This window comes from Chromobacterium sp. S0633 (genome assembly GCF_024158805.1).
Taxonomy (GTDB): domain Bacteria; phylum Pseudomonadota; class Gammaproteobacteria; order Burkholderiales; family Chromobacteriaceae; genus Chromobacterium.
Genome location: NZ_JAMZGH010000048.1, coordinates 1 through 47,765, shown reverse-complemented (window position 1 = coordinate 47,765; position 47,765 = coordinate 1). Strand labels below are relative to the sequence as shown.

Genomic DNA, 47,765 nt, shown 5'->3' with positions numbered 1-47,765 from the left:
GTGGTGAAACATATCTCCGACCAGGTGATGGTGATGAACAAGGGCGAGGTGGTGGAGCAGGCGGACGCGGACCAGATTTACCGCGAGCCGCGGCAGAGCTATACCCGCAAGCTGTTGGAGTCCATTCCGCAGGGCTGGGTGGGCATGGCGCCGGCCTAAGCGCTGACGGCCATTCGCACAAAACCGCCGGGAAACCGGCGGTTTTTTATTGTCCGGCCAGCGCGCGGAAACCGTAATGCAGCAGCGCGTAAGCGCCAAACAGGATACAGGCCAGCGCGCAATAAGCCAGCGCGGAGCGGCCGGCGTGGCTCAAGTCCGTGCTGCTGGGCAGGCAGCCGTCCCAGCACTGCGCCGCCAGAAAGCCCAGTCCGGCCGTGGCCGGGCTCAGCCACGGCCAGCGCGCCGCCAGCGCCAGCAGGCTCCAACCCAGCGGCAGCAACAGCAAGGGCGCAATGCCGATGGGCAGCGCGTTCCACCACGTCAGCCGGTTGAAGCCCACCTGACCCAGCGTCAGCTGCCGGCCGTTGCGGCGCGGCCACACGCTGAAGCGGCTGGGCCGCGCCCGCAGCAGCCAGCCCACCAGGAAGTGGCAGAGCTCGTGCAGCACCGTGCCCGGCAGCGACAGCGCCACATAGGGCCAGAACCAGGCGCGGCGGCGCAACTGACGGCTGAGCAACAGGAACAGCGCTGGCCACAGCAGCACGGCGGGAGAGGGGGCGAACGGCGCGTACAGCGGCTCGAGGACGGACATGGGAGAAGAGGACGGGCGAAAACCCGGATTGTGGCATGAGAACCTGTTTACGATCTGCTGCGCTTCGGCGATACAGCGTTGAAAACGCCCTCAAAATGCTCATGTACCACTTGTACATTCCGCTTTTTCGCTCGTTTTCGCCTTGTCTCGCTCTTGCTCGCGAGATTGTAAACACGTTCTGCGGGCGCGCCCGGACCAAGCCGGACGCGCCCTCAAGCTTGAGAGGCTGGATGTTTAGAAGGCGTTCAAGGGCTGGAGCTTCTTGTTTTTAATCCGCGCGGAAGCGGTTAATCGCCGCATCCAGTCCATGCGCCAGGCCGGACAACTGCTGCGCCATGGCGGAGGATTCCTCCACCGACAAGCCGTTTTCCGTGCCCATATTGGCGATGCGCTCCACGTTCTTGGCGGCGTCGTTGCTGGCCGTGCTCTGCTCGCGCATCGCCTCGGCGATCTCGCTGGTTTTCTCCAGCAGACGGGTGGACAGCACGCGGATCTGCGCCAGGCGCTCGGACAGCGTGCCGCTCAGCGCCACGCCGGTTTCCACTCGCTCGGTGGCCTCGCGCATGCTGGCCACCGCCGTGGTGGTGTCGCCTTGCACCGCCTTGATTTTTTCGGAGATTTCGCCGGTGGCCTGCGCGGTGCGTTCCGCCAGCTTGCGCACCTCGTCCGCCACCACGGCGAAGCCGCGGCCGGTTTCGCCGGCGCGCGCCGCCTCGATGGCCGCGTTCAAGGCCAGCAGATTGGTCTGCTCGGCGATGTCGTGGATCACGTCCACGATGTTGCCGATCTCATCGGAACGCTGGTTCAGGCCGATGATGATGGTCTCGGAGCGGCTGATTACGCTGGCGATCTCGGACATCTGCTGCGCGGCCTGGCCGGCCACCTCGCTGCCGCTCACCGCCTCGTTCATGCTGCTCTTGGCCTCGCCGGCCATTTCCACCGCGTGCTCGGCCACCAGATTGATGCTGACCGTCATCTCCTCCACCGCGGCGGCGGTGGACGAGGAGGCGTCAGTCTGCACCTGGGATGCCTCGGCAATGCGCTTGGACACGCCGGACAGCGCGTGGGCAGTGTCGTTCACCTGCTTGGCGTCCTCGCGGGTCTGCTGCAGAAAGGCGCGCAGATTGCCCAGCAGCTGCGCCAGCGCGCGGCCGGTTTCGCTGACCTCGTCGCGGCCGGTTTGATCCACAGTCACCGTCAGGTCGTTCTTCTCCGCCGCGTGGCGCATGGTCTGCTGCATGGCCTGCAAGGGACGGGTGATGGAACGGACGATGGCGAAGGCCAGCGCGACGCCCACCACCAGGGCCAGGCCCAGAATGGTCAGCATCATATTGCGGGTGTTCTTCATGCTGACCGCCAGCGCGTCCTCCGCGGACTGCGCGGACTCGTCCGCCAGCTTGCTCAGACTGTTGAGCGCGTCGCGCGCCTCGTAGAGCTTGGGCTTGAACGGGGTGATGCCGGCGTCGCCGACATTGGCCCGGCTGATCTCGCCGCTGGCGATCTTCTGATACAGCCCGTTCATGCCCTGCTCGTAGCCGGAGATGCCGGTCAGCATGCTGTCGAAGGTTTTCTGGTGATCCGCGGCCATGGCCATGGACTTGGCGGTGGCCGCCTGGTTCTTGAATTCGGCGATGTGCTTGTCCAGCAACTGCTTATTGGTCTGGATGCTCTGATCCGAGTTGTCCGGATTGCCGATGCTGATGAAGATGTTCTTCTCATCCTGGCGGATGTGCAGCATATTGCTTTGCATGGCGTTCATCTGGTAGCGGAACGCGATTTTCTGGTCAAACAGCGAGGTCAGCTCGCCATCCATCTGGTTCAGCGACCACCAGCCGGAACCGCCCACCAGAGCCACTGCAAACAGCAGGCTGCCCGCCAGCGCGGCGATGCGCTGCCCGATCGTGAATTGACTTAACATAATGCCCCCCATAGGCGCTGATATTCATCTTTTTTCATAGCAAACGCCTATGAATTGGCGATTGCATCAATGTGTGAAGACGCAGCGCTTCGTGCCGGCACGGACTCCAGCTTGGGCCGGGACTCTGGAACATCGGGAACGGGCCCACAGGCCGGAATGATGGAGTGTTTCAATGCCAGCGCCCCTCCTCGTGCGGAGGCGGAAGCGGTGCGACGTTCATTGAATAGGCGCAATCATAATTCACGCCGCGCCGATAGTCCTAATGGTTATTTTTGCATCGCAAAGCGGGAACATAGGGTGTATGTCCGGGCAAGCGGGGCAAGGCGGGGTGCCAAGGCCGGGCATGGGGCCGATATGAGGTTTTTTCATGCCCCGCGCAATGTAAAAGACATAAAACCCGCATTGCCGCTTTCAAATGTCAAGATTGGGGCGGTCTAATCCAAGCGTCCGGCGTGCAGCTTCTGTTGCGTTTAGACCCGCTAACAAAACCCCTGATCCTGCGTTGCGCCTCCTTGCCGTACTACTTGTACTGCCTGCGTCGGCGCGCCTTGGCTCAGGTTCTCTGCGAGGTTTTGTTAGCGGCTCTTAGAGTCAGAAGAGGGAAGCCGGTCAAGCCGCGCCCTTGTTTTGTTTTGGCAAAATGCCGATAATAAATGAGCAAATTGCCAAATCAAGGAGGGGCCATGAAAGCGCTGCAAGTATTCGTGCCGGAGACGCCGGTCCCGCCCATGGTGGAACACAGCCTGTTGCAGGAACTGAGCGTGTTGGTGGGGCAGGAAATGCTCAACGATTTCGACGTGGCCAAAGTGGTGGAGCTGGGCGTGGACACCGGCATGCTGGAGCGCCTGGTGGACGCCGGCCTCAGCCGTGGCGAACTGGAGTTCGTCATCCCGCCGCGCACCCTGTCCCATCGCATCAAGAAGGGCCAGACGCTGAATACCGAGGAATCCGAACGCGGCGTGCGCGTGGCCAAGCTGCTGTTGTTGGCGGAAGACCTGTTCGGCGACAAGGACGCCGCCGCCCAATGGCTGCGCAAGCCGCTGCACCGCTTTGAGGGCAAATCGCCGCTGGACATGGCCCATACCGAGCCCGGCGCGCGGCTGGTGGAGCAACTGATCGCCCAAGCCAACGAAGGCTACGCGGCGTGATTGCCTGGCGCATCAGCCGCTACGCAGACCTCAAGGGCCTGGGCGGGCTGCGCTGGCCCGGCCGCTGGCATCCCGCCGGCCAGCCCATCGTTTACCTGGCGGACCACCCGGCCAGCGCCATGCTGGAAGCGCTGGTGCACCTGGAAGTGGCCGTCCTGCCCGCCACCTTCACCCTGCTGCAAGTGGAACTGCCGGACCGGCTGGTGCAGACGCTGGACCAGGCCAGCCTGCCGGCTGACTGGACCCTGCAACCCGCGCTCACCCAGGGCCTGGGCCACCACTGGTTGCAACGTCAGGCCTCCGCCGCGCTGCAAGTGCCCAGCGCGGTGGCCCCCAACGCCCACAACTACCTGCTCAATCCCCTCCATCCGGACGCCGGCGCCTGCCGGATACTCAGCGTGCGGGACGTGCCTTGGGATGCGCGCCTGAAGTCTTGATGAAGACTCCGCCGTGCCTACCTTCCGCTTGTCCAACGGTCTGTGCCTTGTCTTGCTTTTTTTAAACTTTTCGATGTAAACAATTGTAAACAAATTCTTGGCCTAAATCCGCCTTGCCGCGCTTTTACGCGCAGGACAGCGCGAGTAGAGTCGGAGAGCGTGTTTACGATCTCGCGAGCCAGAACGAGGCAAGGCGAAAGCGGCCGAGAAGACGGAATGTACAAGGGGTACATGAGCATTCTGAAGTTGTTTTCAACGCCGTATCGCCGACGCGCAGCAGATCGTAAACCGACTCTTAGAGCCTGTTCAAAGTCTCGCGAGCAAGGGCGAGACAAGGCGAAAACGAGCGAAAAAGCGGAATGTACAGGTGGTACATGAGCATTTTGAGCTTGTTTTTAACGTCGTATCGCTGAAGCGCAGCAGACTTTGAACAGGTTCTGAGAAAACTAGCCAAGGGCTCACGTAGGCCCAAGGCCGTCGGGGCAATTCAACCCACTTACAGAGCGGCTGACAAACCCCTGATGCCGCGTTGCGCCGACTTGCCGTACTCAAGTACTGCCTGCGCGGCGCGCCTGGCCTCAGACGTGAAACTGAGTTTGTTAGCCGCTCTTATTGAAGATGCGAGGAATGCAATGACAGTTTGGAAATGGGCCGGCAAGACGGCCGCGGCGGCGCTGCTGTTCAGTATCGCCACGGCCACATGGGCGGACGCTGTCCGCAAGGATATTCTTCCCGCGGATACCGATGGCGGGATTGTGGCGAACAGCGGGCCGCACATCGTTTTCTCAACGGAAAGGGGCGGACACGCGCCGCTGCTGGTCTTCCTGCCTGGAACCGGCGGCGAAACCACGCGCACCGTGGTGGGCGAACAGGCTTTCATCGACACCGCCCTGGCTCAGGGCTACCGCTTCATCATCCTGTCCTACATCGACACGCCGGCCGTTTCCCAGGTTTGCACCCGGCCGGTGCTGGCGACCAATCCGGACTGCGCGGCACAAATGCGCCAGAAGCGCGCCTTTGGGGAAAACGCCACCCCGCTGATCCAGGACAAACCCAAAGACGCCATTGTCCATAGACTGACCGCTCTGCTGCGCTACCTGGCCAAGACCGATCCCCAAGGCCGTTGGGAACAGTATCTGGACAAGCAAGCCGTAGACTGGAGCAAGATCGTGCTGTCCGGTCAATCCCAAGGCGGTGGCATGGCCGCCTATATCGCCAAGCGCGTGGCCGTCAGAGGCGTGATCGACTTTTCCGGCGGCTGGGACATGCGCGCCAACAATCGCATCGCCTCCTGGTACGCCTCTCCCGGCGCCACGCCGCCGGACAGATTGTTCGGCACCTATCACGTGCAAGAGCGCTTTGCCGATCTCATCCGCAATTCCTACAACACGATGCGCATCCCGGCCGACCACCAGTTTGCGCTGAATAAACCGATACGCCGCCCCAACGCCGACAACCCCGGACATGGCGAAGGCGCCAGCAATCCGGTGTACCGGGAACTGTGGCAGGAGATGTTGGAGCAGCTTAAGCGGGGGGAGTGAGGGGCAGGGGCTGCTTGGGTGGCCGCGTCTTGCCTTCATGCCTAAATTGCCTGTCTATCCTTCTTGACTGCGAACGCCAGCGTTAGAACCGGCCTGATCGACTCGCGTCCGGCTTGCCTTGCGCAATGTCAAACGCGTTCCTTCGCTTATCGGTGTTGCTTTCGGCATAATTGAGCACTCATCAAGGCGGCTATCCGTTTCTGCTTTGTCTTGAGCTCCAAGGCGGCCCTGAAGCGCTGCCGTTGTTTAGGTACGAGCGGCAGCAAGGGTTGAGTGCATGGAAACATCATTGAGTGTGGCGGTGCGCAGCTTATGGGCCAAAAGTGGTGAAGAGGGTGGACATGGCCTGCTGTGTCACATGTTGGATGTGGCTGCCGTGGCCTCCGTGCTGTTGGAGTGGTGTCTGGCTGCGCCAGAGACTGCTCCGGACTGGTTTGGCCTGCCGTCAGAGTCCCTGAATGGGTGGCTGGCCGCCTTGGTGGGTTTGCATGATCTCGGCAAAGCCACTCCGGGGTTTCAGGCCAAGTGGGAAGCCGGGCGCTTACAAGTTGAGCGCGCCGGCTTGCCATTCTCATCGGTGGTGGCGCTGGCGCAAGACCGGCATGACTTGGCCAGTGCGGCCTTGCTGCCAGGCTTGTTGCAGGCCGAGGGCGTGCCGCGATTATGGGCGCAGGATGCGGCACAGGCTGTCAGCGCCCACCACGGTTTCAACTTTACCTCCTTGGGCGCTGGTGCTCCGCTGCGCGAACCGGCCATTTGGAAGCAGACAAGGCAGAGTCTATTCCAGGCCTATTGGCACACCCTGGCGCCGTCTGATGTTCCGCCGGATCATCCATTGCCGCTGCTTGCTGTGGAGTGGCTGGCCGGTCTGACCAGCGTATGCGACTGGATCGGCTCTAATGCGGACTGGTTTCCGCCTGGAGAGCGGGGCGATACGCCATCCGCCCACTATCACGCCGCCAGACGTCTGGCGGAATCGGCGCTGTCTTCCCCTGACAAACTAGGCTGGCCATCCAGCCGGCCCTTATTGCATCAACAGGCCTGTTCTTGTGACGCGATATTGGCGCGGCTGCTGAGCGCGGAGGCCTCTGCACAAGCGAGGCCGCTGCAACTAACCGGCGACGCCTTGTTGATTCAGGGAAGCGGCCCGGCGCTAATGTTGGTGGAAGCGCCGATGGGAGAAGGCAAGACCGAACTGGCCTTTATCGCGGCTTTGCGTTTGCAGGCGCGCCAACATCACCGTGGCTTCTATCTGGCGCTGCCTACCCAAGCCACCGGCAATGCCATGTTCGAGCGGACCTTGGCCTTTCTGCGCGCATTCGCCTCTGGGGAGCGGCAGGATATCCAGCTATTGCATGGCGGGGCCGCCATGAATCAGACCGTTGCGCATTTGCGCGAGATCTGGGACCAGCATGGTAATGACGCGGTGGGCTCCTCCGGCTGGTTTGCCCAACGTCGGCGCGGCTTGTTGTCTCCCTATGGCGTGGGCACTGTGGACCAGGCCTTGTTTTCTGTATTGAACGTCAAACATCACTTTGTCCGGCTATGGGGGCTGGCCAATAAGGTGGTGGTTTTGGACGAGGTGCATGCCTACGATACCTATACCGGTCGCTTGATTGAAACCTTGCTGGCTTGGCTGAAAGCCTTGGGTTGCTCGGTCATCTTGATGAGCGCCACTTTGCCGGATACACGGCGCGCGCGTTTATTGCAGGCCTGGGGCGTGGATGAGCGCGAGCTGCCGTCGCCGGCCTATCCGCGGATACTGCTGGTGGATGACGCCGGAGCGCGTGGCGCCACCTTTATCGCGCGTGAACAGCAGCCTATCGCCGTGACCGGCCTCCCGGAGGGCTTGGACCACATCGCCGCCGCCGCGCGGCTTGCCTTGGAGCAGGGCGGGTGTGGCGTGGTCATCGTGAATACCGTGGACCGGGCGCAGCAGCTGTACCAGCTATTACGGCCATATTGTCCGTCAGATGGCATGTTGTTGCTGTTTCATGCCCGCTTCCCCGCCGAGCAGCGCCGGCAGCTGGAGCAGCAAGTGTTGTCCACTTTCGGCTCCTCTCCCGCCATGGGCTCGCGTCCCAAGCGTGCTTTGCTGATTGCGACGCAAGTGGCGGAGCAAAGCCTGGACATTGATTTCGATTTCATGATTTCCGATCTCTGTCCCGTCGACCTTCTATTGCAACGCGCCGGCCGCTTGCACCGGCATCAACGCAAACAACGCCCGGCGGCGCACGCGCAACCACGATTGCAAGTGGCCGGCTTGCTAGCCGATGTGGTGCCCGAACTGGAACAGACCGGCTGGGGACGGGTGTATGGCGATTACCTCTGCCTGGTGACCTGGGCCGTGCTGCAAAACGAGCCAGTCTGGCGGCTGCCGCAGGACATCGACCGCCTGGTGCAGGCGGTGTACGCGCCCTGGCCGGATTTGGGTCATTTGCCGGAGGCCTTGCGCGAACGGCTTGAAATGGTGGAACGCACCCGTCATGGCGCCAAGGCCAATTTTCAGGCGCAGTTGGCGCAGCAGATTGCGCTGGATCTACAGAGTGAGGCCGCCATCGCTTACATCGGCAAGCCGCATGGCGCTGATGAAGACGATACCTTGGCCTTGCGCAACCGCACCCGGCTGGGGGATGACAGCCTGACCGTGATTCCGGTCTGGGTCGATGCCGATGGGCGCTGGCGGCCTGAGCCGGATGGCGCATCGCTCGATCCGCAGCAAGCCGTGTCGGATGCGCTTGCCCAAAGACTGTTTGAACGGCACATCAAATTGTCGCGCCGACAGCTGGTCCTGCATTTACTGGAGCAACCTGGGTATCCGGCTTTGAGCGAACATCCCTTGCTCAGTCATTGCCATGTATTGCCGTTGACAAAGGACGGCGATTACCAGATGGGAGAGGTGCGCGTATCGCTGGACCCGCGCTTGGGGCTTGTTTATGGGAAACAGAAATAAGGGAGGAGGCATGGCTGCCGCACTTCCATGTCATGATTTTGCCATGAGCAGAGATTTGTCTAGCGTAGCGGCAAAATAAACGTCAACAGACCCTAAATAAATCTAATATTCATGGCCATTGTCGGGCTACATGCAAAATTCGGAGTACCCGAAGTTGATCTATTGTCACATCATAAACGCAGATATAGTGGCGATGAAGCACCCACTCCCGTGTGCCGGCAACACACCCTGCACGGCCCAACTCTGGGTGCTGAAGCAGCCGAAGAATTTGCTGCTCAAAATGCTTATCAAGATCAAGAGCGGCTACTGGATTGTCGGCTGCAATATAGTCAAAAATAGCCTCGCGATCTGACACCGCCTCAAGCGTCCACACCAATTTCATCGTTCAGCCATTCTTCGGCGCAACGCTGCTCTTTTAGCTGCAAAACGCGCGTCTACCTCATCACCTTCTACCAGCTCTCCGGAGTTTGCCTGGTCCAAACCCTGCTGGACCTGGTGACGGAACCACTGCTCATATTCAGCAACCTCCTTATTTTCCCGTACGACATCACGCATAAAGTCACGGAGCAACTGAGCCCCAGTGCGGTCTCGAAGCTTGGCTATTTTGGCAAATTCTTGTTTTAGTGACTCATCGACACGAAAAGTAAAAGTCGTTTCGCTCATGGCGTTCCTTATTTGTGTTACAAGGCACTTAAAAAGTAATGAAATCATACATATAGCTAGACTGCAAAACAAGTTGCCTTTAAGTGTTACTGGCATTGTCGTTCTCAATTGGTGAGAGAAACGAAGATGGCGTACAGCTCAGGCAGGGAAGCCATCTAGTGGCCGGTCCTTCCCGCCATCTGTTAGATTGATGTCCATGGCATTAGCGAAGGGGGGTGTTTATGAATAAAACCATCAATCTGCTGGACGCCGCTTGGCTCCCGGTCCGCTACCTGGATGGGCGCGTGGCCGAGATCGGCCTGGTGCAGCTATTCGCCGATGCCGACCGCATCGCCGCCCTGGCCGACACCGCGCCGCCCAGCCTGCTGGCCGAGTACCGTCTGCTGCTGGCCATCCTCAACCGTGCGCTGCGGCGTGGCTTTGGGCGCTGGGATAGTGCAGATCTGGCGCGCGGCTACCGCGAAGGCCTGCCGGTGGCCGCCATTCACGACTACCTGGAGCATTGGCGCGGCGTCTTCAATCTGTTTGATCCGCAACGCCCCTTCATGCAGGTGGCGGCCCTGGCCCAAGATGAAGCCACTCGCGACAAGGCCAAGCCCTGGTCGCAGATTTCCCTGGCCAGCAGCATCGGCAACAGCCCGGTGCTCTTTGATCATTCTATTGATAGTCAACCCTCCGCCATTCCCGCTGCCGAAGCGCTACGCCATTTGCTGGGCTTTTTGCAGTTCACCCCAGGTGGCTTGGTGAAAACCCTGCGCGACTCCGACAAGGCCGGGCCGCTGGCCAATACCGCCGCCAGTCTGCCCGTAGGGCAAACCCTGGCGCAAACCCTGTTGTTGGCCCTGCACCCGTCGGGGCCGGACGATGACCTGCCTGCCTGGGAAAAACTCCAGCCCACCATAGCCCAATTACGCGCCGAACCCACGCTGGCCAGCGGCCACAACGACCGCTACACCCGGCTGAGCCGTGCCGTGTTGCTGCTGCCCGAGCCCGATGGCGTCACTGTGCGGCAGCTGCGTTTTGCCGCTGGGTTGGCGCTGGCCGACAACGAACAAGCGCCGGACGCCATGGCCAGCTATCGCATGGGCGTCAACAATATGGTGCGGCTGAGCTTTGGCGAGGGCCGGGCGTTTTGGCGCGATTTGGGCGCCTTGCTGCCGCCGAACCCCGCCGACGACAAAGCGCATTCGCTGGCGGCGGCCACCCTGGGCTGGGCCCGGCATTTACAGCACAGGCTGGGGCAGACCGAGCCGCTGAGCGTGATGATCTTGGGTCTGTCCAGCAATCAGGCCAAGCTGGAGCGCTGGCGCGCCGAGCGTTTTGAACTGCCGCAACGCGTGCTGGAGCAAGCGGAGGGCGCGGAAGAAGTCCGCGGCAAGCTGCGCGAAGCCGAAGAACTGTACAGCAAGCTTCGCCTGGTCATGGCCGGCATGTTGGCCGCCGTCATGCCAGACCCGGGCCACAAGGACACGCGAGGCCGGGCGCGGGCGCAACTGGACGCCGGCCCGGCGCCGGCGGCCTACTTCAGCGCGCTGGAAAGCCGCTGGCCGCAGTTGTTGGAGCGGATAGGCGCGGAAGCGTTGGAACACGCCGACGCCTATTGGCGGGACGCGCTGCGCCGTGCGGCCAAGCTGGCCTGGGACGCCGCTTGCCGCCAATTGGGCGGCAACGCCGCCGCGCTGAAAGCGCTGGCGCTGGCCGAGCCCGGCTACCTGGCTTTGATCCGTCCCTTGACCCAAGCATCCACGCAAGAGGAGAACAATCATGTCTGAACTGGCGCAGGACTTCGTCAAACACCTGCAAACCCTGGCGGAGCGCAACCGCGGCGCACTGGCCGAGCTGCGCCGCAGCGCCGGTTTCGCGCCGGGCGCCTACCCGCCGGCCTACCCCCATGTCGAGCGCTTTGTGCCAACGGACAGCCATGCCGAGGATAGCTTCCGCCGCGCGCTCTACCTGACCGCCGCGCTGTTTGCCCAACTGCCCAAGCAACAAACCGGCTGCAGCTTTGCCCAGGCCTTTGGCGCGCTGTGGCGGCAGCGGGACAGCGCCAGCCTGGAGCAGCGCTTCGTCACGCTGCTGGATGCCGAACCGGAAACACTGCCCAACTATCTGAGGCAAGCCTTCTCGCTATTGGCGGCTGAGCAGCAAGGCTTGGACTACGCCGCGCTGCTGCAAGATCTGGCCCGCTGGCTATCGTCCTGGCAGCCGCAGCGCTACGACGGCGTCAGCGGCCGCGATCTGGTGCGCCGTAACTGGGCGCGAGACTTTTATCGCCAATCCGCCCCCCTGAACGACTGAACCCCAGCCCCGTATGGAGAGAGCCATGAGTCTGTTTATCGAATTTCATCTGATTCAGAACTTCGCGCCGTCCAATCTTAACCGCGACGATACCGGCGCGCCCAAGGACGCCGTTTTCGGCGGCTACCGCCGCGCGCGCGTCAGCAGCCAGTGCTTCAAACGCGCGGTACGTCTGCAAGCGGATTTTCCCGCCGCCAATCAAGGCGTGCGCACCAAAAAACTGCTGGAACTGCTGCGTGAGCAACTCCAGCAGCGTTTCGGCCTGGCCGGGGAAGAACTGGACGGCCGCATTGAAAGCGCATTGGCCGCCGCCGGGCTCAAACTCAAGGAAGACGGCAAGACCGAATACCTGCTCTTTTTGGGCCAGCAGGAGATAGACGGTTTCGCCAGCCTGATTCACGCCCACCGGGATGAGCTGGCCCCGTCGGCCAATGGCGAGAAAAAGAGCAAGAAAGACGTCAAGGCCAATGTGCCGCCGGAACTGGCCAAACAGGCCAAGGCCATCATGAACGGCGGCAAGGCGCTGGACGTGGCCTTGTTCGGCCGCATGCTGGCGGACCTGCCGGAAGTCAACCAGGATGCCGCCTGCCAGGTGGCGCACGCCATCAGCACCCATCAAGTGGTGCGTGACTTCGACTACTTCACCGCCGTGGACGACAAAGGCAGTGCCGATGAAACCGGCGCCGGCATGATAGGCCAGGTGGAATTCAACTCCGCCACCTTCTACCGCTACGCTGCGCTGGACCCGGCCAAGCTGGCGGGCAATCTGCAAGGCGACCGTGAGCTGGCGCTCGCCGGCGTGCGCGCGCTGGTGCAAGCCATGGCCCGCGCCATTCCCAGCGGCAAGCAAAACACCTTTGCCGCCCACAACCCGCCCAGCTTCATCGGCATCGCCGTCCGCCATGCCAGCCCGCTCAACCTGGCCAATGCTTTTGAAAAACCTGTTTACGCCCGCAACGGCGAAGCGCTCACCGGCCAATCCGTGGCGGCGCTCGCGGGTTACGATGACAAGCTGGCCGGTCTCTATGGCGACGCGCGCGACGCCTGGGCCTATATCGACCTGACCGACGCCTGGCCGCAGGCCAAAGGCGAGCGGCAAACCAGCCTGGCGGCGCTGGCGGATTGGGCCGCCCAACAGGCCGGCGCCGCATGGGAGCGGTGATATGGCCACCCTGCTGCTCAGGCTGGCCGGCCCCATGCAAGCCTGGGGCACCACCAGCCGCTTCGACGAACGCGACAGCGGTCTGGAACCCTCCAAGTCCGGCGTTATCGGCTTGATCTGCGCTGCGCTGGGGCGCGACCGCGCGCAAGCGGTGGACGATCTGGCCGCGCTGCGCATGGGGGTCCGGGTGGATAGAGAAGGCCTGCTGATGCGCGACTACCAAACCGCCACCGGCGTATTGCTCGCTTCAGGCAAGGCCGATCTCAAGCGCACCGTGATCAGCCCCCGCTACTACCTGGCCGACGCGATGTTTCTGGTGGGGCTGGAAGGCGACGCCGGCCTGCTGCGCCATATCCAGCAAGCCTTGCGTCAGCCGCATTGGCCGCTGGCCTTAGGCCGCAAATCCATGCCGCCGTCGCAGCCGGTTTGGCTGGAAGAGGGCGTGCAGGAGCATGAGCTGGAAGATTGCCTGCGCCATCGTTGGCCGCGCTTGGCTCCGCCCCAGCGCGAGCAAGCCGGTCAGCCGCTGCGCCTGATGTTGGAACATCCGTCGGAAGGCGCGGTGCGGCTGGACCAACCCGTGGCGCCGTTTGCCGAACGCCGCTTCGGCCCCCGCTTTGTCAAATCGGAGGTGGCGGATGTACCTGACACAACTGACGCTTGACCCCGGCCACCCCGCCGCGCGGCGGGATCTGGCCAATGCCTACGACATGCACCGCAGCCTATGCCGCGCCTTCGTCGCCGCGGCCGACGATATCCCGCCGCGCTTTCTGTGGCGGCTGGAACGCTGCGACGCAGAAGCCGGCGTAGCCGTATTGCTGCTGCAATCGCCGGAGCCTGGCCATTGGCAGGCACTGGCGCAAGTGCGAGCCGTACAATGCAAGCCGCTGCCGCTGGAGCAACTGATCGAGACGGATCGCCGCTATCGTTTCCGCCTGCTGGCCAATCCCACCGTCACCCGTGGCGGCAAACGCTATGGCCTGCTGAGGGAAGAAGAGCAACTGGCCTGGCTGACGCGGCAGTTGCAGCAGGCCGGCGCCGTGCCGCAGCGGGTGGAGCGCAGTCTCAGCCAGCAGTGGCGGCTGCGCAAGCCGGGCGGCGTCATCACCCTGCAAGCGGCGCGTTTCGACGGCGTGCTGGCGGTGGACAACGCCCAACGGCTGCGCGCGGCGGTGGCCGCCGGCCTGGGGCACGCCAAGGCCATGGGCCTGGGCCTGCTGTCCCTGGCTCCGGCTTAAGGACGGCGGCGATGGCGCAATGGCTGCCGCCGCTCAAGCCGCTCCCCATCAAGGAGCGGCTGTCGGTGCTGTTTGTCGAACGCTGTCAGTTGGACGTGCTGGACGGCGCCTTTGTCGCCGTGGATGCGGGCGGCGTGCGCACCCACATCCCGGTGGGCGGCGTGGCCTGCCTGATGCTGGAACCCGGCGTCCGCGCCTCCCACGCCGCCTGCAAGCTGGCAGCCCAAGTGGGCACGCTGCTGGTGTGGGTGGGCGAGGCCGGCGTCCGGCTCTATTCCGCCGGCCAGCCCGGCGGCGCGCGGGCCGATCGCCTGCTCTATCAGGCCCGGCTGGCGCTGGACGACGATGCCCGGCTCAAAGTGGTGCGGGAAATGTACCGCCGCCGGTTTGGAGAGGAACCGCCGCAACGGCGCAGCGTGGAGCAATTGCGCGGCATCGAAGGCGCGCGGGTGCGCGCCCTATACCAGCAACTGGCCCAGCACTATGGCGTGAAATGGCGGGCGCGCAATTACGACCGCGAAGACTGGGACCAGGCCGATGTCCCCAACCGCTGCCTGTCGGCCGCCACCGCCTGCCTGTATGGCGTGGCCGAAGCGGCGGTGCTGGCCGCCGGCTACGCTCCCGCCATCGGCTTCATCCACAGCGGCAAGCCGCTGTCCTTCGTATACGATGTGGCCGACATCTACAAATTTGAAACCGTGGCGCCGGTGGCGTTTGCGGTGGCGGCCAAGCCGTCGGCAAATGTAGAGCGGGAAGTGAGGCAGCGCTGCCGCGACATGTTCCGCAAAACCAGGCTGTTGGAGCGCATCATCCCGGACATAGAAACGCTGCTGGCCGCCGGTGGTCTGGACGCGCCGCAGCAGCAGGGCGTGGTGGAAGCCGCTTTCCCTGAGGAGGAAGGGTTGGGAGATGCTGGTCATCGTACTTGAAAATGCTCCCCCCAGACTGCGCGGCCGGCTGGCCATCTGGCTGCTGGAAATCCGCGCCGGCGTTTATGTGGGCGCTTACAATCGCAAGATTCGCGACTACTTGTGGCAGCAAGTGGAAACCGGGCTGGAAGACGGCAATGCCGTCATGGCCTGGCAAACCGTCAATGAAGCCGGCTTCGATTTTGTCACCCTGGGCGTCAACCGCCGCATGCCGGTGGCTTTCGACGGCGCACAGCTGGTTTCTTTTCTACCTCTGCCAACCGATGACGCCGTCGAGGCATCGCCTCATTTCCCGCATCGCGAGAACCCGGCTAGCAAGCGATAAAAGTTGGTGGCTTTTTGGGTGTCATTTTTCGTATTTAAAATCAATCTCTTGTAAATGGTGTGTTCCCCACGGGTGTGGGGATGAACCGCGTTGATCGTCCGCGAGAGCGACACGTTCGAGGTGTTCCCCACGGGTGTGGGGATGAACCGCCCATCCACCTTCTCTATGTGCTCTCTTAGATGTGTTCCCCACGGGTGTGGGGATGAACCGCCAAACAACTGCCAGCGGAGCTGAATAGTCAGGTGTTCCCCACGGGTGTGGGGATGAACCGAACACCTCGGTCTTTTTTAGTAACGAAAATCAGTGTTCCCCACGGGTGTGGGGATGAACCGCATGTGCGGCCATGCAGGAAGCGCTATCCGCCGTGTTCCCCACGGGTGTGGGGATGAACCGTTGACCTTATCGTTGATAGCGAAACTCATTGAGTGTTCCCCACGGGTGTGGGGATGAACCGTGGATTGTAGGCACCGCTTTCGTCATGTGTGGGTGTTCCCCACGGGTGTGGGGATGAACCGTCTGTCGGCTGCTGCCGCTGCTGCCGCCGTCGGTGTTCCCCACGGGTGTGGGGATGAACCGGAAAACGGCAAATGGGCGTCGCTGGAGGGCGCGTGTTCCCCACGGGTGTGGGGATGAACCGATTTTGATTGGTTTTGCGCCGCTGTTTCGCTGGTGTTCCCCACGGGTGTGGGGATGAACCGCTCTTCCTGGTCTTCCCATGCCAACGTGTTGCGTGTTCCCCACGGGTGTGGGGATGAACCGTGTTGCGTTGTGTGGTGTGGTGCTGAACTTTTGTGTTCCCCACGGGTGTGGGGATGAACCGACCTGGGCGACGCCTCTTGGGATATCCAGCACGTGTTCCCCACGGGTGTGGGGATGAACCGGCCAAAGACCCCGCGACAATGGGCGTCACTGAGTGTTCCCCACGGGTGTGGGGATGAACCGCTGGTGTCAGTCGTGGCCTGATCGGCGATCTTGTGTTCCCCACGGGTGTGGGGATGAACCGAAATTTGGATTATCAATCGCCGCATGTCTGACGTGTTCCCCACGGGTGTGGGGATGAACCGCAACAGTTTTGAATTTGCCAGAGCAGACAGATGTGTTCCCCACGGGTGTGGGGATGAACCGCTGGCGCTGTTGCTGGGTTGTTTGCTCTTGCGGTGTTCCCCACGGGTGTGGGGATGAACCGTAGTGCGCAACCATATTGCGAAAGTCGGTCACGGGTTCCCCACGGGTGTGGGGATGAACCGTTGCCGCAGGCGGCCCAAGCTACAGATCGACCGTGTTCCCCACGGGTGTGGGGATGAACCTCGGGACACAGGAAAAGGCCCGTGTCGCGGTCCGTGTTCCCCACGGGTGTGGGGATGAACCGACAACTTAATCATGCTTACTTTGATAACGGGTGTGTTCCCCACGGGTGTGGGGATGAACCGGCCGAAAGGCCTGCTCACCCGCGCTTGTCGGAGTGTTCCCCACGGGTGTGGGGATGAACCGTCGGCTAGCGTGCTGCCGCCGGCGACGGCTTTGTGTTCCCCACGGGTGTGGGGTGACGCGTTCGCCGTAGTAAAGGAGGAAGCACCGCGCAGGCAGGACGCCACTTCCTGCGTGGGCACTCCTCTGAGGGCTTGCCATACGTACAGGCGAATTTCACGTATTCCTGCACGGTGCTTAATCATTATTGAGTGAAAACCGTTTTGGAATCAAAGCGGTTAGCAATGGGGCCTGGCAATCTCTGGAGCAACTGGTGTGTAAGTGCGGCCAAAGCCTGTGGTCGGCGTTGCTGGCTTTGGTATCGGAATGAACCGGACTTGCCAGATGACCTCTCTGAGCAACTGATGTGTTCCCCACGGGGTGGGGGTGAACCGCCCCCGCGTGTCAGCAGGCCGGCTGCCGCCCAGTGTTCCCCACGGTTGTGGGGATGAAGCCATGCCCGCATCTAGCAAACCCAGCGCGGTTTGTCTTTGGCTACTGCTCGCTTTTTGGCAACAAATTCCTGCTCAAATTGCAAAATTCAAATATTGCTATTGACCAAGCCAGTGTTTTGCGAGTATTCTTGTCGCGATTTTCAAGCGCTATATCTATCGATACCTCAGTTGTCCATACAAGTTGGTCTGCTTTGTTTCCTTATCTATTCCTTGACTATCATGCTTTCAGGCAATTTGTTGCCCTTAATCTGAACACCAAGGAGTGAATTATGGAAACTGGTATCGTTAAATTTTTCAATGACGCAAAAGGTTTTGGCTTTATTACCCCGGACAATGGCGGCGATGATCTTTTCGCTCACTTTTCCGAAATTCGCGCAGACGGCTTCAAGTCCCTGCATGAAGGTCAAAAAGTAAGCTACACCCGAGCAATGGGCCAGAAAGGCCCGGCTGCAACCGCGATCCAGCCGCTCTAAGCATTATCGCTGCAATAAAAAAGCCCCGTATGGGGCTTTTTGCGTATGCATAGATGTCGAGTAAATGAAAAAGCCGGTCTTAAAGACCGGCTTTTTTTATTGCTCAGCAGCAATGTGCGTATCGGCGAGCTAGCTGTCGCATGGCCGTTGGATGCTTGTTTAGGCAGGAAGCCGTTTTTTTCCGCTTAGTAAGCCCATGCCCCCGGCTCCCGCCGGGGGCCTCCCTTTACGGACTCTTCTTCAACACCTGTCGCTCCAGCAAGGAGCGCTCCACCTGCGCGTCCATCATCCGGTGCTGATGGTCGGTGTAGGCGTAGACATTCATCCGCCTTGCGCTGAGCGAGATCAGCCGCTCAAGGTGGTTGAAAAAGCCCAGCCAGTAGCCGCGCTGCTCGGTGCGGCTGAAGTCGATGTCGCGGGCGACTCGGCTGAGCAGGCCCTGGCCCACGTAAGCCGGGTTGTCCTTGAACCATTGCAGCAGGTGGGCGGCGCATTCCCGGCCGTAGGCCTGGGCCTGGGCGGGGGTGGCCGGCGCGGACGGCATGTGCCAGTAATGCGGATAGGTGCGTCCGGGAAGACGGATGACGAAGGGCAGCAGGACTTCCTGGGTTTCTAGGGCCGGGGTGCGGTAGCGCCGTCGGCGCGGGAAGAGAGATTGCGGCATGTCGTTACTCCTGCGATGAAACAAGATTAACAAGCTGCCTATCCGGTAGAGGATTTGGCAGGCGCGTGATGGGATTGGCATTACCGAGCCTCACGAACCCCGGTGAGCGCGTAGCGCTCTCCCACCATGCACCTGCCGTTAAAGCATGGCTAAGCGCAAGCATGCGCGTTGACGCGCATGCTTGGGTCGTGAGGCGTTTCGAGATGCCAATCTCGGTGCCGTGTTTTGCGGCACGCGGGGATTGTTGCCGACTATGCGGGCAGGGTCAAGGCGCGGTGGTCGCGTTTCAGCCGGCATGTGGAGCGGAACAAGCCGGCTGGGGGTGTTGGCGGCGGCGGGCTAGAATCGATCGTTCCATCTCAGACGGAGCTTGAACATGATTGTCAGAACATGGCATGGCTGTGTGCCGCGGCGGCATGAGGCGGGGTTTGCCGCGCACCTGGAACAGACCGGCGTCCAGCACTCTAGAAGCATCGCCGGCAATCTGGGGGCTTTTGTCCGCCAGGAAGAGCAGGGGGAGTGGACGCATTTCTTTTTGGCCACTTTTAGAGCGGCTAACAAAATTCCTGATGCTGCGTTGCGCCGACTTGCCGTACTCAAGTACTGCCTGCGTCGGCGCGCCTTGCCTCAGTCGTGAAACTGATTTTTGTTAGCCACTCTTACTGGGGGGCTGGAGGCGGTCAGGGCGTTTGCCGGCGACAACTACCATATCGCCGTCACTTACCCGGACGATGAGCAGTTTGAGCTGTTGTCGTTCAGCATGAAGTCAGCGAAATCGCCCCGTTGTAAGCCCCCGTTCAATGTCTGCCGCGCGCCGGCGCGGGCGACGTTGAAAAGGTCATCGATTTAATCGCTGTTCACCTGCTCATCAGGGCGTGGCTGCTGTTGCGGCGTCATCACCGGCTCAGCCTGCCGACGCTCAACCTGCTCCGCCTCGTCCTGAGGCGGCGATGCCTCTTTGTTCTCTCTCTTGAACATATCGGGCGGGGTTGGCATCCGCATCAGTTGCTGCTGCATGCGCAAACTGTCCGTTATGGATTGGTGGATTTGCTTGAACGCCGGGTGAGAGGGGGAGAATGAATCCGCGGAGGCTGCCGCGCTGTATAGCGCTAGCGGCAGTAGAAGGGCGTGGATACGCATCTTGTTCCTGACAAAGTATCTGGCCGCGGGGGACGCGGCGCTTGGCTGTATGGCTTGGCTGGCGCGCTTCCGTTGAGAGGAGGCGCGTGGCTGGACTGAAGACAGGCGGACGGAAGCGAACGCCTGAAAGATAGAGGATTCTATCTAACCATGCTCAAAGGTCAAGCCCACGGAAAATCCGCCGCCTGGCGCGGCGCGTGGGCAAGGGGCGCCGCTGGAGTGTGGGTTTAGGCCGGTGCGCGGATCAAGTCGCGGATGCCAGCTTCCACCGCTGCCGGATAGTCGAAGCCGGCGCGGGCGGCCACTTCGCGAGCCACTTGGCTGTACAGCCGCAGCGTGGCGTGGAAGGCGCGTTCGGCGTCGGCGGCGTCGAAGCGGCCAAATACCTGATGCAGCGCTTGCCAGTGTGCCGGCTCGGCCCAGTGTTGCAGCCGGGTGCCGATATGCCAGCAGTCCGTCGCCGCGTCGGGGCGGCTGCGGGCATGCCATTCCAGCATTTCCAGCAGCAGTTCCTTCATGGTCCAGTCGCGGAATTTGACGACGAACAGCTCGCCGCGCGCCAGGTATGTGGGGATGTGGAAGGCCTCGAACCAGAATTCCTCCACCCGTTCGCGGAAGCGCTCCTCGCTGGGCAAGGCCGGCGCGGCGGGGCGGCTTTGCGGCGCGGGCAGGTCTTGGGCCGCGCCGGTTTTGTCCAGCAGCACGCGGTAGCCGCGCTGGTACAGCGGGTCCAGCCCATGATCGCGCATGGCTTGCAGCCGGGCGGGGCCGGCCAGGGTGAAGTCGATTTTGACGCCGTCGCCGTAGATGGCCAGGCGGGTGGGCCAGGCTTGGCCTTCGCCCAGGCGCAGCACGGTGAGCAGGGGGCCGATGTCGCGCAGCCAGCCGTCGTCCGCGGCCAGCGCCGCCGGGTTCGGGCCGATGATTTCCAGGTCCAGATCGGAATGGCTGTCGGCGCTGCCGTCGTCGCGGGCAAAGGAGCCGGTGAGGATCAGCGCGTCCACGTCCGGGCGGCTGTGCGCCCAGGCGATGGCGGCGTTCAGACGCTGGGCTTGTGGGGTATCGGGGTTCATGCGGGGCTTTCCGGTGCGGGGCGTGACCGTGGTAGGCCCCCGCAAGCGCGGGAAGGTTCCGACGCGGCCGGATTAGGGTCAGGGCACGGGCTCGCTTAGCCGCCGCCGCAGGGCGGCGAGCAGCTTGTCGCAGGCGCTCAGTTGTTCCAGCGCCAGCCATTCGTCCGGCTGGTGCGCCTGGGCGATGCTGCCGGGGCCCAGCACCACGGCGGGGATGCCGGCTTGCTGGGAGAACAGCCCGGCTTCGGTGCCGAAGGAGACTTTGGCCGGCGCGCGGGCGTCGCCCAGCAGCGATTGCGCGAAGCGCACCACCTCGGCGTCCGGCGCAGTGAGCAGGCCGGGGTAGGCGCTGCGTTCGGTGAAGACGATGTCGGCGTCGGGGTCCACGGCGCGCATGGCGGGCAGCAGTTGTTGGCGGGCAAAGTCCATGATGGCGCTCAGCAGCGCTTGCGGCTCGTCTTCCGGCAGGTGGCGGATTTCAAATTCGAATTCGCTGTGTTCGGGGATGATGTTGAGCGCGGTGCCGCCGCGCATGGCGCCCACGTGCAGGGTGGTGTGGGGCGCGGGGTAGAGCGGGTCGAACGGGCCTTCCGTTGCGCGCCGGCGCGCCAGTTGGCGGATGAAGACGATGAGTTCCGCCGCGTATTCCACGGCATTGACGCCGGCCTGGGGCAGGCTGGAGTGTCCGGCCTTGCCGCGCAGGCGCACATGGTAGGCGAGTTTGCCCTTGTGGGCGGCTACCACGCGCATGAGGGTGGGTTCGCCGACGATGGCCATTCTGGGCAAGGCCGGCAGCCCGCCCAGCACGTCCAGCAGCCGGCGCACGCCGATGCAGCCGATTTCTTCGTCATAGCTCAGCGCGATGTGCAGCGGGGTGCAGAGCCGGGCGGCGGCGAAGTCCGGCGCGGCGGCCAGCACGGCGGCGATGAAGCCTTTCATGTCGGCGCTGCCGCGGCCGTAGGCGCGCTGCTCCCGTATTTGGAGGCGGAAGGGATCGCCGCTCCAGGCTTGGCCGTCCACCGGCACCACGTCGGTGTGGCCGGCCAGCATCACGCCGCCCCGGTCCGCGGGGCCGATGGTGGCGTAGAGGTTGGCCTTGCCGCCGTCTTCGCTGCGGATCAGCTGGCTGGAGATGCCCCAGCCGGCCAGGTAGTCGCGCACGAAGTGGATCAGTTCCAGGTTGGAACGGTGGCTGACGGTGTCGAAGCCGACCAGCCGCTCCAGCATGGCCAGCGAGCTGTAGCGTTGCATCATGGATCTCCCGCCACGCCGTAGCTGGGCGCATGCTGCGGGGTCAGCGCCCGGGCAAGATAGGCGTCCATCTGCGGCTGGTAGCGGCGCCATAGCTCGGCCAGTTCCGCCACCGGCTGGCCCTCGCTCCAGTCTATGCGCAGATTGATGGCCGGCCATGCGGTATCGGCTGTGGCCAGCAGGCCGGCGGAATGGATGGGGCCGGCCTCTCCGCCGGCGTCCACCGCGGCTTGCAGCGCCGCCAGCAGGCGTTCCGGCAGGCCGCCGCCGGCGGCTTCGTAGGCGGCCACCATGGCTTGGGGCAGCTCGGCCGTGGCCAGCAGGTTGCCGCCGGCGGCGCAGTCGCGGCCAATGGCGGCGCCATGCAGGCCCAGCGCGTGCCGGCCGGTGATGACTTGCGGGCGGCCTTGAAGCGGGGCCAGCACCAGTTGCCGCCATTCCAGGTGAGGGTCCGCCGCCAGCAGGCCGGCGCGCAGCGCGTCGCCCGCACTGCCGGCCGCCATCCGTTCCAGCGCCAGCGGGCCCAGCAGCGGGTTGCTGACGTTCTGGCTCAGCGCGGCGCCCACGCCGGCGCGCACATGGGCGCAACGGCTGGCCACGCAGATGCTGGAGGAGGCGATGGCGACGCCCACCATGCCGCTGTCCCGGCAGCGGGCCGCAATGGAGAAGGTCATCGGCGGCGCTCCTCGGGGATGACGGCGGTGACGTCGATTTCCACCAGCCATTCCGGGCGCGCCAGCGCCGACACCACCAGGCCGGTGGATACCGGATAGACGCCTTTCAGCCATCGGCCCACCACTAGATAAACGGCTTCGCGGTAGCGCGGGTCGGTGAGGTAGATCACGATCTTGCAGATGTCGCCCAGCTCGCTGCCGGCTTCTTCCAGCAGCAGTTTCACATTGGCCATCGCTTGTTCGGCCTGGGCGGCCACGTCGCCTATGCCTACGGATTCGCGGCTGTCCAGGTCCTGGCCGATCTGGCCGCGCAGGAAGACGAGATTGCCGGCCACCACGGCCTGACACAGATCGTTGTCCAGATTTTGCTCCGGATAGGTTTGCCGGGTGTTGAACGGGCGGATGCGGGTGTGGGTCATGGCGGGCTCCGTTAGGGTTGTGCGCGCTGGCCGGCGTCGCGGTAGGCGGCGTATTGGCGCTGGGTGGCGATGTGATCGGCAACGAAGCGGGCGTCGTGCCATACCCCCCAGAGGAAGGAGGAGCCGCGGTGAGACAGCCAGGGCAGGCCCAGGAAGTAGACGCCCGACTCGCTGGACACGCCGCGCTGGTGTTGCGGCTGGCCTTGTTCGTTGAAGGCCGGGACTTGCAGCCAGCTGTAATCCGCGGCGTAGCCGGTGGCCCAGATGATGCTGGCGACGCCGGCCGCGGCCAGGTCCAGCTCAAGGATGGGGCGGGTCACGCATTCCGGGTCCGGCGGCATATGGCGCGCGGCCGGCTCCTCCGGCAGGTCCAGCCGGTTGCGTTCGATATAGGCGTCCGCCGCCGCCAGCAGGGCCAGGTAGTTGGCGTCGCCGCGGGCGAGGTTGTCTGCCAGGTCCGGGGCGAAACGGGCCGCGCCGCGCTCAAACGCTTGGGCGCTGCCCAGCAGGGTGATGCCTTGTTGCGCCAGCGCGCGGAAGTCCACGGTGCGGCCGCCGCGCGCGCCGCTGACGGCGATGGTGACGTGGGCGGCATCCGGTTTGGGGGCGGTGGCGGTCCATTCGCCCAAGACGCCCAGCCACCAGCAGAAGTCGCGCTGGCGGTAGGCGCGCGGCGGGCGGTTGTGCGCGCCCACGGAGAGATAGACGCGCTTGCCGGCGCTTTGCAATTCGTCGGCGATCTGCACGCCGGAGGAACCGGCCCCCACCACCAGCACCGCGCCCTCCGGCAGCTGTTCCGGCGCGCGGTAGTGGGCGGAGTGGATTTGCGTCAGCGTGTCGTCCTTGGGCGCGATGGCCGGGATGACGGGCTGTTGGAAGGGGCCGGTGGCGGCCACCACGCGTTCGGCCTGGAAGGCGCCGGCCGAGGTTTCCACGATGAAGCCGGACCGGTCCGGGTGGCGGCTGACTTTCAGCACCTCCACCCCGGTGCGGATGGGCGCGTTGATTTTTTGGGCGTAGGCGGCCAGGTAGTCCGCCACGCGTTCCTTGGGTGCGAAGGCGTCCGGGTCCAGGCCGGCGAATTCCAGTCCGGGAAAGCGGTCATGCCAGGCCGGGCCGTTGCAGACCAGCGAATCCCAGCGTTGGCTGCGCCAGCGTTCGGCGATGCGGTGGCGCTCCAGCACGATGTGGGGCACATCGTGGCGGCTCAGGTGTTCGCTGATGGCGATGCCGGCCTGGCCGGCGCCGATGATCAGCGTGTCTGTCTTGTCGATTGCCATCTTGACGCCTCCTGACGCGTGCTTGACAAGGGCAGTCTACGAAGCCAGGCTGGATACGGAAAATAGTTATATCTTCTACATTGGATAATTTTAAATTATGCAATACACCCTGAGGCAGTTGGCTTATTTGGTCGCCGTGGCGGATCACGGCAGCGTCACTGAGGCGGCCAAGGCGCTGCACACGTCGCAGCCCGGCGTGTCCAGCGCCATCGCCCAGCTGGAGGAGGTGTTCGGCCTGCAGCTGTTCATGCGTCACCACGCGCGCGGGGTGTCGCTGACGCCGGCCGGGCGCAGCTTCATCGCCGCCGCGCGTCAGTTGCTGAAGCAGGCGGAGGATTTGACGCCGCAAGCGCAGGCGATCAGCCAGTCCTTGCGCGGCCGGGTGACGCTGGGCTGTTTCACCACCATCGCGCCCATCTTGCTGCCGCGGCTGTTGTCCGCTTTGCGCGACGCTCACCCGGAGTTGGAGGTGGATTTGCTGGAGGGCGACGCCCGGCAGCTGCGGGAGGCGCTGGCGGACGGGCGGATCGAGCTGGCTTTGGCCTATGACCTGGGGCTGCCGGAGGGCTTGCACAAGTTGCCGCTGTCCGGCGCGCGTCCTTACGCCTTGGTGGCGGCGGATCATCCGCTGTCCGGGCGCGGCAAGGTGTCGCTGGTAGAGCTGGCGGCGGAGCCCTTGGTGCTGCTGGACCTGCCGCACAGCCGCGAGTATTTCCTGTCCTTGTTCCGGCAGCAGCGGCTGGAGCCGAAAGTGGGGCTGCGCACCATCAATTTCGAGCTGGCGCGCGGGCTGGTGGCGGCGGGTTTCGGCTACGCCTTGCTCAATTTGCGGCCGGAGGTGGACCTGGCTTACGGCGGCGGCAAGCTGGCCTGCCTGGACATTGCCGACGAGGTGCCGCGGCTGCCCATCATGCTGGCCTGGCCGCAGGCCTTGAGGCTGACGCGCAAGGCGGAGGCGGTGCGTGAGCTGTGTTTACGCTTGTTGGGCGACGACGGTTGACCGCCGCGCCCGCGTGTTTATCCATCCCTCTAGCGCAGGCCCATCTCCTCCGCGGTGCGGTCCACGGCGATGCGGGTCTTGTCTATGAGTTCGTCGATCTCGCTCCGGCTGATCACCAGCGCCGGCGCCATGATCATGCGGCCAAGCGTGGAGCGTAGGATCACGCCCTCATCAAAGCCTATGCTGCGGCAGCGCCAGCTGATGTCGGTTTCGTCGGCGAAGCGCTGCCGCGTGGCTTTGTCGCGGCAGAACTGCAAGGCCGCCACCAGGCTGGCGCCCTGGATTTCGCCCACCAGCGGGTGCTGGCCAAACACCTCGCGCAGGCAGGTTTGCAGATAGGGGCCGGTGTCCGTCCTGGCGCGCTCGACCAGTCCTTCGTCTTGCAGCACGCCCAGGTTGGCCAGGGCCACGGCGGCGGCCACCGGGTGGCCGGAGTAGGTCAGGCCGTGGGCGAAGACGCCGCCTTGCTCCACCAGCGTTTCGCCGATGCGGTGCGACAGCACTAGGCCGCCCATGGGGATGTAGCCGGAGGTCAGGCCCTTGGCGATGCTGAGCGTGTCCGGCTGAAAGTTGAAATGCTGGTGGGCGAACCATTCCCCGGTGCGGCCAAAGCCGCCTATCACTTCGTCGGCGCATAGCAGTACCTCGTACTGGCGGCAGATGCGCTGGATTTCCGGCCAATAGCTGTCCGGCGGGAAGATCATGCCGCCGGCGCCCTGGAAGGGTTCGGCCACGAAGGCGGCCACCTTGTCGGCGCCCAGCGCCAGAATCTTGTCTTCCAGCTCTTGCGCGCATTGACGGCCAAACGCTTCCGGGCTCAGCCCGCCGCCGTGGGCGAACCAGTACGGCTCGCCGATGTGCTCCACGCCGGGGATGGGCAGGTCTCCCATCTCGTGCATGAACTTCATGCCGCCCAGGCTGGCGCTGCCCACGGTGGAGCCGTGGTAGCCGTTGTGGCGGCCGATGAAGATTTTCTTGTCCGGCTTGCCCATCACGTCCCAATAACGGCGCACGCAGCGGATCAGCAACTCGTTGGATTCGGAGCCGGAGTTGGTGTAGATCACGTGGCGGTAGTCGCCGGGCAGCAGGGAGAACAGCCGTTCGGAGAGTTCGTTCACCGCCGGGTGGGTGGTGTGGAAGAACACATTGTAATAGCTGAGCTGTTGCAGCTGCCGGGCGGCGGCGGCAATCAGCTCCTGCCGGCCGTAGCCCACCTGGGTGCACCATAGGCCGGACATGCCGTCCAGGTAGCGCTTGCCGTCGGTGTCCCATAGATACACGCCCCGGCCCTCGGCCATCACCCGCGGGCCTTCCTGGTTCAGGGCTTTCTGATCTAGAAAGGCGTTGATGTGGTGGGCGGCGTCCAGTTGCTGGTAGTCGCGGGTGCTGCGGCGGGGCGTGGAAGCGGTCATGACGGTCTCCTTGTCGGGGATGGGGCCGGGCCAGGCCCGGCGTTAGGCGTTAGGCGTTAGGCGTTTGGCGTTTGGCGTTTGGCTAGTGCCGGGTCAGCGCCTGGTCCAATGGTTCCGGGCGGAACAGCGGTTTGCGCATCACCAGCTTGATCCACAGGACGGCAATCAAGGACACCAGGCCCAGCACGAGGCCGGCGCTGGCGAAGATGGCGGCGTTCATGTCCGGGCTGGGCGATACGTGGTAGATGGCGATCAGCATGCCGACGATGCCCAGGCATTGCGGCAGCGGGTAGAACGGGGTTTTGAAGGGGCGGGCCAGCGTGGGGTAGCGGCGGCGCAGGGCGATCACGTCCAGGTGGCAGATGATGTAGGCCAGCAGCCAGGCGATGGCCGCCGCCAGCAACAGCAGGCCTATGGTGTCGGGGTCGTCCCCCATCAGCAGCACCGGCGCGCCGGTGATCAGGGCGACGAAGAGCACCGCCACCCATGGGGTGCGGTAGCGCCGGCTCAGCTGTTTGAACTGGGGAAAGACCTGGCCGTTGCACGCCATGCCGTACAGCATGCGCGGCACCGCCGCCAGGGAGCTGTTGAGCGTGCTGCAGGTGGCGGTGAAGGCGATCACCACCACGGTCAGCTTGCCGGCCTGGCCCAGCAGCGCGGTGGCGTATTGCAGGTGCGGCAGCGGCGCGGCGGTCAGGGCGGCGCGCGGCAGGTGGTAGAGCGCGCCCATGCAGTAGAGGGCGATGGTGATGAAGATCACGCTGAGGCCCAGCATCATCGCCAGCGGGATGTCCCGTTGCGGGCGGCGGCTTTCCTCCACCAGCGGGCAGGTGAATTCCGCGCCGACAAAACCCCAGATCGCCAGCGCTCCCAGCGTCAGCACGCCGGCGCCCAGCGGGTTCCAGTCGCTGTTGGCGGCCTGGGCCAGCGCCGGCGGGCCGCCGCCGCTCAGTGCGGTGCTGCCCAGCGCCAGCAGCGCGACGATCATCACCAGGGCCAGCGCCGATTGCAGGCGGGCGAACACATCGATGCCCAGCAGATTGAGCAGGGTGAAGATTAGCAGCACGCCGTAGGCGACGCCGTTGAGGGGAAAGACGCCGGGATAGACCTGGTTGACGATGCGGTCGAGCAGCAGGAGTTCGGCCGACAGCGCGAACATCGCCACCACCACATAGCCGGAAAAGGTGGCCAGGATGGCGGGGAACTGGCCCAGGGCCACCTCGGTGTAGCTGCTGAGGCTGCCGGCGCGGGGAATCATCAGCGCCAGTTCGGAGAAGGATACGGCGTAGCAGAGCGCCAGCAGGAAGGCCAGGCTCAGCGGGATCAGAAAGCCGATGCCGGCCATGCCGGCGCCTTGCAGCATCAGCACCATCACGCCTTGGGATACGACGAGGCCGATGGCGACGGCGAGCAGCGGGGCGAGGCCCAGGCTGGCGCGAAAAGGGGCGGGGGCCGGCGGCGGAGCAAGGTGGGCTTGCGGTGTGAGCATGGTGGGTCTCCTACTATCTTGTTGTGCCGACTGCGGGACGACGCTTATTCGTCTTGCCATTGCACCCAGGTGGTTTTGAGGTGGGTGTAGTGGTCGACGGCGTGCAGCGACAGATCGCGGCCAAAGCCGGATTGCTTGCAGCCGCCAAACGGCAGGCCGGGGTCCAGCGCGTCCACAGTGTTGACCGAGACGGTGCCGGCGCGTAGCCGGCGCGCCACGCGGTGGGCGCGCGACAGGTCCCGGGTCCACACCGAGGCGGCCAAGCCGTAAGGGCTGTCGTTGGCGATGGCCACGGCCTCGGCTTCGCTGTCGAAGGGCATCACCGCCAACACCGGGCCGAAAACTTCCTCGCGCGCCAGCGCCATGTCCGGGCGGACATCGGTGAAGACGGTGGGGCGGATGTAGCAGTCGCCGCCGTCCAGGCTGAAGCGCTCGCCGCCGCACAGCAGGCGGGCGCCTTGGCGGCGGGCTTGGTCGATGTGGGCCATGATGCGCTCCGCCTGGCGGGCGTCGACGATGCAGCCGCTGCGGGTGGCCGGGTCCAGCGGGTTGCCCGGTTGCAGCGCGGCCGCCTCGCGCAGCAGGCGTTCCAGGAAGGCGTCTTGCATGGAGCGTTGCAGCAAGAGCCGCGAGTTGGCCGAGCACACCTGGCCCTGATTGAAGAAAACGCCGAAGGCGGCGCGCCGGGCGGCGGCGTCCAGGTCGCAGTCGTCGAACACCAGATTGGGGCTTTTGCCGCCGCATTCCAGCGCCACTCTTTTCATATTGGAGTCCGCCGCGTAGCGCAGAAAGGCTTTGCCCACTTCGCTGGAGCCGGTGAAGCTCAGGCAATCCACGTCCGGGTGCAGGCCCAGCGGCCGCCCCACCTCGTCGCCGTAGCCCGGCAAGACGTTGAGCACGCCATCCGGCAGGCCGGCCTCCTGGGCCAGTTGGGCCAGGCGCAAGGCCGATAGCGGGGATTGCTCGGCCGGCTTCAGGATCACGCTATTGCCGGCCATCAGCGCCGGCGCCAGCTTCCACGCCGCCATGTCCAGCGGGAAATTCCACGGGATCACCGCCGCCGCCACGCCCAGCGGTTCCCGGGTGATCAGGGCCAGCGCGTCGTCGGCGCCGGGGGCGGCCTCGCCGTACAGCTTGTCGGCGGCTTCGGCGTACCAGTCGAACACGCCGGCGGCGCCCGGCACATCGATATGGAGCGCATCGGCAATGGGCTTGCCGATGTCCAGGCAGTCCAGCAGCGCCAGTTCGTCGCCATGCCGGCGGATCAGCGCCGCCAGTTTTTGCAGCACGGTCTTGCGCTGGCGCGGGTGACGGCGCGACCAGACGCCGGATTCGAAGCTGGCGCGGGCGGCCCGCGCCGCCCGCTCGACATCGGCCTCGCCGCAGCGGGCGATCTCGGCCAGGGGCCGGCCATGGATGGGGCTGATGTCGGTGAAGGTGCGCCGGTCGGCGGCGGGCACGAAGCGGCCGTTGATGAAGGCGAGGCAAGGCGGGCGCAAATCGGCGGCGCGGTCTTGCCAGTAGGCCAGATCCTGCATGGGCATGGCGATCACTCCTGTTCAGGCGGCGCGACGGGGTGGGGGAAGCGCTCACATCACGGCTGGTCTTGTCGCGCAGGCTGGAGCCATACTAGTCAGTCGCCTTGGCGGCGGACATCACGCGAAAGCGTTAGAGCGGAAGGCGGGACTAACCTGATCGGGGTAGCTGGCATGCAGCTGAATGTGGCGGATCTGGTGTTTCACCAGCAATTGGGGCGCTTGTTGGACGGCGTCGACAACGCGGCCTTTTGGCAAGGGTTGGCCGCGTTTCTACGGGAACGCCTGAGTTTCGATACCTGGGTGGCGGTGCTGTTTCGCCAGGAGGCGCCGCCGTGGGTGCTGGCGGATCACGCGGCCAATTACGCCGCCGACGATTTGTTCGCCGACTACCGGCGCGGCCTGTATCTGCTGGACCCGTTTTACGGTTTTGCGCTGAAGCGCCCGGCCGCCGGCGTGTACCGGCTGGACGAGGTGGCGCCGGACCGTTTCCGGGAGACGGAGTACTTTCGCCGTTACTTTTCGCGCAATGTGGTGGCGGATGAAATCCAGTTTCTGCAAGTGTTGCCGGAGGGCGTGCTGTCTCTGTCCCTGGGCAGCAAACGCCGCTTCAGCGAGCAGGAACTGGGCGTTTGCAATCTGTTCGCGCCCTGGTTGCTGCCCTTGTCGCGGCTGGCCGCGCGTCTGGACGAAGGGCTGCGTCAGCCGGCGGCCAGGACGGGCAGGCAGAGCCGCCGGGAACTGGAGGAGGCGCTGCGCGCGCAGGGCTCCTCGCCGTTGACCAAGCGGGAGGTGGAGGTGGCGCTGCTGATACTCGGCGGCCACTCCACCAAGGGCGTGGCGCGCGAGCTGGGCATTTCGCTGGAAACCGCCAAGGTGCACCGCCGCCATCTGTACGCCAAGCTGGGCGTGTCCAGCCAGGCGGCCTTGTTCCTGCTGCTGGCGGGGATTCAAGCCTGATGCCGCGGCGCAGCGGTGAAACGGCTAGGGTTAGTTAATGCAGATCATGCCGGTACATGAACACCGGCAGCCTCCATTCGCGCCAGATGGCGGCCAGGCGGATGGCGAGGCCGACGGCGAAGCTGGCCAGCACGTTGAGATCGTGCGGCACGCCCAGCTTGATCAGGCCCAGGTAGAGCAGGGCCACGGCGAAGGAGACGCTGGCGTACAGCTCCTGGCGGAAGACCACCGGCACGCGGTTGCACAGCACGTCGCGCAGGATGCCGCCGGCAATGCCGGTGATCATGCCGGCCATCACCACCACCACCGGGTGGTAGTCCATGGACTGGGCCACGCCGCAACCTATGATGGTGAAGGCGATCAGGCCCAGCGCGTCCAGCACCAGGAAGACGCGGCTCAGGCGTTTCATATAGCGGGCCACGAACACGGCGGCCAGGCCGCCGGCGATGACCAGGCCGACGTATTCCGGGTGTTGGGTCCAGCCTATCGGGTAGCGGCCCAGCACGATGTCGCGCACGGTGCCGCCGCCCAGGGCGGTGAGGAAGGCGATGACGGTAACGCCGAAGATGTCCATATTGCGGCGGCCGGCCGCCAACGCGCCGGTCATCGCTTCCGCGGTGATGGCGATCAGATAGATCAGGGTAAGCATGTAGTTGCAATGGTCAAACAGGCTGGCGCCGAGATGCGCGGCGAAGCCGGGTGGGAAAATGGGTTGGCAATGGGCGGGCCATGCCAGGTGGCGCGCAGCCTGGGCAAGAGTTTCGAACACGGGTTTTCCTTGAGAGCTGGTGCACGATCTGCTGCGCTGCGACGATACGGCGTTGAAAACCGATTCGAAATGCTCATGTACCACGAGTACATTCCGCTTTCTCAGCTGTTTTCGCCTTGTCTCGTCCTTGCTCGCGAGATCGTGAGCACGTTCTGAGCACGGCCGGCGGGCCGCGCATGGGCGCGGCGCTGCCGGCATTGCCTCTCCCCTTGTCCTTTTACCTGAGAGTTAGATGACGGGCGCGGCCTGTGTGCGGGCCTTGCCGGATGTCACTTGCCCCTTCGGTGGGCGGCTAAGGGCCGGTCACTTCATCCGACGCGCTCTCGCTGGAGCGTAGCAGATGATGAACGGGCGCTTAGGGCCTCTCTCCAATCGGCTGGTATCCATGGGCTGCGGTACTGTGGCCTGAGCGATTATGGGAGTTTGCGTCTTCGGCGGGGGCGCATGCCCCTCTCTCCCGCAGCAGGCAAGGATATTAGCGTTTGCTGTATTGTTCAGTCAACGACTGTATACATGGGGCGAGGCAAAAATGTTGCAGTGCGGCATCAACATGAAAACGCCCGGACGGCGGTTTGGCTGTCCGGGCGTTTTTGCGCTGGCTGATGCTTAGTTGCTCGGCGTTTTGGGCTTGGCCGCGTCCTTGCCGGCGGCGGGTTTGCGCGCGGCCGGGGTTTTGGCTGCGGGGGCTTTGGCCACGCTGGCTTTGCCCGCTGGCGCTTTGGCGGTTTTGGCCGCCGGGGGCTTGCCGGGCGCCGGCTTGGCCGCGGCCGGTTTGCTGCTGGCGGGTTTGGCGGCCGGAGCGGGTTTGGCGGCAGCGGCGCTGGGCTTGCCGGCGGTGGGCTTGGACGGGGCTTTGGCGGCCGGCTTGCGCGGCGGCGCCGCTTTCTTGGCGGGCGCGCTGGCCTTGGCGGCGGGGGCCGCGGCGGGAACGGTTGAGGCTGCCGCTATGGCCGGCTCGGCGGGCGGCAGGATGGCTGGCGTGGCCGGCGCACGCGTGTCCAGTTGCAGCGCGTGGGCCGCTTGGTCCAGCCTGAGCTGTTGTTCCGGGGCGATGTCGCCGCTGAGCGCCAGCAGTTCATGCGCCAGCTGCCAGGCCTGGCGGCGGCGGTGTTCTTCCGGCAGCAGCTTGGGCAGGCCGGCCAGCGCGCGGGCTTCGTCCAGCCGCACCAGGAAAACCTGTTTGCGGGCGATGTCTTTCAGCTCCATCAGGGTCAGCGGGTATTCGTGGCGGATGTCGCGCATGATGCGGCGGATGGCGTTGAACGGGCGCTCGTCTATGATGCCGCGGCCAATCGCCACATAGGTGAGCAAGCGCACGAAGCCGTCGGCCAGGGAGCCGCTTTCGTAAGCGGGGTCCAGCACCTGGCGCTTGAGTTGCAGCCTTTCCTGTTTGTTCCAGCTGTCGCAGCGGGCGGCGCGGGCTTCGCGCGCGGGCTGCACGCCCACGACGGAGGCCAGCCACGGGGATTCGTACACGGCTTTGAAGCAGTGTTCGGTGGCGGCGTCGCGCAGGTCGCGGTAGCGGTCCAGGTTTTGCGTCATCCAGCCGGACCACTGTTCTTGCAATCGCCACAAGGGGTTGTCCGCGCTCACCGGCTGGCGGTGGGCGCGCACGTATTCCGCGGCGGGTTTGAGCCAGCCGAGCCAGGGATTGAGCGGGGAGATCAGCGTGCGTTCCAGCCGCGCCGGGTTGAGCTGGCGCAGCCATTGGGCGCTGGCTTCGTTGCTGACGGCGCGCACGGCCGGGGAAACGAAGCGGTTGTAAATGCCCTGGTTGATTTCGGAGACGCGGCGCACCGCTTCAAAGGCGCGTTCGTCTTCGCGGCCGTCGTCCAGCGCCAGGATGTCGGCCACTTCGCGGGCTTCGAAACGGATGATGTAGCGGCCCTTGATGTATTCCTGGCCGGGGGTGCCGGGGGCCACGTCCTCGATGACGGCCTCGTACAGGCCGGGGGCCAGCACGTCGATCAGGTCCAGCGCGCTGGCGAATTCGCTGTGCTCGCGGTTGGCGATGCCGGCGGAGACGAAGATGCCCAGGTGGCCCACCTTGTTGTGCAGGCAGTAAATGATGGTTTGTTCGTTGTCGCGGATGTCTTCCGCGTTGTCGTACAGGTCCGGTATCCAGTTCAGCGCTTGCTGCGGCGGGGTGATGTTGTCGCCCCAGGAGGCGAACACGATGATGGGGGAGCGGATGTTGCGCATGTCCACGCGGTGCTGGTCGCTGCTGACGATCTTGCCTTCCACCAGGTGGTTGCCCACGAAGAGCTGCTGGGAAATCCATTCCATTTCCTGCTTGTTCAGCAGGTAGTGGCCGCCCCACCAGCGTTCAAAGCCCAGATAGCGTTCGCGCTCGGTGTCCACCTTGGCGTACAGATTGTAGGGCTTCTTCCACAGGGTGTTGGCCGGGTCCAGCTTTTCAAAGTTGTTGACCAGGTGGGCGCCGTCGAACTTGCCGTTGCCCAGATCGCCGGCCAGGGAGGCGGTCCAGGTGCCGCCCAGCATGCCGCCGGAGTAGCGCATCGGGTATTTGCCGGTGACGCCGGCCCAGTAGGACAGCGGGGTGCCGGCCAGCAGGATGGGACCGCACAGCTCCGGCGCCACCGAGGCCAGCATGGCCAGCGCCCAGCCGCCCTGGCAGTTGCCGATGACGAAGGGCTTGCCGTCGCTGTCCGGGTGCAGTTCCCTGACCTTGCCGAGGAAGACGTATTCGGCGCGGCTGACGCTTTCTATGGTCTGGCTGGGCACCGGCTGGGGGAAGAACATGATGAAGTAGCAGGGGTGGCCCTGTTGCAGCGCGATGCCGATTTCGCTGTCCATCTTGAAGCCGCCGATGCCGGGGCCATGGCCGGCGCGCGGGTCTATCACCACGAAGGGGCGCAGCGCCGGATTGGTGGCCGGGCAGCCGGCCGGCGGCAGGATGGCGGCCAGCGCGTAGTTGGCCGGGTCCGGCAGGCTGCGGCCGTCCAGGATGATTTTGTAGTCGAACACCAAGACCGGCGGCTTGCCGCTTTGCACGTGTTGCAGATAGTCCGCGCCGCGGTCATGCAGCACGTCCCAGTAGAGGATGCTGCGCTCGCAGGCGTCGCGCCAGTAGTCGGCGACCGGGTTGGAGGAGAAGAGCTTGGACCAGACGGCTGTTTGCGACCACATACGGCACCTCTTGGTTGGTATGACGGATAACTGGCTACTGTACCCTGCTTTTGTTGCGTTGCAATAGACAAAGTTCCTGCCAGGCGAACAACTGTCAGCGCAACACCACAGTGCGCCGCTCGGTGATGAAGACGCGCCGCTCCAAGTGGCTGCGCACCGCGCGCGCCAGCGCCTGGCACTCCATGTCGCGGCCGGCGGCCTGCAATTGCTCCGGGCTGTAGGCGTGGTCCACCCGTTCCACCACTTGTTCGATGATCGGGCCTTCGTCCAGATCGTCGGTGATGTAGTGGGCGGTGGCGCCTATCAGTTTGACGCCGCGCTCGTGCGCCTGCTGATACGGCCGCGCCCCCTTGAAGCCGGGCAGGAAGGAGTGATGGATATTGATGGCGCGGCCGGCCAGTTTTGCGGCGGCGGCGCTGGAGAGCACCTGCATATAGCGGGCCAGCACCAGCAGTTCCGCCCGGCTGTCGTCCATCAGCGCCAGCAGCGCGGCTTCCTGGCGCGGCTTGTTGTCCGGTGTGAGCGGCAGATGGTGGAAGGGCAGGCCGTAGGCCTCGGCGATGGGGGCGAGGTCGCGGTGATTGGAGACGACGGCGGCCACCGTCATGTCCAGATCGCCCATCTTCTGGCGATAGAGCAAATCGTTCAGGCAGTGGTCCAGTTTGGACACCATGATCAGCACCCGCGCGCGCTGGCGCCGGTCGTGCAGCCGCCATTGCAGGTCTTGATAGTGGCCGCTCATCCGCGCCATGCCGTCGGCCAGCCGTTCCGGGGCGAAGTCCGGCCGCTCCGGGTGGAAGACGCAGCGCACGAAGAAGCGCCGGCTGCGGGCGTCGTCGAACACCGCCAGTTCATCGATATAGCAGCCTTGCTGCTCCAGCAAGGCGGAGAAGCCGGCCACCTGGCCGGAGGCACTGCGGCAGGCGAAGCTGAGCACGTAGGAGGGGGCGTCTGAGGTCATTGGCGTGTCCTGTTTGTGGGGCGGCACGGGCCAATCTAGGCCTTGTCCCGCGCGCGCGCTGTCCGCCATGCGTCCGCTTTGCGTGGATTTTGGACATCGCCGTGTCGCGTGCGGGCAAGAGGCCGTCCTTTCCAGCCAAATGCGCCGGCGGCGTCGCCCTGAGAATGAGGCCTTCCTCAACCTCGACAGCAGCGGCGCGGGCCCATGGCGGCCCGGCGGCGGGAGCGCAGATGGCAAACCGATATTCGCTGTGGAGCCTGATCCGGCACGGGCTTGGGCATCACCAGGGCTGGCAGCCGGCCTGGCGCAGTCCGCAGCCGGAAAGCAGCTACGACGTCATCATCGTCGGCGGCGGCGGCCACGGCCTGGCCACCGCCTATTACCTGGCCCGCATGTACGGCGTCCGCAAGGTGGCGGTGCTGGAAAAAGGCTATCTGGGCGGCGGCAACACCGCGCGCAACACCACCATCATCCGTTCCAACTATCTGTGGGACGAGTCTTCGCAGCTGTACGAGCACGCGCTCAAGCTGTGGGAGGGCCTGTCCCAGGAGCTGAACTTCAATGTGATGTTCAGCCAGCGCGGAGTGATGAACCTGGGCCACAGCCTGCAGGACATGCGCGACATCGAGCGCCGGGTCAACGCCAACCTGCTCAACGGCGTGGACGCCGAGGTGCTGTCCCCGCGGGAGATCAAGGAGCGGGTGCCCTTGATCGCCATCGGCGGCGACGTCCGCTATCCGATCCTGGGCGCCAGCTATCAGCCGCGCGGCGGGGTGGCGCGCCATGACGCGGTGGCCTGGGGCTTCGCCCGCGCCGCCAGCGAATTGGGCGTGGACATCATTGAGGAATGCGAAGTGACCGGCCTGCTGATCGAGGGCGGCCGGGTGCGCGGGGTGCGAACCGGGCGCGGCGAGATCCGCGCCGACAAGGTGGGCTGCGTGGCCGCCGGCAACAGTTCCACGCTGGCGCGGATGGCCGGCTTGCGGCTGCCGCTGGAAAGCCACCCCTTGCAGGCCTTTGTGTCCGAATCGCTGAAACCCTGCCTGGACACGGTGGTGATGTCCGGCGCGGTGCACGGCTACATCAGCCAGTCGGACAAGGGCGAACTGGTGATAGGCGCGGGCATAGACAGCTATCTGGGTTACGGCCAGCGCGGCAGCCCGCATGTGATCGAGCACACGGCGGCGGCCATCGTCGAGCTGTTTCCATCCTTCTCGCGGCTGCGGATGAACCGGCAGTGGGGTGGCATCGTGGATGTGTCGCCGGACGCCTGCCCTATCATCGGCAAGACCCGGATCCAGGGCCTGTATTTCAACTGCGGCTGGGGCACCGGCGGCTTCAAGGCCACGCCGGGTTCCGGCCACGTGTTCGCCCACACCATCGCTCATGACCAGCCGCATCCGCTGAACGCGGCTTTTTCGCTGGAGCGCTTCGCCTCCGGCCGCTTGATAGACGAACACGGCGCCGCCGCCGTGGCGCATTGAGGGAGATGCCGATGCTGCTGATTCATTGCCCGCATTGCGGGGAGGCACGGGAAGAGGAGGAGTTCGACTACGCCGGGGAGGCCTTCATCGTCCGCCCGGCGGCGCCGGAGCAGGTGGACGACGAGGCCTGGGGCGATTACCTGTTCTGCCGCAAGAACCCGCGCGGCTGGCATTGGGAGCAATGGCAGCACGCCGCCGGCTGCCGCAAGGTGTTCGCCGTCCGGCGTCACACCGTCAGCTACGAGATCGCCGGCAGCTGGACGCTGGCCGAGGGCAAGGCCCGTTATTTGCAGGAGGATCAGGCGTGAGCGGCTATCGCATCCATCGTCCCGGCGAGCGCATCGACCGCAATCGGCCGCTGGCCTTCACCCTGGACCGCGCGACCTATCACGGCTTCGCCGGCGACACCCTGGCCTCGGCGCTGCTGGCCAACGGCGTGCGGCTATTGGGCCGCAGCTTCAAGTACGGCCGGCCGCGCGGCATCGTCGGTTTTGGCGCGGAAGAGCCCAACGCCTTGATCCAGCTGGAAAGCGGCGCCTTGAGCACGCCGGATCTCAAAGCCACCCAGGTGGAGCTGTACCAAGGCTTGCAGGCCTTCAGCGGCTTGGGGGACGCGTCCTGGGGCATGCGGCTCAAGGGCGCGCTGGGCCGGCTGGAGCGTTTCATGCCGCCGGGCTTTTATTACAAGACCTTCATGCAGCCGGCGGGGGCCTGGCCGTTTTACGAGCGCCGCATCCGCGAAGCCGCCGGTTACGGCCAAGCGCCGCGGCTGCCGGACCCGGAGCATTACGATCATCTGCACCACCATGTGGACCTGCTGGTAGTGGGCGGCGGCGCGGCCGGCTTGTGGGCGGCCACGCTGGCGGGGCGCGCCGGCCTGAAAACGCTGCTGCTGGACGAACAGGCGGAGATGGGCGGCTGGCTGCTGAGTGAGCGCCGGCTGCGCATCGACGGCCTGGAGGCGATGGAATGGACGCAGCAGCGCTTGCAGGAGCTGGCGGCGCTGCCCAATGTCCAGCGCTTGCCGCGCGCCACCGTCTTCGCCTTGCATGAGGGCAATCTGGCCTTGGCGGTGGAGTTGTTGCAGGACCACCTGCCGCCGTCGGAGCGCGATCCGGCCCGGCCGCGCCAGCGCCTGCACAAGATACGCGCGGGCCAACTGGTCTTGGCCAGCGGCGCCATCGAACGGCCGCTGGTGTTCGGCAACAACGATCTGCCCGGGGTGATGACCGCCGCCGCCGGCCACAGTTATTTGAACCGTTACGGCGTGGCGGTGGGGCGCCGGCTGCTGCTGCAGACCCAGAACGACGCCGCCTACGACGCGGCGCTGGAGCTGGCCTTGGCCGGGGCGGCGGTGACGCTGGCCGATGCTCGCCCAGCCGGCGCGGCGGCCTGGCGCAGCCGCGCCGCGCAGAATGCCGGCGTGGAACTGCTGGCCGGTTACGGCATCGCCCGGGTGAACGGCGGCGCCGGCGTCGGCGGCGCGGACTTGGTGAAGCTGGCCGCGGATGGCCGGAGCGTGGCCGGCAAGGGGCCGCGGCTGGAGCTGGACGGCGTGCTCTCCTCCGGCGGGCTCAGCGCCACCGTGCATCTGTTCTGCCACAACGGCGGCCGTCCGCTGTGGCGTCCGGACCGTCTGTCCTTCGTTTGCCCGGACGCGGGCCGGCCCGGCGTCGTCTGCGTGGGTGCGGTCACCGGGCGCTGGGAGCTGGGCGAGGCCCTGGCCCAATGCCATGCCGCCATGCTGGCCCAGCTTGGCTGGGGAAGCCAGCGCGGTCTGGGCGCCGCGCCGCGGGTGGAGGCGGAGGAGGTGGCCGCGCCGCGTGAAATCTTCCGCTTGCCGGACGGGCGGCGGGAAGGCGTCGGCGCCAAGGCCTTCGTCGATTTCCAGAACGACGTGGCCGCCGCCGACATCCATCTGGCGGTGCGCGAAAACTACCGCTCCATCGAGCACGTCAAGCGCTACACCGCGCTGGGCTTCGGCACCGATCAGGGCAAGCTGTCCAACGTCAACGGCTTCGCCATCGCCGCCGAGGCGCTGGGCAAGCCCATCGCCGAGGTGGGCACCACCACCTACCGGCCGGCCTACACCCCGGTCAGCTTCGGCGCGCTGGCCGGCGCCCATGTCGGAGAAACTTTCGACCCGCGCCGCTACACCGCCATGCACGACAGCCATACCGCGCGCGGGGCCGAATACGAGCTGGTGGGGCAGTGGCTGCGGCCCTGGTATTTCCCGCGGCCGGGCGAGGACCTGCACGCGGCGGTGCGCCGCGAATGCCGCGCCGCCCGCCAGGGGGTGGCGGTGATGGACGCCTCCACTCTGGGCAAGATCGATGTGCGCGGCCCGGACGCGCGCGAGTTTCTGGGCCGCGTCTACAGCAACGCCTGGAGCAAGCTGGAGCCGGGCAAATGCCGCTACGGGCTGATGCTGGACGAAAACGGCATGGTGATGGACGACGGCGTCACCGCCTGCCTGGCGGACGACCATTTCCACATGACCACCACCACCGGCGGCGCGGCCCGGGTTTACAGCTGGCTGGAGCGCTGGCACCAGACCGAATGGCCGGAACTCAAGGTGCGCTTCAGCTCCATCACCGATCACTGGGCCACCACGGCGCTGGTGGGCCCGCAAAGCCGGGAGGTGCTGCGCAAGCTGTGCACGGATATTGATCTCGACCCTCAGGCCTTCCGGTTCATGGAGGGCCGCGTGGGCACCGTGGCCGGCGTGCCGGCGCGGGTGTTCCGCATCAGCTTCTCCGGCGAACTGGCTTACGAGATCAATGTGGACGCCAGCTACGGCCGTTATCTGTGGGAGGAGGTGATGCGGGCCGGGGCCGAGTTCGGCATCACGCCCTACGGCACCGAGGCCATGCACGTCTTGCGCGCCGAGAAGGGCTTCATCATCGTCGGCCAGGATAGCGACGGCTCGATGAGCCCCAACGATCTGGCCATGGGCTGGGCGGTGGGCATGAAAAAGCCGTTCAGCTTCCTCGGCCGCCGCTCCTTGCTGCGCGCCGACACCGCCGGAGCGGGCCGCAAACAGTTGGTGGGCCTGCTGACGGAGGACCCGCGGCTGGTGTTGCCGGAAGGCGCGCAAATCCTCAACGACGGCAAGAACGCCGCGCCGGCGGCGATGCAGGGCCATGTCACCTCCAGCTACCACAGCGAATGCCTGGGCCGCTCCATCGCCATGGCGGTGTTGAAGGACGGCGTCCGCCGCGAAGGCGACACCGTGCACGTGTGGTGGCAGGGCCATAGCGCGCCGGCGCGGGTGGCGTCCGCGGTCTTCGTCGACAAGGAAGGAGAGCGTCAGCATGTCTGAATCCACATTCAAGCCTGTGCTGGAATCGCCCTTGCGGCATCTGGATTTGCCGGAAGCGGCCGAAGCGCGCCGCGCCGACGGCCGCGTCTGGGGCAATGAAGCGCCCAATCTGGGCTACGCGCTGCTGCGCGGCGACGGCGCCGAGGCCGGGTTTTTCGAGCTGACGGCGCGGATCACCGGGCTGGAGCCGCCGCGCCGGCCCAAGACCTTGAGCCAGGGGGAGGGCGGCGCGCTGCTGTGGCTGTCGCCGGACGAATGGCTGCTGATCAGCCGCCGCCAGCGCCTGGCCGGCTGGCTGCCGGCACTGGAGCGGGGCTTCGCCGAGCAGCGCCTGTTCGCCCAGGCGCTGGACGTCAGCGGCGGCTTCACCGCCGTCTACCTGTGCGGCGAGCCGCACCTGGCCGTGCTGCGCCACCTGGGCGGCTACGATTTCGAAGCGCTGCGTCCCGGCCAGGGCGTCGGCACCTTGCTGGGCAAGGCGGCGGTTCAAGTGCTGCGCCTGGACGGCGACGGCGTGTTCGTGGTCTGCCGCCGCAGCTTTGCCGACTACGTCTGGCTGCTGTTGCGGCGCGCGGCCCGGCCTTACGGCTTCGCGGTGTGCGAGCTGCCGGAAGACGCCGGCCATCCGCTGTGGGCGCAACTGGCGCGGCCGGCGTTGGCGGCGGTCCTGAGCGAGAGCTCTTAAAAAATTATTCAAAGTCCGCGGCGCTGCGGCGGGATAGTTGGACCGAGATGTGGACAAGCTAGGAGGAGATGGCAATGGATTTGCACGCAGACGCGCTGGTGATAGACGGACTGATCATCGCCAAATGGGCGCGGCCGGTGTTCGAGGACATGCGCCGCGGCGGCTTGAGCGCCGCCAATTGCACCGTGTCGGTGTGGGAGGGCTTTCAGGACACCGTGAACAATATCGCCGAGATGAAAGGGCTGATCCGCGAGCACGGCGACCTCTTGACCCTGGTGCGCGGCGTCGAGGATATCCGCCGCGCCAAGGCGGAGGGCCGCACCGGCGTCATCCTGGGTTTTCAGAACGCCCATGCCTTCGAGGACAGGCTGGAATCCGTCGAAGCCTTCGCCGACATGGGCGTGCGCGTGGTGCAGCTGTGCTACAACACGCAAAACCTGATCGGCACCGGCTGTTACGAACGCGACGGCGGCCTGTCCGGCTTCGGCCGCGAAGTCATTGTGGAAATGAACCGCGTCGGCATCATGGTGGACCTGTCCCATGTGGGCGGCCTGACTTCGCGCGAAGCCGTTCTGGAATCGAAAAAGCCGGTCTGTTACTCCCATTGCCTGCCCTCGGGCCTCAAGCCGCATCCGCGCAACAAGAGCGACGAGGAGCTGCGCTTCATCGCCGATCATGGCGGCTTCATCGGCGTCACCATGTTTCCGCCCTTTCTGCGCCGCGGCATCGAAGCCACCGTGGACGACTACGTGGAAGCGATGGATTACGTGATCGCGCTGGTGGGCGAAGACTGCGTCGGCTACGGCACCGACTTCACCCAGGGCTACGATCAGGGCTTCTTCGACTGGATCACCCACGACAAAGGCCGGTATCGCCGGCTGACCGATTTCGGCACCATCCTCAACCCGGAAGGCATTCGCACCATAGGCGAAACGCCCAATCTGACCGCGGCGATGCAGCGGGCCGGCTGGCCTGAGCGCAAGATCCGCAAAGTGCTGGGCGAGAATTGGTTGCGGGTGTTCGGCGAGGTATGGGGGGCTTAGCCCCCCGGCCACGGCCCTGATCCCGCGTTGAGCCTCCTCGCGCGCAAGCGGCGCATTCTTAAGAGCCGTTCAAAGTCTCGCGAGCAAGGGCGAGACAAGGCGAAAACGAGCGAAAAAGCGGAATGTACAGGTGGTACATGAGCATTTTGAGCTGGTTTTCAACGCCGTATCGCTGAAGCGCAGCAGACTTTGAACAGGTTTCAAGGCGGGCCCGCCGCATCCGAAGCACATTCAGGAGGACTTATGAAGCAAGTTAAAGTATTGGGGGCTTTGCTGTTGTCGGCCGCGCTTTGGACCCAGCCGGCGGCGGCGGAGACCGAACTGAAGCACTGGCCGCCCAAGATCGCGGAACGGTTGAACGCCATGATCAAGGCCAATGCCCATAAGGGCGAATACGCGGTGTTCGACATGGACAACACCAGCTATCGCTACGATCTGGAAGAAGCGCTGCTTCCTTATATGGAGGCCAAGGGCTTGCTGAGCCGCGAGCGGCTGGACCCGTCCCTGAAGCTGATCCCCTTCCGCGACGAGCCGGACCGGCCGGAAAGCCTGTACAGCTACTATCTGCGGCTGTGCGAGATAGACGAACTGATCTGCTACCCCTGGGCGGCGCAGGTGTTTTCCGGACTGACGCTGCGCCAACTCAAGACCCAGGTGGACGCGCTGATGGCCAGCGGCGCCCCGGTGCCGGTCAGGTACTTCCATCAGGGCAAGCCGGTGGAGGGCAGCGTGTCGGCGCCGCGCGTGTTCACCGGCATGGTCGAGCTGTACACCAAGCTGCAGGAGAACGGCATCGCCGTCTACGTGATGACCGCGGCCAGCGAAGAACTGGTGCGCATGGTGGCCAGCGATCCGCGCTACGGCTACCGGGCGCCGCCGCAAAACGTGCTGGGCGTCAACCTGCTGCTGAAAGACCGAACGAACGGCGCGCTGACCACCTCGCGTTTGCAGATCAAGCGCGGCGGCTATGAGCCGGAACGCAATTTGGACCTGGAACTGACCCCCTATCTGATGAACCCGATGACCTGGTACGAGGGCAAGGCCGGGACCATCCTGGGCTGGATAGACCAATGGCGCAAGCCGGTGCTGGTGGCCGGCGACACGCCGCAGTCCGATGGCTACATGCTGCTGAACGGCACCGACACGGCCAAGGGCGGCTTGCGGCTCTGGGTAGACCGCAAAGCGGGTTATTGGGATCGGATCCGCAGCTGGAGCCGGGAAGCGGCCAGGCAGCAGCGCAAGCTGGGCCAGCCGGCGACGGCGGACCGCAACTGGCTGGTGGTGAAGCCGGAGCAGATTCAATAAGCGCTGGAAGACGCGGAATGGGGCGCATGGGCATTCTCACGCCGCTGGCAAGCTTGTATCAGACCTTGAACCGCTTTAGCGCCGCTAACAAAACCTCGTAGAGACGCTGGACCAAGGCGCGCCGACGCAGGCAGTACCAGCAGGCGCAACGCAGGGTCGGGGGTTGGCTTAGCGGGTCTTAAGGGAGGAAACGAATATGTTGAGGCAATGGTGTTGCATCCTACTGCTGCTCTTGTGCGTGCCGGCCCGCGCGGCCGAGGCCACGCCCGGCAAACCGCTCATCAAGATCGGCTACGTCGAAGGCTGGGCGGACAGCGTGGTCACCACCCAGGTGGCGGCCCAGATCATTCGCGGTCGGCTGGGCCACCCGGTGGAACTGATGCCGGTGGCCGCCGGCATCATGTGGCAGGGCGTGGCGCGCGGCGATCTGGACGCCACGCTGTCGGCTTGGCTGCCGGTGACCCAGGGCGCGTATTACCGGCAGTTCAAGGACAAGGTGCTGGACCTGGGGCCCAATTACGTCGACGCCCGCATCGGCCTGGTGGTGCCGGACTATGTGGCCGCCCGCGCCATAGGGGATCTCAACGCCGAGCGCGCGGCGTATCAGGGACGCATCGTCGGCATAGACGCCGGCGCCGGGGTGATGCAAAAGACCGAGGCGGCGATCAAGGCCTACCGGCTGAATTTGACGCTGATGCCCAGTTCCGGGCCGGGCATGACGGCGGAACTGGCGCGCGCGATCAACGCCCGCAAGCCCATCGTGGTGACCGGCTGGGTGCCGCACTGGATGTTCGCCAAATGGAAGTTGCGTTTTCTCGACGACCCGCAAAAAGTGTTCGGCGAGGCCGAGCACGTCAACAATGTGGCCCATCCCGGCCTGAGCGCCAAGGCGCCGCGGGTGCTGGCCTTTCTGCAGCGCTTCCGCTGGCGGCCGGAAGAGATCGGCCCGCTGATGCTGGCGGTGGAAACCGGCGCCAAACCCGCGGCGGCGGCGGCCTCCTGGATTCGGGCCCATCCGGAGCGGGTGGCGGAGTGGGCGCCCTGAACCACTGCGCGTTCAATGACATGCCTCCCTTTGGCGGACCGCGGTCCGCCTTTTTTGCGCCCGCGCCGCGAGGTGTCGGCAATGGGCAAAAACCGGTCGCGCCGACGGCTCCGGCCCGGAATGGCCTGCGGCAAGATGCCGGCAATGACGGGCTGCGCCCGACTTGCTCAGAGCCGGTTCACCGTCTGGCGAGCAAGGGCGAGACAAGGCGAAAACCGCTGAGGAAGCGGAAGGGTCATGCGGCATATGGGCATTCGAAGCCGTACTGACCGCGCCATGTCCGACGAAGCGCAGCAGACCTTGAACAGGTTTTCAGGAGAACGGCATGCAACCGCAACTTCCCATCGACGTGGACCCCGACAGCGGCGTCTGGCGCACCAACGGCCTGCCCATGTTGTACGTGCCGCGTCATTTCTTCATCAACAACCACCTGGCCATGGAGGCGGCGCTGGGCCGTTACCAGTACGCGGACGCGCTCTATCAGGCCGGCCATCGCTCCGCCCACTTCTGGTGCGCCAGCGAGGCGGCCACCCACGGTCTGGCCGGCCTGGCCGTGTTCGAGCACTACCTGAGCCGGCTGTCCCTGCGCGGCTGGGGCCGCTTCCGCTTTTTGGAGGCCGACGTGGCCAGCGGCAACGCCCATATCCGGCTGGACCACTCCTGTTTCGTGCTGGCCCAGGGCGAGGCCGGCGCGCCGCAAAGCGAGCACATGGCCTGCTATCTGTTCGCCGGCTGGTTCGCCGGCGCGATGGACTGGGTGGGGGAAAGCCTGGGGCGCGACTACCGCACCGTCTGCCGCGAAAGCCAGTGCGCCGGGCAGGGCGCGCCGTACTGCGCGTTCACGGTCCACCCCTTGTAGTCAGGGTCTGTTGACGTATGTTTTACCGCTGCGTTCGTCCCCAGCCGGATGCGGCGCGCGAAGGCCGCCTCGCCGCAGTGTTATTCACTGCTTGAGGCGGTCGACAAAGCGAGGCACAGGCTGGGGACGAACCCGGAGGGCTGACCGAGGAACGCCCCCTCTACGGCGTTGTCAGGCTTGGCCTTGGTTTGCCAAGGCCTGCGCCCTTCGCCTTGTAGAGCGCACTTTTCTCGGTCAGCGCGGCGGGGAAAACATACGTCAACAGACCCTTAGGAGCCGGCCATGTCTTACCCGCATTTGTTCGAACCCATCACCCTGAACCGGCTGACCTTGCGCAACCGCATCGTCAGCACCGCCCACGCCGAGGTCTACGCCGAAGCCGGCGGCCTGCCGGGCGAGCGCTACATCCGCTACTACGAAGAAAAAGCCAAGGGCGGCCTGGCGCTGGCGATTTGCGGCGGTTCCAGCCCGGTGTCCATCGACAGCCCGCAGGGCTGGTGGAAATCGGTGAACCTGGCCAGCGACGCGGTGATAGAACCGCTGGCGCGGCTGGCGGAAGCCGTGCACCGCCACGGCGCCAAGATCATGATACAGGCCACCCATATGGGGCGGCGCTCCAGCTATCAAGGCGAACACTGGCCGCATCTGCTCAGCCCCTCCGGCGTGCGCGAGCCGGTGCACCGCGGCAACGCCAAGATCATGGAGACGGAGGACATCCATCGCGTGATCGCGGATTTCGCGCTGGCGGCGCGGCGGGTCAAGGCCGCCGGCCTGGACGGCATCGAAATCGCCGCCGCCCACCAGCACCTGATCGACCAGTTCTGGAGCCCGCGCACCAATCAGCGCGAGGACGAATGGGGCGGCAGCCTGGACAACCGGCTGCGCTTCGGCATGGAGGTGCTGCAGGCGGTGCGCGCCGAGGTGGGCGCGGACTTCTGCGTCGGCCTGAGAATGAGCGGCGACGAATTCCACGAAGACGGCCTCAGCCACGACATGCTCAAGGAGATTGCCGCCGCCATGTCCGAAACCGGGCTGATCGACTACCTGTCGGTGATAGGCTCCGGCGCGGACACTCACAACAGCCTGGCCAACTGCATGCCGCCGATGGCGCTGCCGCCCGAGCCTTTCGTGCATCTGGCCGCCGGCATCAAATCGGTGTCCAAGGTGCCGGTGATGCACGCGCAGAGCATACGCGACCCGGTGCAGGCGGAACGCATCCTGGCCGCCGGCATGGTGGACATGGTGGGCATGACCCGCGCCCACATGGCCGATCCGCATCTGGTGATCAAGATCCGGGATGGCAAGGAAGACCAGATCCGCCAGTGCGTGGGCGCCAATTACTGCATAGACCGCCAGTACTACGGCCAGGACGTGCTGTGCATCCAGAATGCCGCCACCAGCCGCGAGTCCACCATGCCCCATCTGATCTCCCGGGCGGCGCGGCCGCGCCGGGTGGCGGTGGTGGGCGCCGGGCCGGCCGGGCTGGAGGCGGCGCGGGTGGCGCGCGAGCGCGGCCACGAGGTGGTGCTGTTCGAGCGGCAGCCGCAGGTGGGCGGTCAGATCCTGCTGGCGGCGCGCGCGCCGCAGCGTGAACAGATGGCCGGCATCGTGCGCTGGCTGGACATGGAAACCCAGCGCCTGGGCGTGGACCGCCGGCTGGGCGCGGCGGCGGACCGCTCCATGATCATGGACGAGCGGCCGGATATCGTGGTGCTGGCCACCGGCGGCCGGCCGCACACCGGCCAGGTGCCGGCCTGGGGCGTGGCGGAGGGGCTGGCCGTCAGCAGCTGGGACATCCTGTCCGGCCAAGTGGAGCCGGCCCGCAACGTGCTGGTCTACGACGCGCTGAGCACCCACGCCGGCTTCGGCGTCGCCGACTATCTGGCCAGCCGCGGCAGCACGGTGGAAATCGTCACGCCGGACGTGAAGGTGGGCGACGACACCGGCGGCACCACCTTTCCCATCTTCTACCGCCGCCTGTACGCCCAAGGCATCATCCCCACCCCCAATGTCTGGCTGGAGGCGGTTTACGCCGAAGGCGACAAGAAAATCGCCGTGCTGCGCAACGAATACACCGAAGCGCTGGAAGAGCGGGCGGTGGACCAGGTGGTGATAGACAACGGCGTGCTGCCGGACGACGCCCTGTACGGGCAACTGAAGCCCTTGTCGCGCAACCGCGGCCAGACCGATGTGCGGGCGCTGTTCGCCGCCGAGCCGCAGCCCTGTCTGGACTGGCCGCTGGCGGCCGGGGAATTCCTGCTGTTCCGCGTCGGCGACTGCGTTTCCATGCACAACATCCACGGCGCGCTCTACGACGCGCTGCGGCTGGCCAAGGATTTCTGACATGAGTTTTCCCTACCTTCTCAGCGGCCTGTTCTGGTTGGGCGCGCTGCTGCTGAGCGCCGGGCTGCTCCGGCGCGCGCGGCTGTGGCGACGGGGGCGCGCCGCGCCGGCGTCCTGGCGCGGCCTGCTGGCCGCGCCCAAGCG

42 protein-coding genes, 1 CRISPR repeat array and 2 riboswitches are annotated in these 47,765 nt (G+C 65.2%); of the genes, 25 read left to right on the top strand and 17 right to left on the bottom strand.

Translation table 11 applies throughout. The features are described 5' to 3' along the window. Positions 1–205 precede the first annotated feature (205 nt). Together NK214_RS21390 and NK214_RS21385 are read right to left on the bottom strand one after the other, a co-directional pair. A complete protein-coding gene (locus NK214_RS21390; protein WP_253315454.1) occupies positions 206–751 on the bottom strand; it encodes a hypothetical protein in 546 nt (181 codons plus the stop codon). Positions 752–1,019: 268 nt separating this feature from the next. Then, the gene (locus NK214_RS21385; protein WP_158274290.1) at positions 1,020–2,669 is read right to left on the bottom strand and encodes a methyl-accepting chemotaxis protein; all 1,650 of its coding nucleotides are present in this window, start codon (positions 2,667–2,669) and stop codon (positions 1,020–1,022) included. A gap of 683 nt (positions 2,670–3,352) precedes the next feature. Between NK214_RS21385 and NK214_RS21380 the strand changes: the two genes are divergently transcribed. The 4 genes from NK214_RS21380 (at position 3,353) to cas3 (ending at position 8,748) form a co-directional block, all read left to right on the top strand. Beyond that, on the top strand, positions 3,353–3,817 hold the full coding sequence (locus NK214_RS21380) for an antitoxin Xre/MbcA/ParS toxin-binding domain-containing protein (RefSeq protein WP_158274289.1): 465 nt from the start codon (positions 3,353–3,355) through the stop codon (positions 3,815–3,817). Next, a complete protein-coding gene (locus NK214_RS21375) occupies positions 3,814–4,254 on the top strand; it encodes an RES family NAD+ phosphorylase (RefSeq protein ID WP_235089194.1) in 441 nt (146 codons plus the stop codon). The genes NK214_RS21380 and NK214_RS21375 overlap by 4 nt, the downstream gene beginning before the upstream one ends. 584 nt (positions 4,255–4,838) lie before the next feature. Next, positions 4,839–5,795, top strand: coding sequence for a hypothetical protein (locus NK214_RS21370; protein WP_253315453.1), 957 nt, complete (start codon positions 4,839–4,841; stop codon positions 5,793–5,795). A 277-nt stretch (positions 5,796–6,072) separates the two neighbouring features. Next, positions 6,073–8,748, top strand: a complete 2,676-nt coding sequence (gene cas3 / locus NK214_RS21365; protein WP_253315452.1) for a CRISPR-associated helicase Cas3' — start codon at positions 6,073–6,075, stop codon at positions 8,746–8,748. A 109-nt stretch (positions 8,749–8,857) separates the two neighbouring features. Here the strand turns inward: cas3 and NK214_RS21360 are convergent, their stop codons facing one another. Both NK214_RS21360 and NK214_RS21355 read right to left on the bottom strand, forming a co-directional pair. Continuing rightward, the gene (locus NK214_RS21360) at positions 8,858–9,130 is read right to left on the bottom strand and encodes a type II toxin-antitoxin system RelE/ParE family toxin (protein ID WP_235089189.1); all 273 of its coding nucleotides are present in this window, start codon (positions 9,128–9,130) and stop codon (positions 8,858–8,860) included. Beyond that, entirely contained in the window at positions 9,127–9,411 is a 285-nt protein-coding gene (locus NK214_RS21355) for a CopG family ribbon-helix-helix protein (RefSeq protein ID WP_107799530.1), read from the bottom strand. The genes NK214_RS21360 and NK214_RS21355 overlap by 4 nt, the downstream gene beginning before the upstream one ends. Before the next feature lie 221 nt (positions 9,412–9,632). Between NK214_RS21355 and casA the strand changes: the two genes are divergently transcribed. The 8 genes from casA (at position 9,633) to NK214_RS21315 (ending at position 17,758) form a co-directional block, all read left to right on the top strand. Then, positions 9,633–11,183 carry a type I-E CRISPR-associated protein Cse1/CasA gene (gene casA / locus NK214_RS21350; RefSeq protein WP_253315451.1) on the top strand — a complete coding sequence of 517 codons (1,551 nt, stop codon included), beginning with the start codon at positions 9,633–9,635 and terminating at the stop codon, positions 11,181–11,183. Further along, on the top strand, positions 11,176–11,709 hold the full coding sequence (gene casB, locus NK214_RS21345) for a type I-E CRISPR-associated protein Cse2/CasB (RefSeq protein WP_235089184.1): 534 nt from the start codon (positions 11,176–11,178) through the stop codon (positions 11,707–11,709). The genes casA and casB overlap by 8 nt, the downstream gene beginning before the upstream one ends. Positions 11,710–11,734: 25 nt before the next feature. Next, positions 11,735–12,871 (top strand): type I-E CRISPR-associated protein Cas7/Cse4/CasC, encoded by a 1,137-nt coding sequence (gene cas7e / locus NK214_RS21340; RefSeq protein ID WP_253315450.1) that lies wholly within the window; start codon positions 11,735–11,737, stop codon positions 12,869–12,871. 1 nt (position 12,872) lies between these two features. Then, on the top strand, positions 12,873–13,535 hold the full coding sequence (gene cas5e, locus NK214_RS21335; protein ID WP_253315449.1) for a type I-E CRISPR-associated protein Cas5/CasD: 663 nt from the start codon (positions 12,873–12,875) through the stop codon (positions 13,533–13,535). Next, a complete protein-coding gene (gene cas6e, locus NK214_RS21330; protein WP_107799525.1) occupies positions 13,510–14,109 on the top strand; it encodes a type I-E CRISPR-associated protein Cas6/Cse3/CasE in 600 nt (199 codons plus the stop codon). The genes cas5e and cas6e overlap by 26 nt, the downstream gene beginning before the upstream one ends. Before the next feature lie 11 nt (positions 14,110–14,120). After that, a complete protein-coding gene (gene cas1e / locus NK214_RS21325; RefSeq protein WP_107799524.1) occupies positions 14,121–15,038 on the top strand; it encodes a type I-E CRISPR-associated endonuclease Cas1e in 918 nt (305 codons plus the stop codon). Beyond that, entirely contained in the window at positions 15,019–15,363 is a 345-nt protein-coding gene (gene cas2e / locus NK214_RS21320; protein ID WP_253315448.1) for a type I-E CRISPR-associated endoribonuclease Cas2e, read from the top strand. The genes cas1e and cas2e overlap by 20 nt, the downstream gene beginning before the upstream one ends. Positions 15,364–15,422: 59 nt before the next feature. Next, positions 15,423–16,915: direct repeats of the CRISPR family, unit length 29 nt; unit sequence GTGTTCCCCACGGGTGTGGGGATGAACCG. Positions 16,916–17,554: 639 nt separating this feature from the next. Then, positions 17,555–17,758, top strand: a complete 204-nt coding sequence (locus tag NK214_RS21315) for a cold-shock protein (RefSeq protein WP_107799522.1) — start codon at positions 17,555–17,557, stop codon at positions 17,756–17,758. 226 nt (positions 17,759–17,984) lie between these two features. Here NK214_RS21315 and NK214_RS21310 read toward each other — a convergent pair whose 3' ends face one another. Next, positions 17,985–18,422, bottom strand: coding sequence for a hypothetical protein (locus NK214_RS21310; RefSeq protein WP_253315447.1), 438 nt, complete (start codon positions 18,420–18,422; stop codon positions 17,985–17,987). Positions 18,423–18,798: 376 nt separating this feature from the next. On the opposite strand from NK214_RS21310, the gene NK214_RS21305 reads away from it, so the two are divergent. Next, entirely contained in the window at positions 18,799–19,059 is a 261-nt protein-coding gene (locus NK214_RS21305; RefSeq protein WP_253315457.1) for a hypothetical protein, read from the top strand. A gap of 209 nt (positions 19,060–19,268) precedes the next feature. On the opposite strand, the gene NK214_RS21300 is transcribed toward NK214_RS21305, so the two are convergent. The 6 genes from NK214_RS21300 to NK214_RS21275 form a co-directional block, all read right to left on the bottom strand. Further along, complete coding sequence (locus tag NK214_RS21300; RefSeq protein ID WP_253315446.1) at positions 19,269–19,439, bottom strand: hypothetical protein; 171 nt, start codon at positions 19,437–19,439, stop codon at positions 19,269–19,271. A 350-nt stretch (positions 19,440–19,789) separates the two neighbouring features. Then, positions 19,790–20,635 (bottom strand): aminoglycoside 6-adenylyltransferase, encoded by an 846-nt coding sequence (locus tag NK214_RS21295; protein WP_253315445.1) that lies wholly within the window; start codon positions 20,633–20,635, stop codon positions 19,790–19,792. A 78-nt stretch (positions 20,636–20,713) separates the two neighbouring features. Further along, positions 20,714–21,886: an acetylornithine deacetylase gene (argE, locus tag NK214_RS21290; RefSeq protein ID WP_253315444.1), complete on the bottom strand. Its 1,173-nt coding sequence runs from the start codon at positions 21,884–21,886 to the stop codon at positions 20,714–20,716. Continuing rightward, on the bottom strand, positions 21,886–22,560 hold the full coding sequence (locus tag NK214_RS21285; protein ID WP_253315443.1) for a DUF1028 domain-containing protein: 675 nt from the start codon (positions 22,558–22,560) through the stop codon (positions 21,886–21,888). The genes argE and NK214_RS21285 overlap by 1 nt, the downstream gene beginning before the upstream one ends. Then, positions 22,557–22,979, bottom strand: a complete 423-nt coding sequence (locus tag NK214_RS21280; protein ID WP_107799515.1) for a RidA family protein — start codon at positions 22,977–22,979, stop codon at positions 22,557–22,559. The genes NK214_RS21285 and NK214_RS21280 overlap by 4 nt, the downstream gene beginning before the upstream one ends. An 11-nt stretch (positions 22,980–22,990) precedes the next feature. After that, positions 22,991–24,259, bottom strand: coding sequence for an NAD(P)/FAD-dependent oxidoreductase (locus tag NK214_RS21275; protein WP_253315442.1), 1,269 nt, complete (start codon positions 24,257–24,259; stop codon positions 22,991–22,993). Between the two features lie 97 nt (positions 24,260–24,356). Here NK214_RS21275 and NK214_RS21270 point away from each other — a divergent pair, with 97 nt between their 5' ends. Further along, the gene (locus NK214_RS21270) at positions 24,357–25,259 is read left to right on the top strand and encodes a LysR family transcriptional regulator (protein ID WP_253315441.1); all 903 of its coding nucleotides are present in this window, start codon (positions 24,357–24,359) and stop codon (positions 25,257–25,259) included. Positions 25,260–25,288: 29 nt separating this feature from the next. Here the strand turns inward: NK214_RS21270 and NK214_RS21265 are convergent, their stop codons facing one another. From NK214_RS21265 to NK214_RS21255, 3 genes are all read right to left on the bottom strand, one after another. Then, positions 25,289–26,671, bottom strand: coding sequence for an aspartate aminotransferase family protein (locus NK214_RS21265; RefSeq protein WP_253315440.1), 1,383 nt, complete (start codon positions 26,669–26,671; stop codon positions 25,289–25,291). Positions 26,672–26,753: 82 nt separating this feature from the next. Continuing rightward, positions 26,754–28,160: an APC family permease gene (locus NK214_RS21260; protein WP_253315439.1), complete on the bottom strand. Its 1,407-nt coding sequence runs from the start codon at positions 28,158–28,160 to the stop codon at positions 26,754–26,756. A gap of 44 nt (positions 28,161–28,204) precedes the next feature. Beyond that, the gene (locus NK214_RS21255) at positions 28,205–29,704 is read right to left on the bottom strand and encodes an aldehyde dehydrogenase (RefSeq protein ID WP_371926304.1); all 1,500 of its coding nucleotides are present in this window, start codon (positions 29,702–29,704) and stop codon (positions 28,205–28,207) included. 165 nt (positions 29,705–29,869) lie between these two features. Here NK214_RS21255 and NK214_RS21250 point away from each other — a divergent pair, with 165 nt between their 5' ends. After that, positions 29,870–30,655 (top strand): LuxR C-terminal-related transcriptional regulator, encoded by a 786-nt coding sequence (locus NK214_RS21250; protein WP_253315438.1) that lies wholly within the window; start codon positions 29,870–29,872, stop codon positions 30,653–30,655. Between the two features lie 34 nt (positions 30,656–30,689). On the opposite strand, the gene NK214_RS21245 is transcribed toward NK214_RS21250, so the two are convergent. From NK214_RS21245 to purU, 3 genes are all read right to left on the bottom strand, one after another. Next, a complete protein-coding gene (locus NK214_RS21245; RefSeq protein WP_253315437.1) occupies positions 30,690–31,424 on the bottom strand; it encodes a TRIC cation channel family protein in 735 nt (244 codons plus the stop codon). Positions 31,425–31,623: 199 nt separating this feature from the next. Then, positions 31,624–31,806: riboswitch (glycine riboswitch) on the bottom strand. A gap of 1 nt (position 31,807) precedes the next feature. Continuing rightward, positions 31,808–31,894, bottom strand: a riboswitch (glycine riboswitch). 136 nt (positions 31,895–32,030) lie between these two features. After that, complete coding sequence (locus NK214_RS21240; RefSeq protein ID WP_305883568.1) at positions 32,031–34,574, bottom strand: DUF3141 domain-containing protein; 2,544 nt, start codon at positions 34,572–34,574, stop codon at positions 32,031–32,033. 94 nt (positions 34,575–34,668) lie between these two features. After that, positions 34,669–35,535 carry a formyltetrahydrofolate deformylase gene (gene purU, locus NK214_RS21235; protein ID WP_253315436.1) on the bottom strand — a complete coding sequence of 289 codons (867 nt, stop codon included), beginning with the start codon at positions 35,533–35,535 and terminating at the stop codon, positions 34,669–34,671. A gap of 230 nt (positions 35,536–35,765) precedes the next feature. Here purU and NK214_RS21230 point away from each other — a divergent pair, with 230 nt between their 5' ends. The 10 genes from NK214_RS21230 to NK214_RS21185 form a co-directional block, all read left to right on the top strand. Further along, positions 35,766–37,019 carry a sarcosine oxidase subunit beta family protein gene (locus tag NK214_RS21230; protein WP_235089150.1) on the top strand — a complete coding sequence of 418 codons (1,254 nt, stop codon included), beginning with the start codon at positions 35,766–35,768 and terminating at the stop codon, positions 37,017–37,019. A gap of 11 nt (positions 37,020–37,030) precedes the next feature. Continuing rightward, entirely contained in the window at positions 37,031–37,327 is a 297-nt protein-coding gene (locus NK214_RS21225; RefSeq protein WP_235089148.1) for a sarcosine oxidase subunit delta, read from the top strand. Further along, complete coding sequence (locus NK214_RS21220) at positions 37,324–40,341, top strand: sarcosine oxidase subunit alpha family protein (protein ID WP_253315435.1); 3,018 nt, start codon at positions 37,324–37,326, stop codon at positions 40,339–40,341. Before NK214_RS21225 ends, NK214_RS21220 begins: the two co-directional genes overlap by 4 nt. Beyond that, entirely contained in the window at positions 40,334–41,026 is a 693-nt protein-coding gene (locus NK214_RS21215) for a sarcosine oxidase subunit gamma (RefSeq protein WP_253315434.1), read from the top strand. Before NK214_RS21220 ends, NK214_RS21215 begins: the two co-directional genes overlap by 8 nt. 74 nt (positions 41,027–41,100) lie before the next feature. Next, positions 41,101–42,069, top strand: a complete 969-nt coding sequence (locus NK214_RS21210) for a dipeptidase (RefSeq protein WP_253315433.1) — start codon at positions 41,101–41,103, stop codon at positions 42,067–42,069. A 243-nt stretch (positions 42,070–42,312) separates the two neighbouring features. Beyond that, complete coding sequence (locus tag NK214_RS21205) at positions 42,313–43,374, top strand: haloacid dehalogenase-like hydrolase (protein ID WP_253315432.1); 1,062 nt, start codon at positions 42,313–42,315, stop codon at positions 43,372–43,374. Between the two features lie 196 nt (positions 43,375–43,570). Then, the gene (locus tag NK214_RS21200) at positions 43,571–44,419 is read left to right on the top strand and encodes a glycine betaine ABC transporter substrate-binding protein (protein WP_253315431.1); all 849 of its coding nucleotides are present in this window, start codon (positions 43,571–43,573) and stop codon (positions 44,417–44,419) included. Positions 44,420–44,744: 325 nt separating this feature from the next. After that, a complete protein-coding gene (locus NK214_RS21195; RefSeq protein WP_107799497.1) occupies positions 44,745–45,278 on the top strand; it encodes a DUF5943 domain-containing protein in 534 nt (177 codons plus the stop codon). A gap of 282 nt (positions 45,279–45,560) precedes the next feature. After that, positions 45,561–47,621: an NADH:flavin oxidoreductase gene (locus NK214_RS21190; protein ID WP_253315430.1), complete on the top strand. Its 2,061-nt coding sequence runs from the start codon at positions 45,561–45,563 to the stop codon at positions 47,619–47,621. A gap of 1 nt (position 47,622) precedes the next feature. Next, a partial coding sequence (locus tag NK214_RS21185; RefSeq protein WP_253315455.1) for a DUF3483 domain-containing protein occupies positions 47,623–47,765 on the top strand: 143 nt, incomplete at its 3' end.

Coding starts and splice junctions, on each gene's coding strand:
- NK214_RS21385 (WP_158274290.1), bottom strand. CDS start 2,669: ATGTTAAGTCAATTCACGATCGGGCAGCGCATCGCCGCGCTGGCGGGC.
- NK214_RS21240 (WP_305883568.1), bottom strand. CDS start 34,574: ATGTGGTCGCAAACAGCCGTCTGGTCCAAGCTCTTCTCCTCCAACCCG.
- NK214_RS21255 (WP_371926304.1), bottom strand. CDS start 29,704: ATGCCCATGCAGGATCTGGCCTACTGGCAAGACCGCGCCGCCGATTTG.
- NK214_RS21225 (WP_235089148.1), top strand. CDS start 37,031: ATGCTGCTGATTCATTGCCCGCATTGCGGGGAGGCACGGGAAGAGGAG.
- NK214_RS21380 (WP_158274289.1), top strand. CDS start 3,353: ATGAAAGCGCTGCAAGTATTCGTGCCGGAGACGCCGGTCCCGCCCATG.
- NK214_RS21305 (WP_253315457.1), top strand. CDS start 18,799: ATGATTGTCAGAACATGGCATGGCTGTGTGCCGCGGCGGCATGAGGCG.
- cas1e (WP_107799524.1), top strand. CDS start 14,121: ATGGCGCAATGGCTGCCGCCGCTCAAGCCGCTCCCCATCAAGGAGCGG.
- NK214_RS21230 (WP_235089150.1), top strand. CDS start 35,766: ATGGCAAACCGATATTCGCTGTGGAGCCTGATCCGGCACGGGCTTGGG.
- casB (WP_235089184.1), top strand. CDS start 11,176: ATGTCTGAACTGGCGCAGGACTTCGTCAAACACCTGCAAACCCTGGCG.
- cas2e (WP_253315448.1), top strand. CDS start 15,019: ATGCTGGTCATCGTACTTGAAAATGCTCCCCCCAGACTGCGCGGCCGG.
- cas6e (WP_107799525.1), top strand. CDS start 13,510: ATGTACCTGACACAACTGACGCTTGACCCCGGCCACCCCGCCGCGCGG.
- NK214_RS21195 (WP_107799497.1), top strand. CDS start 44,745: ATGCAACCGCAACTTCCCATCGACGTGGACCCCGACAGCGGCGTCTGG.
- purU (WP_253315436.1), bottom strand. CDS start 35,535: ATGACCTCAGACGCCCCCTCCTACGTGCTCAGCTTCGCCTGCCGCAGT.
- NK214_RS21310 (WP_253315447.1), bottom strand. CDS start 18,422: ATGCCGCAATCTCTCTTCCCGCGCCGACGGCGCTACCGCACCCCGGCC.
- NK214_RS21270 (WP_253315441.1), top strand. CDS start 24,357: ATGCAATACACCCTGAGGCAGTTGGCTTATTTGGTCGCCGTGGCGGAT.
- NK214_RS21280 (WP_107799515.1), bottom strand. CDS start 22,979: ATGACCCACACCCGCATCCGCCCGTTCAACACCCGGCAAACCTATCCG.
- NK214_RS21360 (WP_235089189.1), bottom strand. CDS start 9,130: ATGAAATTGGTGTGGACGCTTGAGGCGGTGTCAGATCGCGAGGCTATT.
- NK214_RS21205 (WP_253315432.1), top strand. CDS start 42,313: ATGAAGCAAGTTAAAGTATTGGGGGCTTTGCTGTTGTCGGCCGCGCTT.
- NK214_RS21265 (WP_253315440.1), bottom strand. CDS start 26,671: ATGACCGCTTCCACGCCCCGCCGCAGCACCCGCGACTACCAGCAACTG.
- NK214_RS21390 (WP_253315454.1), bottom strand. CDS start 751: ATGTCCGTCCTCGAGCCGCTGTACGCGCCGTTCGCCCCCTCTCCCGCC.
- NK214_RS21210 (WP_253315433.1), top strand. CDS start 41,101: ATGGATTTGCACGCAGACGCGCTGGTGATAGACGGACTGATCATCGCC.
- cas5e (WP_253315449.1), top strand. CDS start 12,873: ATGGCCACCCTGCTGCTCAGGCTGGCCGGCCCCATGCAAGCCTGGGGC.
- NK214_RS21275 (WP_253315442.1), bottom strand. CDS start 24,259: ATGGCAATCGACAAGACAGACACGCTGATCATCGGCGCCGGCCAGGCC.
- casA (WP_253315451.1), top strand. CDS start 9,633: ATGAATAAAACCATCAATCTGCTGGACGCCGCTTGGCTCCCGGTCCGC.
- NK214_RS21285 (WP_253315443.1), bottom strand. CDS start 22,560: ATGACCTTCTCCATTGCGGCCCGCTGCCGGGACAGCGGCATGGTGGGC.
- NK214_RS21315 (WP_107799522.1), top strand. CDS start 17,555: ATGGAAACTGGTATCGTTAAATTTTTCAATGACGCAAAAGGTTTTGGC.
- argE (WP_253315444.1), bottom strand. CDS start 21,886: ATGCAACGCTACAGCTCGCTGGCCATGCTGGAGCGGCTGGTCGGCTTC.
- NK214_RS21200 (WP_253315431.1), top strand. CDS start 43,571: ATGTTGAGGCAATGGTGTTGCATCCTACTGCTGCTCTTGTGCGTGCCG.
- NK214_RS21250 (WP_253315438.1), top strand. CDS start 29,870: ATGCAGCTGAATGTGGCGGATCTGGTGTTTCACCAGCAATTGGGGCGC.
- cas3 (WP_253315452.1), top strand. CDS start 6,073: ATGGAAACATCATTGAGTGTGGCGGTGCGCAGCTTATGGGCCAAAAGT.
- NK214_RS21190 (WP_253315430.1), top strand. CDS start 45,561: ATGTCTTACCCGCATTTGTTCGAACCCATCACCCTGAACCGGCTGACC.
- NK214_RS21355 (WP_107799530.1), bottom strand. CDS start 9,411: ATGAGCGAAACGACTTTTACTTTTCGTGTCGATGAGTCACTAAAACAA.
- cas7e (WP_253315450.1), top strand. CDS start 11,735: ATGAGTCTGTTTATCGAATTTCATCTGATTCAGAACTTCGCGCCGTCC.
- NK214_RS21215 (WP_253315434.1), top strand. CDS start 40,334: ATGTCTGAATCCACATTCAAGCCTGTGCTGGAATCGCCCTTGCGGCAT.
- NK214_RS21300 (WP_253315446.1), bottom strand. CDS start 19,439: ATGCAGCAGCAACTGATGCGGATGCCAACCCCGCCCGATATGTTCAAG.
- NK214_RS21260 (WP_253315439.1), bottom strand. CDS start 28,160: ATGCTCACACCGCAAGCCCACCTTGCTCCGCCGCCGGCCCCCGCCCCT.
- NK214_RS21295 (WP_253315445.1), bottom strand. CDS start 20,635: ATGAACCCCGATACCCCACAAGCCCAGCGTCTGAACGCCGCCATCGCC.